General features: G+C 41.1%; 65 protein-coding genes, 1 pseudogene and 1 riboswitch (2 of these 67 cut by a window edge). Of the genes and pseudogenes, 43 read left to right on the top strand and 23 right to left on the bottom strand.

The genetic code is table 11. The features are described from left to right. The 8 genes from ACIQ0H_RS19600 to ACIQ0H_RS19635 form a co-directional block, all read left to right on the top strand. Window positions 1-174 carry the end of an EAL domain-containing protein gene (locus tag ACIQ0H_RS19600; RefSeq protein WP_403418613.1) on the top strand. The gene continues 2,649 nt to the left of window position 1, outside the view, so 174 of the gene's 2,823 nt are visible here — the last part of the coding sequence; its start codon lies off the left edge, out of view; it ends in the stop codon at window positions 172-174. A 285-nt stretch (window positions 175-459) separates the two neighbouring features. Beyond that, window positions 460-1,428 carry an ABC transporter substrate-binding protein gene (locus ACIQ0H_RS19605; RefSeq protein WP_403418616.1) on the top strand — a complete coding sequence of 323 codons (969 nt, stop codon included), beginning with the start codon at window positions 460-462 and terminating at the stop codon, window positions 1,426-1,428. A 1-nt stretch (window position 1,429) separates the two neighbouring features. Next, window positions 1,430-2,464: a FecCD family ABC transporter permease gene (locus ACIQ0H_RS19610; protein ID WP_403418619.1), complete on the top strand. Its 1,035-nt coding sequence runs from the start codon at window positions 1,430-1,432 to the stop codon at window positions 2,462-2,464. Next, a complete protein-coding gene (locus ACIQ0H_RS19615; RefSeq protein WP_403418622.1) occupies window positions 2,451-3,236 on the top strand; it encodes an ABC transporter ATP-binding protein in 786 nt (261 codons plus the stop codon). The genes ACIQ0H_RS19610 and ACIQ0H_RS19615 overlap by 14 nt, the downstream gene beginning before the upstream one ends. Beyond that, on the top strand, window positions 3,233-3,643 hold the full coding sequence (locus ACIQ0H_RS19620; RefSeq protein WP_403418625.1) for an ankyrin repeat domain-containing protein: 411 nt from the start codon (window positions 3,233-3,235) through the stop codon (window positions 3,641-3,643). The genes ACIQ0H_RS19615 and ACIQ0H_RS19620 overlap by 4 nt, the downstream gene beginning before the upstream one ends. Further along, complete coding sequence (locus tag ACIQ0H_RS19625) at window positions 3,640-3,975, top strand: antibiotic biosynthesis monooxygenase (RefSeq protein ID WP_403418628.1); 336 nt, start codon at window positions 3,640-3,642, stop codon at window positions 3,973-3,975. Before ACIQ0H_RS19620 ends, ACIQ0H_RS19625 begins: the two co-directional genes overlap by 4 nt. Window positions 3,976-4,203: 228 nt before the next feature. Beyond that, the gene (locus ACIQ0H_RS19630; protein ID WP_403418631.1) at window positions 4,204-4,914 is read left to right on the top strand and encodes a hypothetical protein; all 711 of its coding nucleotides are present in this window, start codon (window positions 4,204-4,206) and stop codon (window positions 4,912-4,914) included. Then, window positions 4,914-5,663, top strand: coding sequence for a hypothetical protein (locus tag ACIQ0H_RS19635; protein ID WP_403418633.1), 750 nt, complete (start codon window positions 4,914-4,916; stop codon window positions 5,661-5,663). Before ACIQ0H_RS19630 ends, ACIQ0H_RS19635 begins: the two co-directional genes overlap by 1 nt. A gap of 97 nt (window positions 5,664-5,760) precedes the next feature. Here ACIQ0H_RS19635 and ACIQ0H_RS19640 read toward each other — a convergent pair whose 3' ends face one another. Then, window positions 5,761-7,311 (bottom strand): glycosyltransferase, encoded by a 1,551-nt coding sequence (locus ACIQ0H_RS19640; protein ID WP_403418636.1) that lies wholly within the window; start codon window positions 7,309-7,311, stop codon window positions 5,761-5,763. A 199-nt stretch (window positions 7,312-7,510) separates the two neighbouring features. Here ACIQ0H_RS19640 and ACIQ0H_RS19645 point away from each other — a divergent pair, with 199 nt between their 5' ends. From ACIQ0H_RS19645 to ACIQ0H_RS19685, 9 genes are all read left to right on the top strand, one after another. Next, on the top strand, window positions 7,511-8,494 hold the full coding sequence (locus tag ACIQ0H_RS19645) for an MBL fold metallo-hydrolase (RefSeq protein WP_403418638.1): 984 nt from the start codon (window positions 7,511-7,513) through the stop codon (window positions 8,492-8,494). Between the two features lie 38 nt (window positions 8,495-8,532). Beyond that, complete coding sequence (locus ACIQ0H_RS19650) at window positions 8,533-8,910, top strand: FAS1-like dehydratase domain-containing protein (RefSeq protein WP_403418640.1); 378 nt, start codon at window positions 8,533-8,535, stop codon at window positions 8,908-8,910. A gap of 328 nt (window positions 8,911-9,238) precedes the next feature. Then, a complete protein-coding gene (locus tag ACIQ0H_RS19655) occupies window positions 9,239-9,427 on the top strand; it encodes a hypothetical protein (protein WP_403418643.1) in 189 nt (62 codons plus the stop codon). An 81-nt stretch (window positions 9,428-9,508) separates the two neighbouring features. Further along, window positions 9,509-10,093 carry a hypothetical protein gene (locus ACIQ0H_RS19660; RefSeq protein ID WP_403418646.1) on the top strand — a complete coding sequence of 195 codons (585 nt, stop codon included), beginning with the start codon at window positions 9,509-9,511 and terminating at the stop codon, window positions 10,091-10,093. 44 nt (window positions 10,094-10,137) lie between these two features. Further along, on the top strand, window positions 10,138-10,533 hold the full coding sequence (locus ACIQ0H_RS19665) for a DUF3139 domain-containing protein (RefSeq protein WP_403418649.1): 396 nt from the start codon (window positions 10,138-10,140) through the stop codon (window positions 10,531-10,533). Window positions 10,534-10,603: 70 nt separating this feature from the next. Further along, entirely contained in the window at window positions 10,604-10,777 is a 174-nt protein-coding gene (locus tag ACIQ0H_RS19670; RefSeq protein WP_403418652.1) for a hypothetical protein, read from the top strand. Between the two features lie 400 nt (window positions 10,778-11,177). After that, the gene (locus ACIQ0H_RS19675) at window positions 11,178-11,429 is read left to right on the top strand and encodes a hypothetical protein (RefSeq protein WP_403418655.1); all 252 of its coding nucleotides are present in this window, start codon (window positions 11,178-11,180) and stop codon (window positions 11,427-11,429) included. Between the two features lie 153 nt (window positions 11,430-11,582). Beyond that, window positions 11,583-12,089 (top strand): nucleoside deaminase, encoded by a 507-nt coding sequence (locus ACIQ0H_RS19680; RefSeq protein ID WP_403418657.1) that lies wholly within the window; start codon window positions 11,583-11,585, stop codon window positions 12,087-12,089. Window positions 12,090-12,169: 80 nt separating this feature from the next. Next, entirely contained in the window at window positions 12,170-13,279 is a 1,110-nt protein-coding gene (locus ACIQ0H_RS19685; RefSeq protein WP_403418660.1) for a DUF1835 domain-containing protein, read from the top strand. 132 nt (window positions 13,280-13,411) lie between these two features. Here the strand turns inward: ACIQ0H_RS19685 and ACIQ0H_RS19690 are convergent, their stop codons facing one another. After that, on the bottom strand, window positions 13,412-13,636 hold the full coding sequence (locus ACIQ0H_RS19690; RefSeq protein ID WP_403418661.1) for a hypothetical protein: 225 nt from the start codon (window positions 13,634-13,636) through the stop codon (window positions 13,412-13,414). A gap of 198 nt (window positions 13,637-13,834) precedes the next feature. Then, window positions 13,835-14,137 carry a phospholipase gene (locus tag ACIQ0H_RS19695; protein WP_403418664.1) on the bottom strand — a complete coding sequence of 101 codons (303 nt, stop codon included), beginning with the start codon at window positions 14,135-14,137 and terminating at the stop codon, window positions 13,835-13,837. Window positions 14,138-14,375: 238 nt separating this feature from the next. Here ACIQ0H_RS19695 and ACIQ0H_RS19700 point away from each other — a divergent pair, with 238 nt between their 5' ends. The 3 genes from ACIQ0H_RS19700 (at window position 14,376) to ACIQ0H_RS19710 (ending at window position 16,606) form a co-directional block, all read left to right on the top strand. Next, window positions 14,376-15,167: a helix-turn-helix domain-containing protein gene (locus ACIQ0H_RS19700; protein ID WP_403418666.1), complete on the top strand. Its 792-nt coding sequence runs from the start codon at window positions 14,376-14,378 to the stop codon at window positions 15,165-15,167. 428 nt (window positions 15,168-15,595) lie between these two features. Beyond that, entirely contained in the window at window positions 15,596-16,111 is a 516-nt protein-coding gene (locus tag ACIQ0H_RS19705) for a DinB family protein (protein ID WP_403418669.1), read from the top strand. A gap of 276 nt (window positions 16,112-16,387) precedes the next feature. Then, window positions 16,388-16,606, top strand: a complete 219-nt coding sequence (locus ACIQ0H_RS19710; protein ID WP_403418672.1) for a hypothetical protein — start codon at window positions 16,388-16,390, stop codon at window positions 16,604-16,606. A 161-nt stretch (window positions 16,607-16,767) separates the two neighbouring features. On the opposite strand, the gene ACIQ0H_RS19715 is transcribed toward ACIQ0H_RS19710, so the two are convergent. Beyond that, window positions 16,768-17,442 (bottom strand): DUF3885 domain-containing protein, encoded by a 675-nt coding sequence (locus ACIQ0H_RS19715; protein WP_403418675.1) that lies wholly within the window; start codon window positions 17,440-17,442, stop codon window positions 16,768-16,770. A gap of 329 nt (window positions 17,443-17,771) precedes the next feature. On the opposite strand from ACIQ0H_RS19715, the pseudogene ACIQ0H_RS19720 reads away from it, so the two are divergent. The 14 genes and pseudogenes from ACIQ0H_RS19720 to qoxD all read left to right on the top strand — a co-directional run. Then, window positions 17,772-18,022 (top strand): annotated as a pseudogene (locus ACIQ0H_RS19720) (transposase); the annotation flags it as partial. Between the two features lie 109 nt (window positions 18,023-18,131). Beyond that, entirely contained in the window at window positions 18,132-20,516 is a 2,385-nt protein-coding gene (locus tag ACIQ0H_RS19725) for a polyprenyl synthetase family protein (RefSeq protein ID WP_403418678.1), read from the top strand. Between the two features lie 167 nt (window positions 20,517-20,683). Continuing rightward, the gene (locus ACIQ0H_RS19730) at window positions 20,684-21,004 is read left to right on the top strand and encodes a PadR family transcriptional regulator (RefSeq protein ID WP_403418681.1); all 321 of its coding nucleotides are present in this window, start codon (window positions 20,684-20,686) and stop codon (window positions 21,002-21,004) included. After that, window positions 20,997-22,178 carry a DUF2812 domain-containing protein gene (locus tag ACIQ0H_RS19735; RefSeq protein ID WP_403418683.1) on the top strand — a complete coding sequence of 394 codons (1,182 nt, stop codon included), beginning with the start codon at window positions 20,997-20,999 and terminating at the stop codon, window positions 22,176-22,178. The genes ACIQ0H_RS19730 and ACIQ0H_RS19735 overlap by 8 nt, the downstream gene beginning before the upstream one ends. 315 nt (window positions 22,179-22,493) lie before the next feature. Then, window positions 22,494-23,300: a hypothetical protein gene (locus tag ACIQ0H_RS19740; protein ID WP_403418686.1), complete on the top strand. Its 807-nt coding sequence runs from the start codon at window positions 22,494-22,496 to the stop codon at window positions 23,298-23,300. Window positions 23,301-23,629: 329 nt separating this feature from the next. Beyond that, entirely contained in the window at window positions 23,630-24,613 is a 984-nt protein-coding gene (locus ACIQ0H_RS19745; protein WP_403418689.1) for an ABC transporter substrate-binding protein, read from the top strand. Between the two features lie 18 nt (window positions 24,614-24,631). Beyond that, a complete protein-coding gene (locus ACIQ0H_RS19750; protein ID WP_403418691.1) occupies window positions 24,632-25,618 on the top strand; it encodes a FecCD family ABC transporter permease in 987 nt (328 codons plus the stop codon). Between the two features lies 1 nt (window position 25,619). Further along, entirely contained in the window at window positions 25,620-26,399 is a 780-nt protein-coding gene (locus tag ACIQ0H_RS19755) for an ABC transporter ATP-binding protein (RefSeq protein ID WP_403418694.1), read from the top strand. A 363-nt stretch (window positions 26,400-26,762) separates the two neighbouring features. Next, on the top strand, window positions 26,763-27,272 hold the full coding sequence (locus tag ACIQ0H_RS19760; protein WP_403418697.1) for a heme iron utilization protein: 510 nt from the start codon (window positions 26,763-26,765) through the stop codon (window positions 27,270-27,272). A gap of 208 nt (window positions 27,273-27,480) precedes the next feature. Next, window positions 27,481-27,912 (top strand): DinB family protein, encoded by a 432-nt coding sequence (locus ACIQ0H_RS19765; RefSeq protein WP_403418700.1) that lies wholly within the window; start codon window positions 27,481-27,483, stop codon window positions 27,910-27,912. A 442-nt stretch (window positions 27,913-28,354) separates the two neighbouring features. Continuing rightward, window positions 28,355-29,248, top strand: coding sequence for a cytochrome aa3 quinol oxidase subunit II (qoxA, locus tag ACIQ0H_RS19770; RefSeq protein WP_403418703.1), 894 nt, complete (start codon window positions 28,355-28,357; stop codon window positions 29,246-29,248). 131 nt (window positions 29,249-29,379) lie between these two features. Then, window positions 29,380-31,338 carry a cytochrome aa3 quinol oxidase subunit I gene (qoxB, locus tag ACIQ0H_RS19775; protein WP_403418705.1) on the top strand — a complete coding sequence of 653 codons (1,959 nt, stop codon included), beginning with the start codon at window positions 29,380-29,382 and terminating at the stop codon, window positions 31,336-31,338. Beyond that, window positions 31,325-31,921 (top strand): cytochrome aa3 quinol oxidase subunit III, encoded by a 597-nt coding sequence (gene qoxC, locus ACIQ0H_RS19780; protein ID WP_403418708.1) that lies wholly within the window; start codon window positions 31,325-31,327, stop codon window positions 31,919-31,921. Before qoxB ends, qoxC begins: the two co-directional genes overlap by 14 nt. 1 nt (window position 31,922) lies before the next feature. Continuing rightward, window positions 31,923-32,204, top strand: a complete 282-nt coding sequence (qoxD, locus tag ACIQ0H_RS19785) for a cytochrome aa3 quinol oxidase subunit IV (RefSeq protein ID WP_403418710.1) — start codon at window positions 31,923-31,925, stop codon at window positions 32,202-32,204. 47 nt (window positions 32,205-32,251) lie between these two features. Here the strand turns inward: qoxD and ACIQ0H_RS19790 are convergent, their stop codons facing one another. The 9 genes from ACIQ0H_RS19790 to ACIQ0H_RS19830 form a co-directional block, all read right to left on the bottom strand. Then, on the bottom strand, window positions 32,252-32,485 hold the full coding sequence (locus tag ACIQ0H_RS19790) for a hypothetical protein (protein ID WP_403418712.1): 234 nt from the start codon (window positions 32,483-32,485) through the stop codon (window positions 32,252-32,254). A gap of 280 nt (window positions 32,486-32,765) precedes the next feature. Next, window positions 32,766-33,521, bottom strand: coding sequence for an amino acid ABC transporter ATP-binding protein (locus ACIQ0H_RS19795; RefSeq protein WP_403418714.1), 756 nt, complete (start codon window positions 33,519-33,521; stop codon window positions 32,766-32,768). A 21-nt stretch (window positions 33,522-33,542) separates the two neighbouring features. Beyond that, a complete protein-coding gene (locus ACIQ0H_RS19800; RefSeq protein ID WP_403418716.1) occupies window positions 33,543-34,256 on the bottom strand; it encodes an amino acid ABC transporter permease in 714 nt (237 codons plus the stop codon). 12 nt (window positions 34,257-34,268) lie between these two features. Beyond that, on the bottom strand, window positions 34,269-34,976 hold the full coding sequence (locus ACIQ0H_RS19805) for an amino acid ABC transporter permease (RefSeq protein ID WP_403418718.1): 708 nt from the start codon (window positions 34,974-34,976) through the stop codon (window positions 34,269-34,271). Between the two features lie 65 nt (window positions 34,977-35,041). After that, a complete protein-coding gene (locus tag ACIQ0H_RS19810; protein ID WP_403418720.1) occupies window positions 35,042-35,890 on the bottom strand; it encodes a transporter substrate-binding domain-containing protein in 849 nt (282 codons plus the stop codon). Window positions 35,891-35,922: 32 nt separating this feature from the next. Next, window positions 35,923-37,095: an acyl-CoA dehydrogenase family protein gene (locus ACIQ0H_RS19815; RefSeq protein WP_403418722.1), complete on the bottom strand. Its 1,173-nt coding sequence runs from the start codon at window positions 37,093-37,095 to the stop codon at window positions 35,923-35,925. Between the two features lie 163 nt (window positions 37,096-37,258). Continuing rightward, a riboswitch (SAM riboswitch) is annotated at window positions 37,259-37,363 on the bottom strand. 178 nt (window positions 37,364-37,541) lie between these two features. Beyond that, window positions 37,542-37,706 (bottom strand): hypothetical protein, encoded by a 165-nt coding sequence (locus tag ACIQ0H_RS19820; RefSeq protein WP_403418724.1) that lies wholly within the window; start codon window positions 37,704-37,706, stop codon window positions 37,542-37,544. Window positions 37,707-37,741: 35 nt separating this feature from the next. Next, window positions 37,742-37,864: a hypothetical protein gene (locus ACIQ0H_RS19825; protein ID WP_403418726.1), complete on the bottom strand. Its 123-nt coding sequence runs from the start codon at window positions 37,862-37,864 to the stop codon at window positions 37,742-37,744. A gap of 605 nt (window positions 37,865-38,469) precedes the next feature. Next, complete coding sequence (locus tag ACIQ0H_RS19830; RefSeq protein ID WP_403418727.1) at window positions 38,470-39,540, bottom strand: SDR family oxidoreductase; 1,071 nt, start codon at window positions 39,538-39,540, stop codon at window positions 38,470-38,472. Between the two features lie 218 nt (window positions 39,541-39,758). On the opposite strand from ACIQ0H_RS19830, the gene ACIQ0H_RS19835 reads away from it, so the two are divergent. From ACIQ0H_RS19835 to ACIQ0H_RS19845, 3 genes are all read left to right on the top strand, one after another. Next, entirely contained in the window at window positions 39,759-40,985 is a 1,227-nt protein-coding gene (locus ACIQ0H_RS19835) for a carboxylate--amine ligase (RefSeq protein WP_403418729.1), read from the top strand. A 3-nt stretch (window positions 40,986-40,988) separates the two neighbouring features. After that, window positions 40,989-41,690 carry a cysteate racemase gene (gene cuyB / locus ACIQ0H_RS19840; RefSeq protein ID WP_403418731.1) on the top strand — a complete coding sequence of 234 codons (702 nt, stop codon included), beginning with the start codon at window positions 40,989-40,991 and terminating at the stop codon, window positions 41,688-41,690. Window positions 41,691-41,830: 140 nt separating this feature from the next. Next, a complete protein-coding gene (locus ACIQ0H_RS19845; RefSeq protein WP_403418733.1) occupies window positions 41,831-42,973 on the top strand; it encodes a DEAD/DEAH box helicase in 1,143 nt (380 codons plus the stop codon). 162 nt (window positions 42,974-43,135) lie between these two features. Here ACIQ0H_RS19845 and map read toward each other — a convergent pair whose 3' ends face one another. The 4 genes from map to ACIQ0H_RS19865 form a co-directional block, all read right to left on the bottom strand. Then, window positions 43,136-43,882, bottom strand: coding sequence for a type I methionyl aminopeptidase (map, locus tag ACIQ0H_RS19850; protein ID WP_403418735.1), 747 nt, complete (start codon window positions 43,880-43,882; stop codon window positions 43,136-43,138). 105 nt (window positions 43,883-43,987) lie between these two features. Then, window positions 43,988-44,104 (bottom strand): hypothetical protein, encoded by a 117-nt coding sequence (locus ACIQ0H_RS19855; RefSeq protein ID WP_403418737.1) that lies wholly within the window; start codon window positions 44,102-44,104, stop codon window positions 43,988-43,990. A gap of 62 nt (window positions 44,105-44,166) precedes the next feature. Further along, a complete protein-coding gene (locus ACIQ0H_RS19860) occupies window positions 44,167-44,514 on the bottom strand; it encodes a magnetosome magnetite crystal formation protein family (RefSeq protein ID WP_403418738.1) in 348 nt (115 codons plus the stop codon). Window positions 44,515-44,743: 229 nt separating this feature from the next. Further along, window positions 44,744-45,478, bottom strand: coding sequence for a tryptophan-rich sensory protein (locus ACIQ0H_RS19865; protein ID WP_403418740.1), 735 nt, complete (start codon window positions 45,476-45,478; stop codon window positions 44,744-44,746). 252 nt (window positions 45,479-45,730) lie between these two features. Between ACIQ0H_RS19865 and ACIQ0H_RS19870 the strand changes: the two genes are divergently transcribed. Both ACIQ0H_RS19870 and ACIQ0H_RS19875 read left to right on the top strand, forming a co-directional pair. Continuing rightward, window positions 45,731-47,539, top strand: coding sequence for a M3 family oligoendopeptidase (locus tag ACIQ0H_RS19870; protein WP_403418814.1), 1,809 nt, complete (start codon window positions 45,731-45,733; stop codon window positions 47,537-47,539). 7 nt (window positions 47,540-47,546) lie between these two features. Next, window positions 47,547-48,092, top strand: coding sequence for a GNAT family N-acetyltransferase (locus tag ACIQ0H_RS19875; RefSeq protein ID WP_403418742.1), 546 nt, complete (start codon window positions 47,547-47,549; stop codon window positions 48,090-48,092). Window positions 48,093-48,190: 98 nt separating this feature from the next. On the opposite strand, the gene ACIQ0H_RS19880 is transcribed toward ACIQ0H_RS19875, so the two are convergent. The 3 genes from ACIQ0H_RS19880 to ACIQ0H_RS19890 form a co-directional block, all read right to left on the bottom strand. After that, on the bottom strand, window positions 48,191-48,766 hold the full coding sequence (locus tag ACIQ0H_RS19880) for a beta-class carbonic anhydrase (RefSeq protein ID WP_403418744.1): 576 nt from the start codon (window positions 48,764-48,766) through the stop codon (window positions 48,191-48,193). A gap of 78 nt (window positions 48,767-48,844) precedes the next feature. Next, window positions 48,845-48,985 carry a hypothetical protein gene (locus tag ACIQ0H_RS19885; protein ID WP_403418746.1) on the bottom strand — a complete coding sequence of 47 codons (141 nt, stop codon included), beginning with the start codon at window positions 48,983-48,985 and terminating at the stop codon, window positions 48,845-48,847. A 109-nt stretch (window positions 48,986-49,094) separates the two neighbouring features. Then, window positions 49,095-50,327, bottom strand: a complete 1,233-nt coding sequence (locus tag ACIQ0H_RS19890; protein WP_403418748.1) for an aminopeptidase — start codon at window positions 50,325-50,327, stop codon at window positions 49,095-49,097. A 188-nt stretch (window positions 50,328-50,515) separates the two neighbouring features. On the opposite strand from ACIQ0H_RS19890, the gene motA reads away from it, so the two are divergent. Both motA and motB read left to right on the top strand, forming a co-directional pair. Further along, window positions 50,516-51,334, top strand: a complete 819-nt coding sequence (gene motA, locus ACIQ0H_RS19895; protein ID WP_403418750.1) for a flagellar motor stator protein MotA — start codon at window positions 50,516-50,518, stop codon at window positions 51,332-51,334. Next, entirely contained in the window at window positions 51,318-52,079 is a 762-nt protein-coding gene (motB, locus tag ACIQ0H_RS19900; RefSeq protein ID WP_403418752.1) for a flagellar motor protein MotB, read from the top strand. The genes motA and motB overlap by 17 nt, the downstream gene beginning before the upstream one ends. 270 nt (window positions 52,080-52,349) lie before the next feature. Here the strand turns inward: motB and ACIQ0H_RS19905 are convergent, their stop codons facing one another. Both ACIQ0H_RS19905 and ACIQ0H_RS19910 read right to left on the bottom strand, forming a co-directional pair. Next, window positions 52,350-52,571, bottom strand: coding sequence for a DUF1128 domain-containing protein (locus ACIQ0H_RS19905; protein ID WP_403418754.1), 222 nt, complete (start codon window positions 52,569-52,571; stop codon window positions 52,350-52,352). Between the two features lie 69 nt (window positions 52,572-52,640). Further along, window positions 52,641-54,023, bottom strand: coding sequence for an alanine/glycine:cation symporter family protein (locus tag ACIQ0H_RS19910; RefSeq protein ID WP_403418756.1), 1,383 nt, complete (start codon window positions 54,021-54,023; stop codon window positions 52,641-52,643). Between the two features lie 218 nt (window positions 54,024-54,241). On the opposite strand from ACIQ0H_RS19910, the gene ACIQ0H_RS19915 reads away from it, so the two are divergent. Beyond that, window positions 54,242-54,598, top strand: coding sequence for a YtxH domain-containing protein (locus ACIQ0H_RS19915; RefSeq protein WP_403418758.1), 357 nt, complete (start codon window positions 54,242-54,244; stop codon window positions 54,596-54,598). Between the two features lie 37 nt (window positions 54,599-54,635). Next, complete coding sequence (locus ACIQ0H_RS19920) at window positions 54,636-55,634, top strand: YihY/virulence factor BrkB family protein (RefSeq protein ID WP_403418760.1); 999 nt, start codon at window positions 54,636-54,638, stop codon at window positions 55,632-55,634. 47 nt (window positions 55,635-55,681) lie between these two features. On the opposite strand, the gene ACIQ0H_RS19925 is transcribed toward ACIQ0H_RS19920, so the two are convergent. Further along, on the bottom strand, window positions 55,682-57,503 hold the 3' portion of the coding sequence (locus ACIQ0H_RS19925; protein ID WP_403418762.1) for a heavy metal translocating P-type ATPase. 83 nt of this gene lie beyond the right edge of the window; only the last 1,822 of its 1,905 coding nucleotides appear in the window; its start codon lies off the right edge, out of view — the gene reads right to left on this strand; its stop codon occupies window positions 55,682-55,684.

A 57,503-nucleotide genomic window follows, 5' to 3' on the forward strand; every position in this document is an offset into this window, starting at 1 on the left:
CAAGAACGTTGGCAAAGTAATGGGCTTAAAGTTAAGATGACTGCTAGTTTAGGCCTTGCTTTTTATCCTAGAGACGGAGAGACGGAGCATAAGCTGATGGAATTTGCAGATAAGGCATTGTATCGGGCAAAGGAGGGGGGGAGAAATAACTATAAAACGTATTCCATCATGTGAGAAGACAAGGTCTTGAATTGGATCTAAAACGACCATTACAAATAGTGCCAGGTATCCGCTACGAGTTGAATCGTTTTGGGTACCTGGTACTTTTCATTTTTATATCTGCGCAAATTTCAAAAACCGCCCCATCCACGAGGAAACTCCTTGGATGGGGCGGTTTTTGAAGTACAAAATGAACCATCTTATTTTTTATTTTCAAACTATTTGTTGACAATGATAATCATTATCAGTAGAATGGGAAACGTTGAGAATGGTTATCAATTATAGATAGGGGATTGGGAAATGAAGAGAATCGTATTACTTTGCATGTCAGTATTACTGTTGGTCGTTTTAGCGGCATGTGGTGCAAAGGCTGATACCAACACAGCCGAGAAAGAAGTGGCACCGAAAGAAGAGGAGAAAAAAGAGCTAGCGTCGACTATTGAAGTGACAGATGCCTCAGGGGAAAAAATGACGTTTGAGACAGCACCGGAATCCATCGCAGTTCTCAATTCAGGTGATTTAGATATTTTACTAGCATTAGATGCGAATGTGACAGGACGTCCAACTGCTAGCGGTCCTGTTGCGGAAGCGGCAAAAGGAATTACGGAAATTGGTAATCCACATCAGCCAAACTTTGAAAAAATAGCGGAGGTTCATCCATCCGTTTTGGCTGCATCTATGAGCTTCAAACAGCACGCTGAAAATGTGGAACGACAAGGTACGAAAGTTGTTTATACAAAAGCGAATTCCATTGCAGATATTCAAGAAACCATTCAACTGTTTGGTCAGTTATTCCAAAAAGAAACAGAAGCAGAGGCGATCAATACATCTATTACGGAAAAAGTGAACGAGATTGGAAAATCAGCTATAGAGCCAGTGAAAACATTATTAGTCTATGGGGCACCTGGTACGTATTTAGCAGCGCTTCCAAATTCACTTACAGGAGACCTATTGGAAAAAGCGGGTGGAGAAAATATTGCGTCCGATTTTCCACAGGAAGAAAACTACCCACAATATGCGAGTCTAAGTGTCGAAAAGATCATTGAAAGAAACCCGGAACTAGTCATGCTCATTACCCATGGTGATCCGGAGGCAGTGAAAGCTGCATTTGAAGGTGAAATGGAGAAAAATGCGGCGTGGAAAAACCTTGATGCTGTGAAAAGTGGAAATGTAGTCGTGCTCCCTTCAGACTTATTCGGTTCAAATCCGGGAACGAAAGTAATAGATGCACTAAAAGTGATGAAAGAAAGTCTAGCGGCGGTTAAATAAAGTGGAAGCTGTAGAGGTACAAGTAGCTAAGACTACGCATCCACTTGCGAAAAAACGCACAATGGTCATTGTCTCTTTTAGTATTCTGCTACTCATTGCAAGCACAGTCAGTCTGATGATTGGACCTGTGTCATTCACGGTAAGTGAAGTGTGGAGTGGGATTTTCCATTCCGATGATTCCTTGGCAAGACGGATTGTATGGGAATTACGCTTCCCGCGGGTATTAATCGGCTTGATTATAGGCATGTGCCTTGCCGTATCAGGGGCCATTTTACAAGGGGTAATGAAAAATCCATTAGCCGATCCTGGCATTATCGGCGTAACTTCGGGTGCGGGACTAGCGGCAACGGTCATTATGATTATCTTCCCGGCCTATATTATGTTTTTACCGTTAGCAGCTTTTCTCGGGGCTCTTGTTACAGCGCTTGTTGTGTACTCGTTGTCTTGGAGAGGGGGTACTTCGCCAGTCCGAATTATATTAGTGGGCGTCGCGATTAATGCCGTAATTGGTGCGTTTATGAGTGCGCTCATGTTGCTCTATAGCGATCGCGTGCAGTCTGTTCTTCCTTGGTTAGCGGGTGGGATTGCTGGAGTTGGTTGGATTCAGTTTGAAATGATTATCTATTATGCGGTTGCAGCGCTCGTATTTTCGCTATATGCGATTCGACATATTCGCATTTTACGGCTTGGAGATGAAGTAGCGAAATTGCTGGGTCACAATGTCGAAAGAAGCCGTTTTTTTCTTATCGTTCTGAGTACACTTCTTGCAGGAATTGCAGTGAGTGTTGCGGGATTAATCGGCTTTATAGGCCTTGTTGTACCGCATATCTTACGTATTATGATTGGCGGAGATTATCGCTATTTATTGCCTGCATCAGCGCTTGGGGGCGGTTTGCTTGTGGTCATGGCGGATACGGTAGCCCGGAGTGCATTTGACCCAATCGAGTTGCCAGTTGGAATTTTATTGGCTTTTCTAGGCGGACCATTTTTCTTGTATATGATTCAACGAAGGAGGGATTCTGTTGCTTCTCACTAAAAATGTGTCGTACGAGCATTCATCTTCCTTTCGTTTAGAGGACATTGATTTACACATAGCGGAAGGGGAAATCGTTAGCTTAATAGGCCCAAATGGCTCTGGAAAATCAACCTTTCTGCGCCTGATTTCACGTCTTATTACCCCTAGAAGTGGCGAAGTAATCCTGGATGGCAAAATGATTGGCTCGATGAAAAGCCAAGAGGTGGCTAAAAAACTTGCGATGTTGCCACAAATGCAAGATCATCAACTCGATTTAACGGTAGGAGAGCTCATTGAATTTGGCAGATACCCTCATCGAGCAGCATATGGGAAGCTAACACAAGAAGATGAGGACATTGTTCAGTGGGCAATGGATGTTACAAGACTCACACGTTTTAAAAATCGACCGCTCCAATCACTTTCTGGTGGAGAAAGACAACGGGCTTGGATTGCGATGGCCATTGCCCAGCGACCGAAGATTTTATTGCTAGATGAACCGACTACGTTTCTAGATATATCACACCAATTAGAAGTGATGGAACTAGTCCAGGCATTAAATGAACAATTTGGCATGACGGTGGTCATGGTACTACATGATATTAACCAAGCAGCACGCTATAGTGACCGACTTATTGTGCTAAAGGGTGGCAAAGTTCAATACGATGGCATTCCACAATGCGTGTTATGTAGGGAAATGTTTCAATCCATATTTGAAATCGACGCGGATATCTATAAAGACAATGGAAAACTATTTTTCACACCAATTCGAATACGAAAGGAAGAGTATGCATGAAAAAAGAGCCATTAAACAATGGGTTAGTACGGGATTTTGTGATTGCAGCGCATGGAGATTTGAGAGAAGTGAAGAGACTAGTTACCCAAGAGCCGGCGCTTATTCATGCAGTTGTCAATTGGGGAGGGAATGACTGGGAAAGTGGACTTGGGGCAGCGGCACATACGGGGAATCGCGAAATCGCGGAATGGTTATTGCAACGTGGTGCACGCATGGATATTTTCACGGCTGCAATGCTTGGTGATTTACAGATTGTAAAGGCAATGATTGAACTTCAACCAAATGCCATTCGTGCAACAGGTCCGCACGGTATTACGCTAAGTCGCCACGCACAAGTGGGCGGGGAAGCCGCATTGCCTGTCTATACGTATTTGGAGTCTTTAACATCAAAGGAGGAAGTCGTATGATGATAACAGCGGTCAACACAATTCGTATAAAAAAAGGAAGAGTAGATGAAATTCTGTCTCGTTTTCAAACACCGAAATCCGTTCATACATTTGAAGGATTCATATTAATGCAGGTGTTGAAAAAAGATAACAGTCCCGATTATGATGAGTTGAAAATTTGTACAACATGGGAAGACCAAACATTTTTCGGTAAATGGCTCGAGAGTAGAGCAGCGAACAAAGCGCATGCACAGAAAAGTGAACAAAAGACGGAAGATAGCCCAATCCTAGGCTCAGAACTCACAACATTTGAAGTAGCTATCCAGCATAAGCCAGCTGTTGTACAGCCGTGATAAGCACGTAAACAAATCCCCCTACGTCAGGTTACTGATATAGGGGGATTTATGTGTTATTAAACGTCCGTCCATGTTTCCCTACAAAACGAAAATAACTAGGGATTTGGTAGAGTTGTAGGAAAAACAGTTACAGGGTAAAATTGGATGTGTTGATTGGTTACCACTAAAAGTCCCTTTGTTTTTCCACAAAAGACAGACTAACTGAAAGCGGAGGTGTAAATAACGATGGCAAACGTGTCTATCGACATCATAGCGATCATAGCTGGCATCTTAGCATGGGGTGTTATTGGAATGTTAGCCTATCGTACATATAAAAAACTTCCCATGAAGCCAAAGGTATGGAAAGTGATCGTCGTACTCGTTGTAGGTCTTGTTTCTTTATCATTTAATTGGAATTTAGAAAATGGACTTGCCAGGATTCCCATTTTACCACTCGGTGTATGGCTATTGTATTGGGTTTTGAAAAGAAAAGAAGGCCGGTGGGAGCGTTATCGAGCCTTTGCTTGGTTAGGATTTTTGGCGAACTTTATTATGTTGGCTACAACTTTGCTTGCAGTACCCGTCCATCATGCTATCTACCCAGCAGATAAGCCATCCACCTATCTCGCAGGTATGGACAATGCGGCGATTATTCAAACGCATCCATCCGCCAAGGATCGTACCCTGAATAAGGAAAGTATACAAAGGCAACTTCCTATATTGAAACAGGAAACAATCTACAGTGACCAATGGTACAGTGAAACGTACATGGACACTGAATCTACTAAAAAAAAGGAACGGTTTCCTTATCAATTAATTGGAACTACAGCAAAATGGGGAAGCGGCATCGAAACGATTGTTTTTATTGAAGAGGATGGCAGGGGTATTTTACTGACGACACCGAAACAGCAACTTTATTTTCTCGCTGCAGATTCAGTGCTGGGAGGTGGGGAATAATGGCCACGAAAAAAAGAAAGCTGTTTGCTGCAGGATTACTAGCTGTTCTATTAGCGTCTGCAGTTCTTACTTGGTTTTATTTCTCGAAGCCGACTTCTTTTCCAGCAAATGATCAATTGGTAGAGACGATTAATAATACGATGCCACAGGCAGAAGCAGATATGATTCAAGACAGCATTTATGTAGATGCACAACATGTATTTGTACCCTTTATCTCGAAAAAGGGTGATTATGGTGTTAGTTATTGGGTGTGGCAAAAGGCTAAGCAAAAGTGGAAGGTTGGTTCGATTAGTACAAGTGGGGAACCACTTCTGTGGAGGATTGATAAAAAAGATCCATCCACGTATTACTTCGTATGGAATATTCATCCCGACGATCAATTAGATGCTGTACAGTTCTATTTAGTAAGGGATAGGGGATATCATATCTCGGATGGTAAAGAGAATTATTTTTCAAAAGTGCAGATGGAGAAAAAAGAGTCCCTTCAAGAAAAATCTTATGGCGTATTGAACTTTCCAGATGAGTGGGTTTCCTTTATCAATCCGCTTATGCGGGTAGAATCAGCTAAACAACCTAATATCTTCTTTACTAGTTTCTATCCGGAACATGCTCTGCTGTTTAGCTGGATTTCATATGATCGCATGGGGCAAGAGAAGTATCCAGAAAGAACCGGAAATGGGAGTAGTCATACGGATGGTGGCGTGGATATTGATTATGTCAATTTTTTTAGTGAGAGCGCGATCGAGTAATAATTGCTTCAGCAAAAAAGTACCTGGTACGAACACAACAAGGAGTTGCATCCGTACCAGGTATTCTAAAAGACGAGGAGATTTATAAACAAGTTTCTTACTCTTCCCACTGAACTAGATTAGGGTTTTCATCCAATATGGAATCATATTGTTCCTTCACCCCGTACTGCCCTTGCGGATCGAGGGTCATATATCGTTTATACTTTTCCGTCCGAGTTTCCTGCGTTGCCCATCCATAATGCTTAACCCTCAAGTTAGAAAGACTATTGGGCAATTGAAATATATTATTAGGAAACCTCCCGCAATGTTGGGGTGTTTCTTTCCAAGTATACGTGAAATCTTTCCGATACCTTAACAGAAAAGGGCGATAGAACGAGTGGGCGTTCCAATAGCCGTCCTCGCGATAATGGGTAGCATCCCAAAAATCATACAGTCTAAATGAATAAAGATCGTAGTCTTCTTGTAGCAGTAGCTGTTGTATATCTTGGACAAATCTGTCCTCAAAGATTTCGTCGGCATCCAGATTTAAAATCCAATCCGGTTCAGTCTTTATCGTTTCCTCCCACTGCTGCTTGCGCAGGTCGACTTCGTTGGAAAATTTCGAAACGTCATTTCTTATGATTGTGAATGGGATCCCCTTTAATAGTTCTTCGCAAATTTCTATCGTATTGTCTGTACTGCCGTCATCGATAATTACAGCTTCATCAATAGCGGGGAGATGCTTGCTGAGTACTTCTTTGAGGTATCGCTGTCCTTCATTTTTTACAATCATCGATAAAGTGAGTTTCGGTTTAACGACATATACATTTTCAGGAGCTATTTTTTCTGTATCACGTGTTTTACTAAAAAACGCAGGGATTCCCACCTTATCCTCGTCACGATAAATATGGTAAGCGGGATAGTGGGTATCCACGTGTAGCGCCAAACCAAGGGCGGCTGCACGTATACAAAAATGCCGGTCTTCCCCCCAAAATGTCAGATTAGGAATCAGTTCAAAATTAACCCCTTTCTGAAGCGCATTCCGTGATAGAAGCGTACATGCGCCAAGCCCCCCAACTTCATAAACACCAGGTACCCTCAATTTAGTGAGGAATTCATGGAAGCGAACGGTTATTTGCTCATCAGATAAGAGTTCTCCCCGATGCTTTTGATACTGGGTATACTCGTCATAGAGCCATACTTGCGGTTGCTCAAGTGCAGTTGGTTGCCATCTAGTCCAAAAAACTTCGGAAATAATATCTTTCTCCTGCTGAACGAGATGGGGAATGGTCTGCGGATAGAGTAAAAGATCCGAGTCAACCAAAAATAGATAGTCCACATCTTGTTCGATTGCCGCCTGAATGATCGAGTTTTTAAAACCCGCCACCTTCCAAACGAGATGTTCATTCCAATAATGGGTGGTACGATCTCGCACATAATCATCCTGATACGTTGACTTTTCAATGTTTACGGATTGGTTTCTCTCTTGAAATTTTTGAAGAAGTCCGCTGGATTTCGTGTTTGTATTATCATCTATAAAATGAAAAGCGAATGCGATATTCTCTTGCTGAAGTTGTTCCAAGGAATACAAAAATTCGCCTAATACTTCTGGCTTTTGATATACCGGACTCGCAATCAATACTTTCTTTTTCTCTACGATTTTATTCACCATCTTTCGATTCATGAAAATCCTCGATTCACGCTTATTATATGTATCATGCAAAATAAAAACACTCTACCTGAAGCCAGAAGCGCAGCAAGCCCTTGGTGTGTAAGGATTCCATTATAAATAGTCTGAAATGTTGTATAATAATGAGGTGAACACTCAGTCATAATGGTTTAGTCAAGGAATATAAGGGGGAATCGCCGTGCAGAAATCTAGTATTATTTTCTTAGAAAGAAAATTTCCAAGTGCAAACATGATTCTTATAAAAGATCAGTTCCCGATGCTCATTGATACTGGTTTTGGGAGCGAAGTAAAAGAGACAGAACGGTTCATAAAAGAAGCAGGCGTCTCACCAGAAGAATTACAGCTGATTGTGAACACGCACTATCATAGTGATCATGTAGGAGGCAATTTTTATCTTCAAAAACAGTATGGTACTCAGATTGCTGCTCATAAATGGGATGCCGATTTAATAAACGCATGCGACCCCGAAGCCTGTAGTGCAGAATGGTTAGATCAACCTGTAGAACCTTATCGAGTCGATCGAAAACTCTCGGATAACGATGAGATTCATACGGGAAGTAGAACCTTGAAAGTCCTACACACACCAGGACATACGCTAGGGCATATTTCTTTATATGAACCTGAAGAAGAAGTATTAATTTGCGGAGATCTCTTTCATAGAAACGATATCGGGTGGATAAATAACTTCCGTGAGGGGGTTGCCTCCATCCAGCGATCTTTGGAAAGCTTGGATCGGCTGTCAAAGCTTCCAATTGGGCGTGCCTATTCGGGACATGGACCCCAAATCGAAAATCCTTTAGCTGCCATTAATGCGGCAAGGAATCGGTTTGAAAAGTGGCTTACGTCGCCAGAAAAAGTTTCATGGCATGCGTGTAAGCGGATCTTTTCATTCACATTAATCATTAAAAATGGATTGGCAAAAGAAGAAATGGACCACTACCTGTTGCAGTGCGGCTGGTTCCAGGATTTTGCACGCTACTCTTTCCTGGTCCAACCGGAAGAATTTATTCAAATCCTGCTGGATGAAATGATTCGTTCTGGTGCAGCAAGCTGGCATAATAATCGTCTAATCGCAGCTACCTCATACCAAGCATCAAATGAGGAATGGCTGAATAAGAACATGAAGCCGAGAGATTGGAAACCTCACTATTTTCTCGCATAACTAAAACAAGTAAGAAGTGGATGCAGGGGGAGATTTATATGACATTAAAAGTAGGGGACATCATACCGTTTGAACGGACTTTTACAGTAAGGGACCTTGAATTATTTACGGAAATTTCGGGTGATGAAGGGATTCATCATTTGACACCAGATGAACAGGGAAGACTTGTTGTTCAAGGATTATTAACGGCAACTTTACCAACAAAGGTAGGTGGCGATCATAATGTACTGGCTCGTACGATGAATTTCGAGTTTGTTAGACCGGTGTTTACGGGAGACACCATAATGTGTGAAGTGAAAATTGAAAAATACGAAAGACAAGAAAACAGTAGAACAGCTATTACGGCATCCTTTTTATGTGGAAATCAGAATGGAAAAGAAGTATTAAAAGGGAATTTTTCAGGTGTAATCCTTTAAATTCATTATTATTGCTTCGACTGAAGGAGTGGGGATATGAGTGACCGTTTTGAACTAAGTTTAAAAAACAAGGAAGTTAGAATGTGGTTGATGATTATGATACCTACTATGATAGCGGAATTTATGATGATTTCTGCTGAAAATCGCTATCAATATTTTCGAATTGTCTTACCTTTACTGTCTTGGATCGTTTTTTTTATATGGCGATATTTTTATAGACGGAACCTGAGGAAAGAGTCTTCTTTTACTTAATATTTACTTCAAACGTAAAGTAAATGTAACTTTTTAGCAGAAAGATACGTTTATAAAGAAAAGGGGAGGGAATCTAATGGATTTGGGGATGTGGATTTTCTGGGGGGCAATTGTCACTTTGCTTGCAGGTTGCTATATTGTAGATTTTTTAACTGGGGGTAAATATAGTTTAAAAGCACAAGAAAAATCATTGAATCGGAATTCAAGGGTAGCTGATTCCCTACGGCAAGTGGGGCGGAATGATCATCAAAAGGGCCCTTTTTAAATTAACTCAGCAGAAGTCCGCCATTTCTAGAAGTGGCGGACTTCTGCTGATTCGGTGAACTCTGAGTAAGGGGATGGGTTAATGAGAAAAGCATATGTACGTAAAGTGCTACTAATAGGTGTGGGAATAGTGGTATGTATACTCTGGATGAGTGGGTGGCTGAATCTGCAGATCAAAGGGCTTAGTGTTATTGCCGAGGATGTGGAAGGTTATCGATTGCAAGCATATCCCGTTGACGGGGAATATTCCGCCAAGATTGATTTGAGTGATTTGGATAGCAATGAGGGAAAGGTGCTTTATGATGATGGGGAGAACCAAATTTACGTAGAAAAAGTATATGTCAGCGGTAATTCAGATTACGAAGTTAACTTTAGGTCGAGTGGAACTTATCGTGTAAGAGGTGCAACAGTAGTATCTGGCAATGAACACGCACGAACCGAAAATGGTTTTACACTTATTAATCATGTAAACGCAACAGCAACATATCAAGGGGATTCGTATAAAATATACCCTTCTGGTTCATCTGGATTAAATTATAGGGATGGAGATTCATTTGGCTATTATTTGAATCCGCACGATAAAGAGGTAGATATTGATATTGAAAAAGACCCCATTATAGAAGTGAAACTTTCAAATTTATATATGCATAAGTGGGAGAAGAAATAAATGCTTGATTATAACGCTTTTCAACTATCGAGAACAGCTGTATTTTGGATAACTTTAAAAAGAAAGAGTGTCTCGATAATCGATTTGTTAACCAAAGGGCGGATTCTATGAAAAAAATTCTTATCATTGGGTTGGTCATTTTGATACTTGCTCCATTTTGCGGGGTACAAATAAAAAAACGCGTGTACGAAAATAGAGTTGAACACTTCCTGACAGAAGAAATGTCTTACGGTAAGGAAGACATACAGTCAATTGAAGCCAAATGGCATTTTGCAGGGCTTCCGAAGTGCTGGGTTAATGTCATTTTTTCAGATGAACCACAAGTTGTGTATACTTATTTTGCTCACGATAAAGAACATATAGGACAGTTCGAATATCATTCAATTGATGCCACGATTCTTTCAAAAGATAAATTAAAGCATTTTGCGCCATATGAATGAAATAAAAAGGAGGCGATTATGAACGACTCACCTTTTGAAATTAAACGATAAATTGATTAGGGGGAGCTACTTGCTTATTAGGAAACTTTTTTCGGGATTAATTGCTGGTGTTTTAGTCGTGTTAATTTATTTTCTATTAGTACAGTCTGGCGTTGTCATCGCAATAGGTGTGTATCTAATACCGGTTCTTTTGATTTATGGAGTACCATCATCTATTCTCTCTGATTTCGTCAAAAAAAACTAAGTGGATTGCTTATAGGAAGTACGGCATTATTCATTCATTTATTCCTTGCCGCTTCGTTTGTTTTAATCTTAAACACGGATAGGATTTTAAATAGCTTAGTTTTTATTACCGCTCTTTTATCTTCAATTCTGTTTTGGTGTATAGATGAGTTCCTTAGGTCTAAAAGAGCTAAAGATATATGTGACAAGATTGATGGTTTGAAAATTTATTGAATTTATATTCTATAGTTCAACTAACTGGTGCTTACTTGATGCTCATTGTGCTGATAAAACGGCTCTTTTTCTTATTAAACTAAAGGTGCAGGTTAGTTGAAGAGTGGTGTTTAACTTGTTTTCAACAATCGGGTCAGATTGATAAGTGAGTAGAAATTATTTGAATTTAAAAGGAGGTAAGTTCAGTTGTGGAAGAAGAATATTCGAATAATAATAAAAAGGTTGATACAACGAAGTTAGCAATGAAAGAGATTGGCTTTTTAGTATTAGTAATACTATTTTTTGTTCAGTATTATAAAATACTTGCGTATGTATGGAACCGATATGTGTATGGCACAGGTATTAGCGATTCTATCAGTATCTTTATCTTGATTTTCGGTGTTATTCCACTGTCTTATTTATCCGCGAAATATTTAGTTAAATTTATTAAGAAAGCATAGTGAATAGTAAGCGTCCTTGTTATTAATACGAGCGGGTGCTTTACTTGAAGATCATTGAGCCGATAAAATTGTTCTTTTTCTTATTAAATTAAAGGGCAGTATGGTCAAATAAGAATAATAATCACATCGAATATTTGAGGGAGGGGAAAAATAATGAGTATCGATAAAGATAGAACTTTTTTAGAAATGGCGTTGGAAGAAGCAGAGCAAGCATTAAAGGAAAATACATACCCTGTAGGGGCAGTCATTGTTGATGAAAACGATAACATCATTTCAAGAGGACGAAATAGGGTGCATCCAGCACAAGATGCAACTGCACACGCGGAAATTGATGCAATAAGAAATGCGGGGCAAGCCATTTTTGACGCGAAAATAAAAAGAGAAAAGTTCACGATATACACAACGTTGGAGCCTTGTCCAATGTGCACAGGTGGAATTTTATTTGCAAATATCAAAAGGGTAGTTTGGCTTCTAAATGACGACTTAGGATTTGGTGGGTATAGAAAAATAAAGGATTCTAAGGTCTTTGATGCAAGATTTAATGTAGTAGAAATGATTGAACAGCCATATGAAGACCTAAAGAATAGGCAAAAAGAACTTATGGATAAATGGGCGGTTAATCCAAATAATGTAGTGAATCTGCGGAATGCTGTAAAATAGAAATATTTTATTCGACATAGGAGGTGTTTCTACAAGTAGTGGAGACGCCTTTTTAATTAATAAAAAAGGAGCTGAGCCTAATGAAAACGAAAGTCAATTATCCATATATCTATTTTTTGATGGAACCCAATGTCGTTTTTGTGTATCGCATTGAAACAGAAAAGTATGTAACGATATCTGATTGGAGTGAAGGTGGCAACTGGGAGACATTTGAAATCGATCATAGCGCTGATTTTGAAGCGTTTAATCATAAGGAAAGACAGCCGATTGAAGGAAGAAGCTACTTTGTAAATCAGGATGGTATGAGTGAGTTAGTGGAAGAAATCAATAAACATATTCAACTAATCCGACATGCAAAGGGACTGGGGCATCAAGACGGTGCAGTTCATATTGTTACTTCAGAATCTGCAGCAGGTTCTTTACGGGTAGGACTTGAACAACCAAAGACGGTCATTGGATTTCCAGACTCCTTTTCGATTGGACCATTGTGGAAGTTAGATGAACAATTAGGTCAAAGCTATCGCAAAGAATGGCTATTTGAAAATATAAATGATGAGCACGATGACTTTGAATATGACCATAAAATCACCAATACACTGCGTGAGATGGAGGATATAGCGGCGCATGTTCCGATTTTTATTTGGTATGGGCATAATGCTGATGAACAAACCGGTCTCCGATTTTTTCTCTATTTATTGCGTGACAAGCCAAATGAGATTTTTTTGGTGAACTCCACTGAACTTTATGAAAGATCTAATGCTCCTGTAGAAGATCAAGCTATTTTTCATACGAGTCAAATGGATTCAACTAGTTTGAGAATGTTTTCTGAGCACAATCAAGAATACCAACCATTATCCGATACGGACCTTGTGCAATTTTATAGGGAATGGGAAAAACTGTCCCGAACGAAAGAGGTCTTACGTTTGTGGATTGATGATGAAATTAAAGGGATGCCAGAACATCATTATGATCCATTCATCCTCAAAACAATCGAACAGCTACATCATGAGCAAGGAACGAAAGATTTTATCAACACGGGAAGCGTGATTGGAGAAATATTTTCACGAATGGATACGCATATAAACTTTTTCTTTTTAGAATATCGGATTCGACATTTAGTATACAGCGGAGCACTTGAGTTAAAAGGAATACCAAAATCAATGAGGCATTACAGTATCAAACTTCGGTGATTCATCTGAACAGTAAGCATCGATTGCTGACTACTAAAATAAGAAAACACTGAGATAATAATCAGTGTTTTTGTGATATGGACTATGCGGTTAGAATTGACGTACACCTGTCGACTGTCAGAAACTATCACATCATCTTTTTTTCTTTTTACCGAAATCTTTCGCAGCCGTTTTGCTTTTATCTACAACTGGTTCAAACTCTACGAAAGCATGATACACGTTTTCTCTTATCATCAGTACACTAATCACTTTTCCGGTACGTCCTTTGATTTTCACAATATCATTGATAGAAGGGACTGTTCTACACGCCCGATTTAATACATAAGTTTTGTTTTCATAATAATGAATAGCATACATATTCTAATCTCCTTTAATTTTTGAATGAAAATCGGAATCCATTCATTTTATGATGTTATTGGAGATTTAGAACGTCAGCATTTCCGGATACCTTTCACCAATGATAAGAAAGGAAGATAACTATTGGGGACCCCTATCGTTTTTAGGCGCTGGCACCTTTGATTACTGAAATGCTTGCACTAGTGGAAGTTGATTTCATTAATGACGATCTCTAAAAAATCCACAAGTCATACGTGTCTGTAATCTTATATAGTTATACAGGAAACGAGCGTGCCTTCCCTCTTTCGTACATGGATCTATTAGGGGACGTAAACGGTCAAGAAATTCACGGTCACAATCACAGGCCCTTCTTCCCTTGAAATAGCAAATATCGTGTGCTTTGCAGGCGGCATCGACATCATTGATAGGGGGGCCGGGTCCATTACAACCAGGTCCACACCAGTTATAGCCTGGTAAGACACAAAAACGAAACCTCCCATTTTTTCTCCGCGACAAAACCAAAACCTCCTTTGTGTTTTACGAAAATGCGAACTTACTCTATGTTATTCAACGATGCAGGGTCAGGTATAAACTGATACCTATGCATTTCATAAGCAAAAATCTACCTGGTTCTAAACAACTATGAATGTATATCGAACCGTTTTTACAAAAGAAGCATCATATAATAAAAAAATAATTTTCCTAAAGTGTATCCCTTTGCCTCGTTTTCTTCTATCTAAAGAGAAAAGGGGTATTTTTTATGACAACCTACCTTGCTGACTACGCACATTTCACAAACAAGCACAATATGGATGAAGCCGTGATGCAACACGTTTCGGCTAATTTGAATGAACTGAACAAAACTGACCGGGTTGTACTTGATATAATCCGTCGCTATTCCGTTAAACATGGTGCTGCACACTTAAAGCACGAAACCATTGAAAAAGCAGTGGGGAAGTCGAATGGGACAGTTCGCCGTATCCTTCGTAAGTTAGAACAGCTCGACATCATTGAACGTGTTCGATTTATTCGCCCTGTGATGAGCGGACTGGGCGCCAATATTTATGCCGTTAAACCTTTTCAAGAAAAACCGAAAGTGATTGCGCCGGACCCAGTTGAAACACCGACTATCGTCAATGTGCGACCAGAGGTGCCTAGTCCAGAACCAATCTCTACGGAATCAGTTGTAGACAATCATGAGCAAGTACCTACAACACTTTTTGGCCGTATGAAATCCATCCTTTCCTCAACCATAGGTGAAGATTCGTTAGCACGTAAGATATACGGCGTGTATCGTCAACAATCAGGCCGAATGCTGAAACTACCTATTTACGCTGAGGAAGGAGCGCTTTTTGAAGACTTGGCGATTCAAGCACTTCATATTTCTGTACAAGCTACGAAGCGAAAAGCAATCCGCAATATGCCTGGCTATTATATGGGCGTTTTGCGGGAACTCATCGACAAAGCACTTTTTAGTGATACGTATATGCACTTTGATGAGCAACCAACATTTTTCTTTATCAATCAACAAGGTGAACGTTGCTATTCATAAAGTGGAAGAAAAAACTGATAATAGCCAGTCGGTTTTAGCCAGTGGGGGAGAAGCAGGAAACCCTTGATACAACAGCTGCCAATGACAATTTGCGGAATCCGAACCGTTATTTTTAATAATCTTTAAAAGACTAAGATCAACATACTTATATCTTTACAAGATACGTATCCGAGGGGGGCGTCTTGGTGGGGAAGAAAAATGTGGATAACGTATTCACGTTCAAGATACATTTTGAAAACTCCTGTGCAAGAAACAAACACAACGGTTGTTCATTCGTGTTTTCCAAATGGAAGTGGAAGTGTACCCTGTAGACAAGTGGAGATTAAACAGTAGAAAATTCAAAGGTACCGGAGGAATACTTTTCATCGTAGAGAATATATACAGAATAGGAATCTACGTATGTACTTTCTGGTGAAGGGAGAAATCTCATGAATGAGTTTGTAAATGACAAGCTGGACGAAACGAGAACGAACCTTGTAAAGGAGATTACTTTATTAAGTAACGCTCAATTTAATTGTAAGCCTGCTATGGATGTGTGGAGTATAGCACAGGTCTGTCACCATTTAGTATTAGTGGAAGAGTCATCGGTAAAGGCGATTGCATGGGGCTTAAGAGAGATTGATAATACTCAAAAAGAACGTAAAAATGTTCAACTTATCTTATTGGATAGAACGAAAAAGATTAAAGCCCCAAAAATCGTTGAACCCGATGTAGAACCATTTGAGGTTAAGCAAATAATGGATTTGTTAAATGACTCGAGGACGAAATTGATGACCCTTCTTAGTTCTATAGAAGACAAATCTATATTGACGGAAAGATCGGTGAGGCATCCTGCTTTAGGTGAATTACCTCTTGATCAATGGGTTGAACAGATCTATTTGCATGAACAGCGGCACACCGAACAAATTCAAGAAATAAAATTGCTATTAGTTGCTGGGCACTAAAATGATGCTCATCAACGGACTGTTGTTTAAGTAAAGTGCCTGGCATATATGCTTAGGGTTCTAGAACTGTTAAAATGTTGCGAAGCAAATCAAAATAGATAAGCAAGAAAAGGTACCTGATACTAAAACAACGTTGAATTGTTTTGGGATCAGGTACCTTTTTCGAATTCTCATCAAACTCTCATTTTCCTCTCATGTTGCTTTAATATACAAACGTTATTCTATAAATACAGAACGACAAGCAAACATTTCGTCAAAAAAATGGAGGTTATTATTATGGTAAATACAATTCAAATTAAGAAAGCGTTATTTCAAAATCAAATCAATGAACGGTTTTCATTCTCGGTAAACGTTCAAGGGAACGACTTTCAAGGACTTTATCATGAAGGGACCATCAATTGGTTCAATCCACAACCTTTCAATAAACTTGGCGCAAAGCAATTACAACAAATCGAATCCAAGGTAACAGATAAAATGCAACAACTTCTTGCTTAATGTTGGTGTGCAATTCAGAAGTAAAAAAGTGGCCGAAGGAAAACTAATTGGTTTTCCTTCGGCCACTTTTGATTTGTCATCTATAAGCTGTCCGACGTCATTGCATGTAATGGTTATGAAGTATGCATACAGAAGCATAAACTCTATTGCTTATTTTGCTTTTATGAAATCGGCTGGAATAATTGGTCAATCTGATCACGGTCATAGTCTAAGATCCAGTCATTACAAGTTGTATAAAGGTGGCGTAAATCTTCTTTATCAGCTGCAATGACATCACACCCCCGGTCGTCATAAAAATGATAAATCATTTTCCTCGTCACATTGATAAAGTAGATATCATATCCAGCTTGATAATTTTGTTTCAAAATCCTTGTTGGATGTGGAAAATCCTCGTAACTGATTGCTGATAAAAGCTGATGGTATCTGATGTCGCTTTTTTTGCATGACAGAACAAAGCGATGAGTGAGCATCTTTTCGTAATCAGCATCGTCCTCTGAGAATACGTTCGGAAACTTTCGATGTTGGAGTTTATTTATTAACCTTTTGTTCCTCACATATTTCTGATAGACCTTTACAGGTTTCTTGCGCAAAAAAGTATCCTTCTTGTCACAATGGATGTCTGTAATCAGCAGTAATTCATCCGTATCTTGAAAAACGTGATTGAATATTCCCGAGCTTCTTTCATTAATTTGCTGAAGGTTGTGGGTATCTTCATGTTTTTCCGCAGGCATGGAAATTTCAAAACGGATACCATACTCCCAAGAATAAAATAGAGGTGGCCTTAAAGGCAGATTGTTAAAATGCTCGTTCATAAACTGATTTTCGATAGTTGTCATATTCATCCTCCGAATGCTTTAGAAAGGTACTGTCATTATCTCATGTAGGAATAGTTTTACAAATGAAGGTTTTTACGAAGTATATTGGTTTTACCTCAAACAAGAAAGTGCTAGGGTAGCATACTCTGGTGATGAAGATGTTATTATAAATTTAATTTAAAAAAGCTTGGGACAGTGTATAGATGATTAACATAGGCTTGAATGATATGTCATACATATATATGGGGACAATTAGAAGAGGCGCTTGAACAGTATATAAAAATAGCTGAGAGCCCACTGATAGTACGCATGTTTTTTCGTACAAAGTGTATAGCACTTCTGATAAAGTTGTTGGAATTGATTTAGGCATTACATCCTTTAGCGATCTGTTCAAACGGCAACAACCTCAAAATCATTAATAAAACAAAAGAAGTACGCAAAATGGAGAAACGCCTTCGTAGGTTGCAAAGAAGTGTTTCCCGTAAATATGAGATGAATAGGGAGGTAGACCGTTGCGCTAAAACAAGCAACATTATAAAAATCGAAAAGCAGATACAGCACCTATAGACGATTAGCCCACATCCACACGAATCATATTCACCATTTTCGGCCGTGGAGTGTCACAGCATTTGCAAGTAGCTTCGGCAAAAGTAGGGAGCAAACAAGGCTTATAGATTTTTATACGTTTTTTAGCAACGGTATAAATGAGTATGAATGAGGAATTAGTAAAAAATGCTGATGCATGCTATCGGTTGGCTGAGCAGAAGTCTGCTCATTATTTTGCATCACTTTCTGAACAGCTTGTGCAACAGACTTACGTCCCGCCCCTGATAAAAGATATACAATCCTGGAAACAGAACCACATTCATCCCAACTCATTTTTCTCCTTTTTTTCGCGTGGAAAGGGAAAAGCTGATTCCAAAGGGTATCACAATTATATCCAATGGCTGAATTATACAGGGAAACTAGATAATTACCTGGATCGAAGCATTTCCTATATTTACATGCGTGATCTAGGCAAAGCCTTGGACTCACCTGACACACAGACTAGGGTTCGGCGTGTGGTGGATAGTTTGAAAAATCACCTGACTCATTCCAATGCATCAGATGGTGGGGACAAAATCGAGACGTTTAGTATGGCTTGGTTGTACCGGCTGGCCCAAAAAGAAGGCGTGGAGTCTACAGTTATCTGGGTGATGGACAAATTAAAGACCGTATCTTCCAATATTCCGAAGGGGATGGATGCTGCGGAAGCCCGGCGAAAACTTATCAAAATTATGGCTGGGGTCATCATACATGTGAATGAAGAGATGGATGCCGATGTAACTCCTGAAGAACGTTCCAAGAAACTCGATGAAGCGATTAGGCTAGGGTATGGCTATGGGTTGACTTATCCATTCATAGATGATCTGCTAGATGCTAATGTTTTATCTGAAAAAGAGAAAAAGCGATTTGCCGATTTAATTCGTACCACACTTATCTCGGGATCTGTACCGGAATTGGGAGAGTGGACTGGGAAAAACACGAATCTGATTGTCTATATTCATTCGGAACTCCGAGAAGCTTTTGAGTATATCAAGGGCTGTCAGCGACCAGAGACAAGAAAAAAGTTTTTCGAGCAATCCTATGTGTTTTTTAATTCTCAGGAAGTAGATCGAGTAAAGGATCTGTCTAATGCGAATTACACCAACGAAGAGCTTTATATCCCTATCATTTTAAAATCTTCCTATTCCCGATTGATTACACGTTCAGTAATGAGTGCTCCAGAGGATGAAGGCTTCGATAACCGAACGTTTTTATATGGAATTTACAACCAACTAGCCGATGATTTTGCTGATATGTTTGATGACATGGAGGAAGGGAGAGTAACCCCCTATACCTATTATATGACCTATCATGATCAGCGTTTGGATCTCATCAATCCATTTGAATTGTACTGGACGGTCATCTTCAATTTGATCCATAACGTGTATCACTCTGATAGCAAGACTCGTGAGGTCATTCTCGATCGGGCAATCAACGGGCTGAAACGATTCAAAAAGCGAATGGGCACTAAAAAATACAACGAAGTGATGCGATTACTTGCTCCTGGAAATTCAAAGTTCGGCGATATTGTTCAAAAAATGGTTCATAAAGCGGATAATGTAGATTTTTTTGATAAACTGCTTCGGGATCATATGATTACGAATCTGAACAATGAACGAAAAGAGCAGGAAGAATTTTTAGATACGATTGAAACCGTACGCAAAGAGATTAACAGCTTGTTAACGATCCCTACTATAGGGGATGTTCCTTTGATGCGCGAGCCAATCATTGATGCTGCAAATTATAGTTTAGAAAGTGATGGCAAGCGTTTGAGACCCATCATGACTTGGGTTATGGGCGTTAACGAATATGGATTAAATAAGTCAACTATCGCGCCACTTCTGAAATCATTGGAGTATATGCATACAGCATCCCTAATCTTCGACGATCTACCATCCCAGGACAATGCGTCCACTCGTAGAGGGCGTCCAACATTGCATGAGGTGTATAACATTGCCGTAGCAGAATTAACTGGACTTTTCCTCACCCAAAAAGCGATTGAAGAACAAACATCCCTTGACCAGTACGACCCGAAAACGGTGCTTACCTTGATTCGCTATTCTTCCCAGGTAACTGGGGATATGTGTAGGGGACAGGCGATGGACTTAAATGCCAAAGGGAAGCCGTTAACCCTGGAGCAATTGAATATGATGTGCTTTTATAAAACTGGCATTGCATTCGAAGCGTCACTCCTCATGCCTGCAATTCTCGCCCATGCAAATGAAGTGGAAATGGAGGCGTTGAAAACATTCGCTCGTCATGCCGGTATCGCGTTTCAGATTAAGGATGATCTGCTAGATGTTGAAGGCGATTCGATAATACTCGGGAAAACTGTCGGAAAAGATGCTGAGAATAACAGTACGACATTTGTGTCAATCTTAGGTGTTGATGGAGCCAGAAAAGCGATGTGGGACCATTATTGTTGTGCAATGGAAGCCTTGCAAGAAGTGCCACGTAATACCACTTTTTTAAAGCACATCTTGAGTTATATTGTGAACCGGGATCGTTGAGGTCTAAATGCTTGGTGCCTAAAGAGTTAAAGAAAAGCAGTCCATTCCAAACACCCTTTTGGAATGGATTGCTTTTTGTTTTATTCAGACATTTACAAATCCTTCAAAGACCTCCACTATTATGTTATACGGTATATCGTGACGCGTAATAATGGAGGTGCCTAAAAATGAAGCAGGCTGGCGGGCCAATGACAGAGGCCATGTATTATGTTTTACTAACCCTGATGAATCCGAGCCATGGCTATCAGCTGATGCAGGCTATAACAGAAGTATCGAGTGGCAGAGTAAAAATGGGACCTGGCACGCTTTATGGGGTCCTTGCCCGCATGCAAAAGGAAGGGCTAATTGTGTTAGCAGACAATGATGGGCGAAGAAAAACGTACGCGATTACAGCGGATGGAGAGCAGGCGCTACGTCAGGAATATCATCGTTTGGTGGCGATGATAGAAGACGGAGTACTTTTGAAAGAAGGTGATAGGGATGCGTAAGATTAAGCGGAAAATAATGGTCGATAATTGGAGTCTTGGGGAGCATGAAAGCTGGTTTTCGGATATGGCGAAGGAAGGCTGGCATTTGAAGACATTTGGGGCGTTGTTTGTTCATTTTGAACGAGGAGAACCAGAGGATACTCAATATAGAATCGATACATCTTCGAATAAAAAGATGTCAGCAGCGGATAAGGAAATGTTTCAAGAAGCGGGCTGGTATCATGTTACGAAGCTAGGTGAGTTCAATGTTTTTTCGTCACTAATGGAATTACGAGCGCCAGAGTTACATTCGGATCCAGCGGAGCAGGCCTATACGTTGGAAAACTTGGCTAGAAGAATGAAAAGGAATACAATTTTCGCTAGTATTATTGGTACACTTAGCCTAGCTTTAATGATCTCCCTTTGGTTTATAGATAAGACACCTACGCTTAGATTTGTTACGGGTGATTTTATGTCAGCAGTATCTATTCTTTTTCTTATCACTGCTATGTTTGGAGCATTACTAGTCAATCTCTCCATTCATGCATTACGAAAAAAGTTGATGGAAGGTATCCCGATTAATCATCATGCTCCATGGAGAAAAAAGAGGAGACTTATTCTTGCTGTGCATGGTTTTTTCATCCTATTGTTTTGTGTAAGTATCCCGATGCAATGGGTACAAATCGCACTTGGGAAATCACACACGTTACCAATAGAAAGTAGCGACTTACCCATCGTTCGTCTCGCTGACATTGAGCAAAATCCTGACTTAGTGAGAGAAGAACATTTTGTGAGAAATGAACTAGATATGTTGAATCAATACAGCTTTAACTGGAGCCCCCTTGCGCCACTACAGTATGAATCGGATGAGAGTGGTATTGTTCCAGGACAATTATGGAGAGATTTAAGCGGAACATATTCACCGGGCCTTCGTACAGAAGTCTATCGATTGAATTTCCCTTCGCTGAGTGAAAAACTATTGGCTGATTTGGTACGGAGATATATCTATGAAGGAGAAGCTATGGAGTTGGAAAGCGATGTGTTCGATAGCCTGTTTATTCATGAGGAAGAAGGATCCAAAGATATATTCGCGGCTAAAGGAAAAGGCATAATCTATGTGGCTTATTATGGGTATGCAGATACGGCAATCATTTTACAGCAGATAGAAGAACAGCTAGCACTCATTGAGAAATAACTATAATTCTACTTAAGCCCACTGCTATCACGGTGGGCTTTTAACTTATTTTACTTTTGGTGAGGGGGCAACCCCCTGCGGAACGCTTTGGATGGAATGACTCCTATATGATTATCGATAATCGTGTGTTGGTCATTCATCTGTCGCACTCCAATAGCATAGATATACGAAGTGCCAAAGCTTTTTGGAACAAAAGAATAGCTGGTTTCTAACCTGAATAAAAGCCGCCAAAGACACAATTTTGGCGGCTGAAGCCTTCTTTATGGTTTTTTCATTATATATATTAAAGAAGCAAATGAAAGGAGGATAGGTGTATTGAAAAAAATCATAGTTGTTGTTTTACTGTCGCTGTTATTAGCTTCATGTCAGTCAACATCACCAAGTAATCAAAGTGATGAAGGAGGGAGCGATAAGGGCAGCCATGAAGTAGATACACAGGGGAACGAAAAAGAAAATGAAGTCGCAAAAGAAGAAGAGGAAGTCGAGGAGATCACTTTAGATACACCCCAATCTTGTGAAGGAATTGTGTTTGAAATAGGTAGGACGATTGAAGGGAAAAAACTAGCCGCATGTATGAGAGATGCGATGATAGCAGCTGGTAGTGGTTCCCATAAAGTACAAACATCTACTGCAACTTCGAAAGTCGATTTCAATTGGACACCAGATTTCTCAATGCATGTTGAAACAGAGGACACTGCAGTCATTCTTAAAGGAAATTATGGTTGGATGAAACTTCCGGGTAGTGGATGGATTGAAGAAAAGGATAATCCACTAGACGTAGATGAGGTCATTGCATCGAACACAATCAAGTTAACTAGAATATTTGGCAATCCGGAAATGATTAGTGGAAATTTCAGAGGTTCAAAAACATGGCGTGTTGTGGAACAAGGAGCAGTACCTGATGAAGAAGCTTTCGTTGATACTGCATGGCATTTAGTGCCGGAAGAGACGATACAGATGGATGGAGTCGTATTAACGGATATCCATTTATGGCTTACAAGTAATTATTTAGGGGCATATTATATTGCTACAGCTTCAGTAGCCGGGATATCAGAAACAACAAGTAATACATTTTTGCAATGGGGAGAGCCTGTTGAAATACCTAATCCGGGAACGGAGTAAGAAGGTAATTGTGATGTGAAATATGCAATCATTCTCATCTCTGGCGAATCTCTCTTCACTACATCATCGATTTGGAAAGGGAGGTTCGCCAATTTTGTTTACTACAATTAATTGTAAAAGACATATAGGTGATATGGGGGCTGTCCAGAAAGTCAGTGAAAACCGACTTTCTGTGACAGCTCCTTTTAATTATGTATTGTTCTAGAATAATTTGAAAATAGATTGACAAATGATAATGATAACCGTTATCATTATCAACGAGATTGAAAATCATTATCAATTACTAGTTTGATAATGATATCAAACAGACATATACGGAGGGGTACAATTTGAGAAAGTTTTACTTGATGTTATTAATGGCAGTTCTTGCTTTGCTAACGGCCTGCACGGCTGATTCAAAAGAGAAAGAATCAAAACCAGAAGGTGATACAACTGAGTCAGCTGAAAAAGCTTCTGATCAATATAGCTTAGAGAATGATGGTATAGATAAAACAGCACTTACTGAGGCAATCAGTCAGTTCCCTACAGAAGTACCTGAACGTGTCATCACAACATCTGTACCATTAACGGAGATGCTACATTTGCTTGGGGTTACGCCAGTTGGTGTACCTACTTCAACAAACCCGATTCCAGCAGAATTTGATGCGATTGATCGAATTGGTTCACCTATGCAGCCTGATCTTGAAGTGGTAACGAATCTTGCACCTGATTTGGTTCTTGGGGCAGAGTCACTTCGTAGCACATTGGACAAAAACTTAGAAGGCTTCGATCTACAAACAGCTTATTTACCAACAGATTCATTTGAGGATTTAAAACTGAGCTTTAAAGCATTAGGCACTTATTTCAATAAAACGGATGAAATGAATACAGTTCTAAGTTCATTATTGAACAAGGAAAATGAATTAATCGAACAAGCAAAAGGCAAGGAACTGCCAAGCGTCATGTTGATGATTGGTACAGCAGATTCCTTCATGGTTATGAGTGAAGGTTCTTATCTAGGTAGCTTAGTGAATAAGCTAGGTGCAGATAATATTGCGACTTCTGTGCTGAAAGTGTCTGATACTTACTCGCCGATCAATATGGAAGACGTAGTCGTTGCGGATCCAGATATTATTCTTGTATTGGCATCAGGGGATCACGGCGCATCAGAAGATATGTTCCAGAAAGAAGTAGAAAGTAATGATACGTGGACGAAGCTCTCTGCTTATCAAAACGATAACGTCCACATCTTGGACTATGACGTTTTTGGTGTGACGTCTATTAAAAACGCAGAGCAAGCATTGACACAAATCTCAAATTACTTTTATGAATAACAGAGGGGCAAGTATGACATGAAGAAAAATCGAAGCGGGGCCATTGTTCTTATCACGTTTGTGCTGGCGATTGCTGCCGCAGTGATTGCCATTGGATTAGGAAGTGTCACCATAGCAGTTCCGGATATCCTCCAAACGTTATTCAATTCAGCGTCCAGTACGGTGAATGACACGATTATATGGAATATTCGTTTGCCACGTGTGCTGTTGGCGATGATTATTGGGGCGAATATCGCCATTTCGGGAGCACTATTACAAGCAGTTATGGGTAACCCGCTTGCGGATCCAGGCTTAACGGGTGTAACGAGTGGAGCAGCATTTTTCGTGCTCATTATTATGCTAGCGATGCCAGAGTACACGCAATTCATCCCACTGGCGGCTTTTGTTGGTGGACTTCTTGCGGCAACGATTGTCTATGCATTGGCATGGAAACGTAATGGCATTTCCCCAATTACGATAATCTTATCCGGTGTTGCGGTAAACGCGTTGTGTGGCGGCGGTATTGGCTATTTGTCGATTATGTATAGCGATCGTCTACCGGCGGCCGTTCAATGGTTGAATGGTAGTTTGGCGGCCAAAGGCAATAATGCTTTGTGGATGGTTTTCCCGTATGCGATTGTTGGTTGGATTTTATCGATCTTCGCAATACGTAAAGCCAACGTCATCCGAATGGGCGATCAGGTGGCGTCGAATCTTGGGGAGAATGTTACCAAAATTCGTATCTTGCTATCGATATTAGCTGTTTTCTTGGCAGCTATTTCCGTGGCGGCTATTGGGATGATTGGCTTTGTAGGCCTCGTCGTGCCACATATGGCTAGATTGTTAGTCGGTTCCAACTATAAATATTTATTGCCAATGAGTATGGCACTTGGTGCGCTTGTATTATTGCTGGCGGATACAGGTGGGCGAACATTGTTTGCGCCACTGGAAATTCCGGCGGGTATCTTGATGGCTGTCATAGGGGGACCTTATTTTCTATACCTGATGAGAAGGAGTGCATTCTAGTATGTTTACTGTAGATTCCGTGTCAATTCGGTATGAGCAGAAAAGTGTGATTAATAATTTCTCATTTACCGTAAACCAAGGTGAGATCGTCTCTATCATTGGGCCGAATGGATCTGGGAAATCGACATTATTGAAAGCTGTGGCACGGCATATTCCTTATTATGAGGGTACGGTGGAATTGGAAGGTACCAATTTGAAAGCAATGAGCCCGAAGCAAGTTGCGCGCAAAATGTGCATGCTCAGTCAGAAAAACCAGGCCCCTAACGACATGACCGTTTTTGATTTGGTTGCTTATGGCAGATATCCACATAAAAAATGGTTTGAGAAATTAAATGATGAAGATCGAGAAATCATCGAATGGGCGATTGAAAAAACACATTTGACGGCATACCAGGATCGAACAGTATCTTCGTTATCAGGAGGAGAGTCGCAGCGTGCCTGGATTGCGATGGCGCTTGCACAACGACCGACCATTTTGTTACTAGATGAACCGACGACGTATCTGGATATTTCTCATCAGCATGAAGTGTTGGAGCTCGTTCGTGAACTCAATCGTGATATGGGCATGACGGTCATTATGGTGTTACATGATCTCAATCAGGCTGCTCGCTATAGCGACAATATTGTTGTCGTTCAAGCAGGTGAGAAGGCTATGTATGGCACGCCTAACCAAGTGATGACAACAGATATGATTCGACAGGTGTATCGAATGGATGCAGAAATCCAATACATACCGTCCGAACGGAAACCTCGTATTCATTTGTTGAGTACGGCTAGATAGACTTTGATTGATGAATTCAAAAGGATTGAGCGTAGGCAGTTTTAATGGACCTTTTAATGCAACACATATGAATCTATTTCATAATTGCCTATTTCAATTGAAAAGACGAACGATTGTATGACTACCCGTTCGATAATACTTAAAATTTACGTTCCATTTTCGTTGATTGGAGCGCAAGGCGGCGACTCCAGCGGGAATAGCTTGAGCTGAAGACCCCACAGGAGCGAAGCGACGAGGAGGCTGAAGCCAAGCCCGCGGAAAGCGTCCGCCTGGAGCGGAAATCAACCTAGTTTGATTTTAAGGGCACTGTTATTTTATGAAATTGATTTAAATAGACAACTAAAAAAGTGGAGGAATGCATCAATGACAAAAGTAATTGACCTAGAAAAAAACAAAGAGAAGTACTTACAATTTGTGGCGAGTCGTAAAAATTTGATTTTGAATGTAGTAGATGGAGAAGGCAAGCCATTTACGAGCTGTGCGCCGTTTATTAAAAAAGATGGCAAGCTATACATCTATATTAGCCAAATTGCTGAGCACTACGGATATATCGATAACAGTGACTATGTCGATGCGCTGCTAGTTGCGGATGAATCAGCAACGAACAACCCATTTGCAACAGAACGGGCACGTTGGAGCTGTACATCGGAGAATATCGGTAATGAAGGACACGAGGAAGTTTTTGAACTGTTCAATACCAATTATGGCGCTAAATTGATGGACGTTTTACGTGGATTGGACTTCTCACTCTTCGAATTGACCCCATTGCAAGGACGTTACGTAGTTGGCTTTGGTATGGCATTTGACCTTGATATCGACGCGAATGTCTTTACACACGTTGTGGTGGATAAAAAGAAAACTGTTGAAGCGTAAAATATATATGTTGAACTTATGATATTCATCCAATCTCCAGCAAAGGCGCCTAACAGGGGGAGCCGAAGCGATAAGACTGACGGTGATCTTCCAACTGGCTTATCACGAGAGGCATCCCCGAGGAAGGATGTAGTTCAATCCTTCCCTAGCGTCGAGCGCATTTCAAAGGAATCTTTAATACAACATATATAGAAGGAGCGGTTATGAAATGACATATTCAACAGTGTTACCAATTTGGAATGCCACTCGACAACGTTTTCTTAAAACGGCGAAAGCGTTGCCAGCACAAGATTTAGCATTACAGCTAGGTCAATCATCCATTGGTTCTCTACTGCATCATACTGCAGAGGCGGAGTATATGTTTGCGGAATGGTTTTTTGGCAAAAAGATGCCTGATGAGGGGATTGCGAAGCCATCTATTACGAACCACGAAGAACTCGTTGAACTGCTAGTGGCTTCAAACGACCACCTACTCGAAGCAATGCATGCGTTAACTGAAGAACAATGGCATACAAGTGTGGAGTCACCTATGGGTCCGTCAACACCAGTAGAGGCTATCGGGAGACTGATCTATCATACGGGGATGCATGCAGGGCAAATTTCACTTATTCAAAAGAATGGACAGAGCCCAACCGAATAAAGGATAACACCAAGTTATTTTAACGTCTAAATACTTTTTTCATAATGTAAAAACACCTTTTTCTTAATAAGAGAAGGTGTTTTTTTGTGTGCGCAATTAGAAACAAAGGGCGTGTTGAAAGAGTTCCTCCATTCAGATACGGCAATGTGTGTACGAGTATGAAAATGATATCATTCATCTTGTTGAAATTTAATAATACGTTATTTTTTAATTAAATGTAGAAGTGGATATGAAATGATATATGTCCAAAATAAGCCTGCTTTATGAACGATTTGTGACGTGGGTGCCCGTTATTGTGGTGAACAATTTGTGAAGTTCATCTCGGACAATTGTTTTTGGGATTTTATTATATTAAGATGAAACCTGTGTTAGGAGATTTAGCAAAACCTATACTTTTGCGTAATGATTCCAAAGTTATATAACAAAAGAAAGGGGTACTTCCATGAGAATAAAATGGACTTTTTTAAGTTTGGCGATTGGTCTTCTCGCCGTATTAGCAGGTTGTGAACCGGTCATGGTATTGGATCCAAAAGGGCCACAAGCTAAAACAATTGCCGATGTCATTTGGATATCGATGGGGACTATGGCGATCGTTGTCATTGTTGTATTCGGTATGTTGATATACATCGTATCTAAATATCGTGCTTCGAAACAAAGCGCGGACTATGAACCCCCACATATAGAAGGTAATCCGATTGTTGAATGGATTATTGTTGGGATTCCGGTTCTGATCATCGTCTTCCTTTCGATTATTACGGTTAAATCGACTTATGAAGTTGAGGCGACACCAAAAGGCTATGAGAATCAAAAGCCATTGGTTATCTATGCATCTTCTTCTGACTGGAAATGGCATTTTAGCTATCCAGAAGAAAATATCGAAACAGTGAACTATTTGAACATCCCGACAGATCGACCGTTGGAATTTAGGCTTTACTCTTACGGGCCAATTACAAGCTTTTGGATCCCACAGCTTGGCGGACAAAAGTACGCTATGTCGGATATGATTACCACGTTACATTTGGGAGCTGATGTTCCAGGTGAATACATGGGAAGAAACTCAAACTTTAGCGGTAAAGGCTTCGCAGAAAATATCTTTGACGTGGAAGCCATGTCGGCAGCAGATTTTGATAAGTGGGTAGAAGACGTGCAAACGACGGCTAAACCTCTTTCAGAAGAAAAGTTCGAAGAGTTATTATTACCAGGTCATCTTGGGCGCTTGACGTTCAGCGGAACACACTTGGAATTTTCTCCACCACCTGAAGGTCATCATGACGGAGGGCACCAGGAAGAAGATTCAAGTAATGAGCATGATGAACATGCAGAGCATGGTGAATAATTTCTTTCATCGTGACGATAGAAGTTGAAAAAGCGCTTGCAGGTAGAAGCGTATTCAACGCAAGATTGACACTGATATTTAAAGCATTACAAATCGAGTATTGGTTTCTATAGAAAGGAGTTCTAAAAAGTATGGATTACTTTGATCGATTTGCCATACCCCATGCAAGTCCAGCGATATACGCATCCATGGTTGCGATTGGTTTAACTGTGATTGCGATTCTCTTCGGCTTAACTTATTTCAAAAAATGGGGATATTTATGGCGTGAATGGTTGACAACAGTTGACCACAAAAAAATCGGTATAATGTATCTAATTGCCGCTTTGCTTATGCTATTCCGCGGTGGAGTAGATGCGATTATGCTACGGGCACAAACAGCTGTACCTGATAATAATTTATTGGATGCGCAGCATTATAACGAAGTATTTACGACACATGGGGTAGTTATGATTATCTTTATGGCGATGCCATTTATCTATGCCCTCATGAACTTCGTTGTTCCTTTGCAAATCGGAGCGCGTGATGTAGCATTCCCACGTTTAAATGCACTTAGTTTCTGGTTGTTCTTTATGGGTGCGATGTTATTTAATATCTCATTCGTTGTTGGTGGTTCACCTGACGCAGGTTGGACTTCGTACTTCCCACTTGCAGGGAATGACTTTAGCCAATCCGTAGGAACGAACTATTATCTAATCGCTATTCAGATTGCAGGTATTGGTACGTTAATCTCAGGGATTAACTTCATGACGACAATCTTTAAAATGAGAACACCTGGCATGAAGTTAATGAAAATGCCGATGTTTACATGGACTGCATTAATCACGAATGCCATTGTTGTTTTCGCATTCCCAGTCCTGACTGTTACGCTACTATTGGGAACGATGGACCGACTATTTGGTACGCATATCTTCTCAATGACCAATGGCGGGATGGATATGCTTTGGGCGAACTTGTTCTGGGTATGGGGACATCCGGAAGTTTATATCCTGGTGTTACCGGCATTCGGTATCTATAGTGAGATTGTTTCTACGTTCTCACAACGTAACCTCTATGGTTATAAATCGATGGTCGCTTCAATTGTGATCATTTCATTCCTTTCATTCTTGGTTTGGACACACCATTTCTTCACGATGGGGCAAGGTGCACTTACGAATAGTATTTTCTCCATCACGACAATGGCGATTGCGATTCCAACCGGGATAAAAATCTTCAACTGGCTGTTGACGATGCGAAAAGGGAAAATTCGATTTACGGTTCCAATGCTCTATACCATCGGGTTCATCCCGATTTTCACAATCGGTGGGGTAACCGGAGTTATGCTTGGGATGGCCAGTGCCGACTATCAATACCATAATACGATGTTCTTGGTCGCGCATTTCCACTATACCATTATTCCAGGCGTTGTCTTCGCGATGATTGCCGGTCTAACATACTGGTGGCCAAAAATGTTTGGCTACATGTTGAGTGAAAAAATTGGTAAATGGGCATTCTGGTTTATCGCGATTGGCTTTAACGTTACATTCTTCCCGATGTTCTTCACAGGGCTAGATGGGCAAGCACGTCGTATGTACACTTATTCAGAGGCAAGTGGCTATGGAGCGTTGAATTTACTGTCCTTCGCTGGCGCTATTGTTCTGATGATGGGTGTTGCGATTCTTGTATACAACATCTATTACAGTACGCGTTATGCTCCAAGAAATATCAGTTCCGATCCATGGAATGCTCGTACGCTTGAGTGGGCAACACAGAGTCCGGTTCAATCGTATAACTTTGCGAGAACACCACAAGTGGACTCCATTGAAGCGTTCTGGGATCACAAGAAAAAAGGTAAACCGTTATTCACTGGCAAGCTTGAGAAAATTCATATGCCGAATAACAGTGGTATGCCGTTTATCATCAGTTCTATCTTCTTTGTATGGGGCTTCTCGTTTGTATTCAGTATGTGGATACCTCTAATCATCACAACGATCGCGATTTTTGCTTGCCTAGCGCATCGTTCGTTTGAAAAGGATGACGGGCACTATATTTCGGTTAAAGAACTTGAAGAAACAGAAAAAGATAGCGAGGTGTTAACAGATGAAAATAGATAATTCACTTCCGCTTGAATATAAAACAGAACAAAATAAGTTGAATATTTTAGGCTTCTGGATTTTCCTTGGCGCCGAAGTGATGCTGTTTGCAACTCTGTTCGCAACTTATTTCACACTGGAGCATCGTACCGCTAGCGGACCTGCTGGTGCAGAGATTTTTGAACTCACGCCGGTGCTCATTGAAACAATCCTACTGTTAACGAGTAGTTTTACAATTGGTCTTGGTATTCATGCCATGCGACTTGGACGAAAGAATGCAATGATGACATTCTTTGGAATTACATTGTTGCTTGGTCTAGGATTCCTCGGTATGGAAATTTATGAATTTGTGCATTACGTCCATGTTGGTGCAGGGCTTCAAGTAAGTGCCTTCACAGGTATTCTACTGACGACATTAGGGACGCACGGAGCGCACGTTACGCTTGGTCTGTTCTGGGGATTATTTATTATCATGCAAGTGAAAAAACATGGTTTGACGCCAAAAACGGCTAATAAAGCCTTTATCTTTTCCTTGTACTGGCATTTCTTGGATGTTGTCTGGATCTTCATTTTCAGCTTCATCTATTTGAAAGGAATGATGTAACATGAGCGAATTATTCCCGCGTAAACAAGTCATGGGCTTTGTCTTTTCGATGGTTTTGACTGCAGCTGCATTAACAGTTTATTTTCTAGATATGTCATTTGCAGTGGGGATGACGGTTCTGTTAATTACAGCATTCGTGCAAGCGGCAGTTCAGCTCGTCGTCTTCATGCATGCTGGTGAAACAGAGGATAAGCTTGCAATCTATATGAACATCTATTATGGAGTTGCCATAGCGCTCGTCACTATTTTCGGTACATTACTGATTATGGTTTGGGATATGTAATAGCAACATCAAAAAGGAGCGCCTCAATGGCGCTCCTTTTGTTATATCTATTGAATGACCCGTATGCCTTTATCGACTTTTTCTTGCATTTCTTCAGTTGCTACAAAGAATACCCCCATCATGAAGATGAAGACAGCCCCCATAACCGTACCAATCCCAATGCCTGTAATTGTACTGTAATCGCTTACGAAGAAGCCGTACAAAAAGATAGAAATTCCAATCGCAAGTATCGTGCCCCCAACATACTTAACAGCGTTTAGCATTTTCAGTCTCGATTCCATTTCGTTCACTCCCTTGTCATATATTATTCACTTTGTTCACAACTTTGTCAAACTTTATTTTAAATATGATATTATGTAGTGTTTTGTAGTTGACAGTACGCGGCGTGAATAGTTGTTTTGGATCGCTTTGGATGGAATGACTTCTATACGGTCATCGTGAAGTTTGGATGTGTAGGGGTACGATTCCATCGCAGCCCCCGAACGAATATCCTTAGAATTTATGGCGGTAATGAAAAGCACCACGTCCTAAGCTGTAATCAGTTTAGGACGTGGTGTAACTTCAGATATAATACGAAAAATCCTCTGGCAAGACTCTTTTTAAAAACTTTTGTGTACGTTCTTCTTTTGGATTCACAAAAATATCCTGAGGCGAGCCTTCTTCCACAACAACGCCGCCGTCCATAAAGATGACTTTGTTGGCTACATCTTTGGCAAAGGACATTTCATGCGTGACGACTAACATGGTCGTTCCTTCTTTAGCGATATTTTTCATGACGGTTAACACTTCACCGACCAACTCTGGGTCCAATGCAGAGGTGGGTTCATCAAATAAGATAATGTCTGGATTTAAAGCAACCGCTCTAGCGATGCCGACCCGTTGCTGCTGTCCGCCAGATAATTCGCTAGGGTAGGCACTGCATTTTTCAGAGAGACCTACTTTAGCTAAGGCTCTTTTTCCAATCTCATCCGCGTTCGCTTTGGAAATTTTCCTACCAATAATAAGCCCTTCCGTTACATTCTCTAATGCTGTTTTATTATGGAATAGATTATAGTTTTGAAAGACAAATGCGATTTTCTGTCTGATGCCATGAATTTGTTTTTTAGACGCTGTTTTTAACTGAACTTCATCATCTCCGAAAATGGCAAGGCCCTCATCTGCTCTTTCTAGGAAATTGATACACCTCAGTAAGGTTGTCTTGCCGGAACCGCTTGGCCCAAGAATGACGACGACATCCCCTTTATCAATAGAAATATCGACACCTTTCAAAATCTCATTTTGGCCAAATGATTTATGGATATTTTTAATCTGCAACATTTTTTTATCCCCCTATCACACTTAAACACTCGCAGGTTTATATTTGCTGAGACGTTTTTCATACAATTTAAATGCATATTCCACTACGCTACATAAAATGAGGTAGACGAGAAAGATATCGATATAGGCCTCAATGTAGTTGTAGCCAACATTGGCCGCCACTTTCGCTTTTAACGTGATTTCCGGTAATGACAACGCATAACCCAAAGAGGTTGCTTTGATCAGATTGACGGTTGCTGTACAGACATTTGGCAAGGCAACGACGAGTGCTTGTGGAATGACAATTCTCCTAAACGCTTGCACATTGGTTAGCCCCACCGATTGGGCAGCTTCCAATTGCCCTTTATCGACTGTACCTAAAGCAGAGCGAAATACTTCCACTAGAACTGCTGTCGTATGAAATGAAAAGACGATGAAAGCGTACCAAATGGGGTGTACATCATAAATGTTGATGTCTATTTCAAACTTTGTGAAGAAGGAAGACAGCAATAAAGGAACACTGCTATAAATGATGAAAATTTTTATGATGATGGGTGTCCCTCTAACAAATGATACGTATACTTGCGCCAAACGGTGTAACACGGGGATGCGATTGATGCGCGTTAAAGCTAGTGAAAACCCAAAAGGTAAGGCGATGAGTAAAGCGACGATTGTAACGGCCAATGCGATAGGGACTCCTGACAATGCGACAAAGAACGTATCCAATAAAAATGGATAATTGAGACCTTCCGACACTTTCTCACCACCTTAGTTCGTTTTTAACGCTTGTTTGCCTTTGCTGAAAAACTTCTCTATTTTCAAAAACAATTGTTCAATCGCGATGGATAGTACCCAGTAAATAATCGCTAGGGCAATAAAGATTTCCAATGTATGTGCATTATAGTTGCCAGCAATTATGAGGTTTGCTTTTCCGACAACGTCTATTAAGCCGATTGTATAGGCTAAGGAACCTTCTTGAAGTACCGCAATCAAGCTGTTGCCAAAGTTCGGCAATGCGACGACGAAAGCTTGTGGAAAGACAATTCTTCTGTACGCTTGTGGGTGACTTAATCCCACACTGACTGCGGCCTCAAATTGTCCTTTGTCAATCGATGCAAACGCTGATCGCATTACCTCGGACATGGCGGCGGCGAATTGTAGTGTAAAGGTGATGACGACAAATACGGCTGTATTCACATTGTTTAAGTTCAGACCGATATTCTCTCCAAGAGCTGGAATCCCATAATAGACTAAAAACAGGAGGACAATAGAGGGGGTGCATCTCATTATGGTTGTATAGATATTAGCCACTTTTCTTGCAAACTTATTTTTACCGATTTTCGCGGCAGCTAAGAGGAAGCCGAGCAGCGTTCCAAACAAGACGGACAGTCCGGCAACTAGAAATGTCACTTTTAAAAAGGGGATGAGTACCGGAAGTGATTCCCATATATATGTCGCGTCAAAATACTTTTCCATGTTGTCACCCCATTATAGAAATAAAGGCCGTTGAGCTTGTTGCGCACCCAGCGGTCTTTGCATCCTCATCTTTCTACGGTTTCTAATACGTCAAACAGATTTCTTCCATAAAAATTTGTGCTCAACTCATCTGTTTTCTTTTGTTCTTTTAATTGTTTGACTGCCTGATCGTAAGCATCTGCAAATACTTGCTCTTTTTTGTTGAACAACGGCCATGTTTTAATGACTGCAAATTCATTGTAGACAACATCATTTACAAGATTATGGTAGGGACCATCTGCAGCGGTCACTTGTTTTTCAAAAGCGCCTTCAATGATGACACCGCCGTCAACACGCCCTTCATTTACCCATTGGACGACTTCAACGGAGAAAGCATCGCCAGCTTGGAGGTTTACCGGATTGTCGGGATTCGCCTTGTTGTATTCATCGATAATGGTGTATTGGGCATTGTTTGCTGCAATAGGTGCTAATGAAAAATTGGCTGATGCAAAATCTGCTAGCGTTTTGATGTGTTCATTTTCTTTCTTTAGCACAAGACCTGCACTGCTTAAGCCGATAAATTCTTTCGGGAAGATAAACTTCTCAGTTCTTTCTTGCGTCCAGAAAGCATTTTTAATCCCTACCTGATATTTCCCTTGTTCAACCCCTACCAATAAGTCATCACTTGTCGTTCCGATAAAATCAAATTCGTATTGGGGTAGTAGTTCGTCTACTAATTTCATGACTTCAACGTCATAACCAGTTGCATTTCCTTTGTCATCTGACCAAGACATCGGTTTTGAGGCCTGATCGTAGGCGACTTTTATTTTTTGTATGCCTGATTCATTGTCAGCTGAATCGGAGCTGCAACCTGCTAAAATAGTGGCCAACGCCAAACCAATGGCTGCAAGTTTTAACACTTTTTTATTCTTCATGAATAACATCTCCTTTGATTTTTATATGCGAATTAGCCTTGAAGTGGATTGTTAGCCTGATCTTGTTCAATGGCGGACAATGCTAGTTTTTTAATGGTCATGTCATCCATGGGTGGATTATGCAAACCAGCTCGAACATCACGATAGTGCCGTTGCAAAGGGTTGCTACGTTGCAGACTTTTTGCTCCTACAATCCGCATGGCTTTATCGACAATAGTCACGGCTGAATTTGTGACTGTATGTTTGACGACGCCTATCTCATTGGACAGAAGACATCTTCGTGAGTTATCGTCGTAAGCTTCCGCGACGCTATAGAGTAGATGTCTTGCTTGGGTTAACGCCAATTCCATTTCGCCGATTAACTGTTGGATACTTGGTAATTGACTAATGGGTCCGTTTAAACTGTTTGGTGTATGATGATTGGCGAAATGGACGGCATAATCACGCGCTGCTTGTGCAATTCCGAGGTAGCACGCGGGAATATGCAGATGCCAACCGTTCGTTTGCCCGCCACTCGGTGCTTCCGAAAGTTCAACAAGTTTGGACGCATCGACTTTGACGTTGTTCAGAACTAGATCATGGCTGGCGGTTCCACGCATGGATATGACGTCCCATGTCTCTTCAATAGTGAGTCCTGCCAAATCCTTATGCAGGAGGAAGAATCCTACTCTTTGCTGTTCTTCAATCCATGCAGATGTTAGGAAATACGTGAGAACGGGGGAGGCGGTTGTGAAAATCTTCCGTCCTGACAGTAGCCAACAATCGTCTGCCTTGACGGCGGTTGTTCCGGGGCGGCCCCCACGTGTCGGACTTCCTGTTTGCGCTTCACTCACCGATCGATTTACTAGAGCACCGTTCAGAACTTCTCGTGCAAAGAACTTCAAGTTGTCATCCGTCCATAGCTTTTTCTCGAATAGATCGCCAACCACTCCGAGATTCCAGCCAATGGAAAGGGCCGTATTTGCATCAAAACTAGCAAGTGTTTCTTGAAAAAGAATCATGTCATAGACAGTGAATCCTTCGCCGCCATAAGCTGTTGGAAGCGTACCGCTGGTATAACCGATATCTATGAGTGCTTGAATATTTTCTTTTGGAAAGATGGAGAGCTCATCAATTTCTGCAGCCGATTTTTTAAATGTAGCCTCTTTCTCGTACAAACGTTGTAACCATTCTGTTTGGCGTTCTGTTTTTACGAATAAGTTCATTTTGTTGTACCTCCTTAATGTAGTAGAAAAAAGATGTTAAGTGTATACTATGCAAACAATTCTTATTTGTTTAGTAGGTTTTCGGGTAAATTAAAATAAAATGCTGGATTATGAAAAAGCCCTCTTCAAAAAAGAGAAGAGGGTTGGATGTTGCACATCAAGGCTCTTATCTTTCAAGCATGTATACTTGTTGGAGGTAGCACCTTTCTGTTAGACAGAGGTTGCTGAAGCGTCATCGGGCCAGTCCCTTAGCTTCTCTTGATAAGTCGTTGTGAAGTTGTTGAAATTTACTTTAAGGGATATGGATTGCTTTGTCAATCATTAAAACATAGTATTCAGATAAGGATTTAAAAATGATGGAGTCAATGAATAAAAAAATCCCTAGTGAGTGTATTTACTCGCTAGGGACTTCATTATACAGCTAATATCTTAATCAATATTTACGATTATTTTGTTTGTTGACTCGTAAAGAAGCTCATGAAATTTATCGGGAAAGCTTTCTTTGTCTTATTTTTCTTAGAGAGAGAGCGATGCCCTAAATCATTTTGTCTTGCTTCCTTTTGTAATTCAGCCATCCGTATCTTGTTACATTCTATATCAATAATAAACATTATTTTTCTCCTTAAGGAGAAGTCCAATTGTATTGTTAAGGTGTAGCTAGCACCATTCCTGTTAGCCTTTTCCCACCTAAATAGCGTGTTGGCAACTCCAATTTATTTTTACCTACTAATGCATTCATCTGCTTATCAAACTTTTGTACATTGATCATTCGTTTCTCCTCCTTCGTTAATTTTTTTGCAACGCAATACTTTTAGACGATGGGGGGCTTACCCCCATCTACACTACCCGCTTTCGAGAGATTCCTTTTTTAAAAACTTTTTCTGCTGTTTCATGTTGATCATCACCAGCACTCCTTTTCCTGTTATTTTGTTTTTATATGCAACACGCAATGCGTGAAAACACCAGATTTACAATCAATTACGCCTTGGCGTAATTGCGTCCAGATTTTTTTTCGAGAGAGCTCGAAAAGCTCCCCTAAAAAATCTGTGACATCCGCCGGAGGCTATACCTAAATTCGGCAGAATTTAGGTAAATACACACAAAAAAGCACACGCTTCTTTACATAAGCGTGTGCTCATAGAAAAAGAACGGCAGAACATGCCATTCCGTATGAATTATTTATAGAAATTACATAGCGGATGGGCACGGAATGATTATGAAGTTTTGTTGAGCAGTTCTAAGTGTAGTCATGTTCCGTACCTCCCTTTCATTTTTGAATAACTAACTACTTTAGGATATCATTACCTAATTGTGGGTGTCAACACTATTCTGAACAATTTAAATTAATATTAATGTAGTTCATTGATCAAGTCGTTAGGTGATGTCTTCCACACGGACATCGAAATAAGCATTAATGATCATTTGCATAGTTTGTTGGGACATAGCAAGATGTTTAATAGTTGTCCCTTCAATCAGTTGCTGTGTGTTGCTGTCGTCAAAATGAAACGAACGAGATAAGTAGGCATTGAAGATGCTAATCATGCCGTTTAATCGCTGTTCTTCAGTCGTCAACGTTTGTACGTCAACATCTTCAATGATTTCCAGTTGGTTGAAATCAAGTGCATTCTTAATCATGGTTAACAGATCATAGTTTGTAGCGGGTGATGGATTTGTTATGTTGTAAATCATGCCAGCTTCCGCCTTTTTCGCCGCGAGCGCTAAAATATCGGCAACGTAATTGACGGGTACTAGATTTGACGTGGAGTCTTTACTGCCGATGACGTGGTAGATCGTCTCCACATTGTCTGTTTTTCTTAAGACTCTTCGTTTGAAGACATCGAGCGCGCGCATGAAACCGTAAAGGGTAAATTCGGAATCCGCTTCGCCTGTTTCAGAATCTCCAACGATGATGGAAGGCCGGAAAATGGATACAGCCATCTGATCAGCATAAGAAAGGACGAGATGTTCGGACTTTACCTTGCTTTCCTCATAGGGGTTATGGATGTCTGCGTCGATAGGGTACAATGCTTCCACACCATGGGTCCGCTTTCCGACTGTGTAGGCTGTACTGACATAAATGAACTGTTTGACCTGTAAGGTTGAGGCAAGTTCGAGTGCATGTTCAGTCCCGCCGTAATTGACTGCGAATAACTCTTCTCGCAATTCCTCATCGAATTTGACAAGGGCCGCTATATGATAAAAAAGGTCAACTTTTTCTGTTAATTCTTGAATGGTTTCTTTCGTCAATCCGCAAAATGGTTGTGTAATATCTCCATGCAAAATCGTAATCCTTTCATCTGCTCCCTCCGAAAGACTAGCGACCAACCGTTTTGCTTTTTCGATATCCCGGACAAGTACAAATAATGTATGATCAGTTGTTGCAAGTAAGTTATTGAGCAATTTACCGCCTAAAAAACCAGTAGAACCTGTTAAAAGAATTGTCACTCTAAATCCCTCCATGAATGGAAGTGGGAATGGCCCCTTCCGTTACTACTTTGATTATCGCATAGACTGCTCCAAATGTGGAAAGTTAACGACGGAATACCCATAAGAATAGCGTGTCAGGGGATGTAGAATCGGACATGTGATACATAGCGTGTTCAGGCGTCGTATGATAAAATAGGTAAGTATTCTATTTAAATAAGAGAAACGAGTGACAACATATGACAGTTAAAGACCAACCATTCTTGCCGATTTTATTGGGCTCGGACATGAATGCATACGGGATGGCACGTTCATTCCACGAAGCGTATGGCATTAAACCACTTATCTTAGGACGTGCCAAATTAACTGCAACTGAAAATAGTAAAATTCTTCACTTTCGTGCTATTCCACGATTAAATGAGCAAGATGTATTTTTGCCAGCAATCCTAAAAATCGCAAGTGAATTTAAAGGTCAGAAACTTCTTCTCCTTGCTTGTGGGGATGATTATGCAAAATTGATCATTACAAATAAATCTAAACTTACACCGCATTTTGCTGTGCCATATATTGATCAGAAATTGATGGAACGCATTGTACTGAAAGAGAACTTTTATAATGTATGTGAAGAATTTAATTTTGCCTATCCTAAAACGGCTCTTTGTACGTATGAAACGAAAGATACATTCACTATCGATTTTAACTATCCAATTATTATTAAAGCATCTAATTCCGTGGCTTATTGGAACTGTTCATTCCCCGGTAAAAAGAAAGTATTTGTTGCCCACGATGAAGCAGAAAAGACTGCAATCCTGACTGCGATTTATCAGTCCACTTATAAGGATAACTTGACGATTCAGGAGTTCATACCAGGGGATGATTCCTACATGCGCGTGTTGAATGCCTATGTTGGGAAGGATGGAAAAGTTAAGCTTATGTCACTTGGGAATCCTATTTTGGAAGAACATTCTCCAGAAGGCATTGGCAGTTATGCAGCCATCATTAATACATTCGATGAAGCGTTATTGGATAAAGTCCGCTATTTCCTAGAGGAGATTGGTTATATTGGATTTGCCAACTTCGACATGAAATTAGATATGCGTGACGGGCAATATAAATTATTTGAGATTAACTTGAGAAATGGTCGTAGTAGCTATTATGTATCTGCTAGCGGACATAACCTTATGAAATATGTAGCAGACGATCATATATTTAATAAGCCGCTTGAACTTACCTATGCGAAAGACAAGCATCTATGGCTCATTATTCCCAAAGGCGTCTTGTTTAAATATACACAGAATGACAAGTTGAAAAAAGAAGCGAAGCAGCTGATTGCACAAGGGAAATCGACGAACTCACTCTTTTATAAACCCGATTTCAATTTGACTCGCTGGGTAAAACTCATGATGAATAACTTAAATTACTACCGGAAATATAAAAAATACTTTAATAATAAAGGATTGTCTTAATGTATGACTAAGAAAACGCTAGGCATTATTGGTGGGGTAGGTCCGCTTGCAACTATGTTGATTGGAGAAATGATTGTCAGATTGACAGAGGCGGAAAAAGACCAAGATCATGTCGACATGATTATTACCAATAACCCACACATTCCCGATCGCACCGCATTTATTTTAGGTAAAAGTGATAAGGATCCGGTGCCGGTAATCCTATCAGATGCGGAGCGACTTCGTGTAGCAGGCGCTGAGATTCTCGCAATCCCATGCAATACGGCGCACTCCTTTTTTGGGCAAATCAAAGAAGGAACGGATCTGACAGTCATCGATATGATTGGAGAGACTGCGGCTAGGGCTGCCAGGGATGGGGCAAAGCGGATTGGTATCCTTGGGACAACAGGGACGATTATAACTGGGGTTTATCAGACTGCGTGTGAGCGCTATGGTATGACGGCTGTCGTGCCTGATGAGCATATTCAATCTGTCGTCATGTCACTCATTTATGATGATGTGAAAGCTGGAAAGCCCGCTGATCGTGAAAAGTGGTCCATCATTAAAGCTGCGATGGATGAAGCAGGTTGCGATAAAGTGATTCTTGGCTGTACGGAATTATCAGTTGTGAATCAGGAACTAGCACTCGGTGCTGAATGTATCGATTCGCTTCTTGTCCTCGCGGAAACGGCGATTGAAAGATGCGGTCATACACTTAAAGGGTGAAAGAACGTCTGGAAGCAGGATGATTAGCTTCTGGGCGTTTTATCATTTCCAGCGATGTCACAAAATCTAACGATAGATAGTACGTGCGTTAGGACCTATTGTGATACACTGAAAAGACTAGAGTGAAGGTGGAGATAAGAATGTCCTTCTTGGAAAATATGGATGATCAGTTCAAAAATAAGTGGAAGTTCGAGCACGAAATGCCAATCCAAACAAAATTGATCCCTGAGATGTTGGCAGGGAAAGACATCGTTGCGGAGTCGCCGACTGGATCGGGTAAGACACTGGCTTTCGTTTTGCCGATTTTACAGTTGGTCGATGGCGATAAAAAACAGACCCAGGCACTGATTATAACGCCGTCACAGGAATTGTCGATGCAAATCGTCAACGTGATTCGGGAATGGGTTGAAGGAACAGGTATCACTGTTACCCAACTAATCGGTGGGGCTAATATGCAGCGCCAGATTGAGCATTTGAAGAAAAAGCCAACGATCGTTGTTGGAACGCCGGGCCGCCTGGCGGAGCTTGTGAAGGTGAAAAAATTAAAAATGTACGATATTCGCCATATCGTTTTGGATGAAGGAGATCAGCTCCTGTCGCGCGATCACCGTGTGGTTGTAAAAAATATGATTGAGGCAGCAAATCCGGATAGACAAGTGGTTGCCGTATCAGCGACAATTACTGAAGAAATTGAAGTCGTGGCTAGTAAATTTATGAATGATCCGATTTACATTCAAGTCGGTGCGGAAGACATGCCGAAATCAGGTAAAGTTGTCCATTCATTTGCGAAGACAGATGTGCGGGATAAGACCGATGTATTACGCGGAATCTCTCATTTAAAGGGAATTCGTGCCCTTGCATTCATTAATAACGTCGATCAGTTGCGCATGAAAGAAATGAAATTGAAGTACAACGAGGCACCGATTGCGGTTCTCCATTCTGAAATGAAGAAGTTTGAACGCCAACAAACATTGGAGAACTTCCGTAAAGGGGAGTTACGTGTGCTAATCGCAACGGATCTTGCAGCACGTGGGCTGGATATCGATGGCTTAACACATGTTATCCATGTAGACGTTCCCCATACGATTGAACAATACTTGCATCGCTCAGGTCGGACAGGCCGTGCAGGCGAAGACGGAGAAGTATTGACACTGTTGTCTTATGCGGAAGAGCGCGATTACCGTAAGCTAACAAAAGGCATTAAAACGGTCCAGAAAGTTTGGTACAAAGGCCAACTGTCGGAAGGTAATTCGAAAACAGTGGGGAATAGTAAGAAGAAATAATGAAATGCGGAGGGTGCCTGCTAGATACGACAAGGAGGAAGGATGAAATTCAATCCTTCCCTACTGAAGCGACTCAAGCATCTGGCACCCGTAGCTAGACAATAACCAAAAGGGCTACCTTCTGAACCGATACGGATTCAGAAGGTAGCCCTTTTGTATATATTATAGTTGAGTTAAAATGATCGGCTCGCCTTTTGTGACGATAACCGTATGCTCGATTTGTGCGACGAAGGAATTATCAGGCGTGACAAATGTCCAACCGTCTCCTAATTCGATAATACTTTCTGCTTTTTCGGAGATGAACGGTTCTACTGCAAGGACCATTCCTTCCTTCAGAAGTGTTTTATCCCAAGCATCATAATAGTTCAAAATATGTTGTGGTTCTTCATGTAGAGATTTTCCGATACCGTGCCCCGTCAAGTTTTTTATGACAGCCAATCCGTGGCTTTTTGCCTCACGTTCAACAGCTTTACCGATTTGGTTTAGGCTGGCACCCGCTTTTACTTTTGTCATCGCCCGCTCGAAAGCGCTCTTGGCAACATCGCAAAGCTGTTGTTTTTTGTCGTTAGGAGTTCCAACGACAAAAGAAATGCCTGTATCAGCAAAATAACCGCCATATGAGCCAGAAACGTCGATGTTAACTAGATCGCCGTCTTGAATGACACGGGAGCCTGGAATGCCGTGTGCGACTTCATTATTGACACTGATACATGTGTAACCAGGGAAATCATATTGATCGATTGGTGCGGAGATAGCCCCTTTTTCTTCAAAGAGACGTCCACCAAGCTCGTCAATTTCTTTTGTTGTTTTACCTGGGACGGTAGCTTCTTTTAACGCTTCACGGATTTCAGCAACAATTTTGCCGATTTTTTTTAACGCTGCGATATCCTGTTCTGTTTTTGCAATCATTTTGCACAAATCCTTTCTGCGTTCGTTTTTTTCTATACCATACTATATCATATTGCGGCGCAGAAAAAAGCCTGCAAACTTTTTAATGCTTTGCAGGTCGTCAGATTATTTTTTCGGAATTGTCGCATTGGAGCCTTTCTTATTCGCGATTACTTTTCGCACGATGGGATAGACGATTGGGGCTACTTTAATCGCCGTTTTAACTAATTTACCAAGATTCAATTTCATTCTCTCCTAAGTACAATATTTGTTATGCTATTCCCGCTATAGGGGTGTGATAAACCTCATCTAAACACTTTGACACCTTGTATGATGTTCCAAATTACTATAATGATGAATAGAAGACCATAGATCAGTGAGAATAGTACCGGGGCGAATTGCCAAAAGCCAAAGCCAAAGTTTTCGCTGGGTATCCCGCTCATTCGATTTGTAAAAGAAAACATCGAAAAGGTAAGAATAATAAAACCGGCGATAAGTAGCACAACCGGAACAAGATGTGATACGAGAGAGCGTTTAGCATGGAATTTAATTTCCCGGTCACTTGTAATGAAATAAATGATGAGGGGGAGAAGTAAGGGGGCAAAAAAAACACTGAAATAGCATAAGGCAGCCAATATTTTGTTGTTTTGCAAGAGTATCCCTCCATTAATGATTAACTGTATAGGTTTTTATCATACCTGTTAATCATCTTGCTTAAAGAATCTCTATCTTATACAATGCGCTAGCTAATTGTATAGCTTGGACCGCAAAATGGGCTATTATGGCTGAGATTGGACAATTATGTCTCCGTTGCTATTCAGCTTGTCTCCTTTACCAGCATAAAAAATCGCCCTTCTTCTTATTGAAAGTAGGGCGATTTTATCATGTTTTAGACGTTAGTTGTTTTCGTTTCAAAAAAATAACGACTCCGATTGTAGCAGTTAGAAACAGTGCAACGGCTGAAACAAATAACTCATCCATCCCGTTTTTCACCGCAATGCCGATAAATGCCCACATGAATACGGTACCTAAGGCGATATCAGCATGATGATAGAGGAAATGGTGTGCAATTGCAGTAGCAAAAGTTAAGTAAATTACCGCCCATAATGGATCACTTAACCCCCAACCAGACCAATCGTGTAGGGTAAGGACATAACTGATATTGGCAATGGTCATGATGAAAATCCAACCTAGGTTGACGGCGATGGGTACTCTACTGGAAAATTGATTGTCTTTTTTTTGATAAGTAAAATAAATGGCAAGTAGCGTAACCAGTAGCAAAGCCATGAGGACAATTGTCCAAGTAAAGAAACCAGAATGCCAAAGCAATGTCCACGCAATATGGAGTAGGCAACTGATAACAAATAGGGTAGCTCTCCAATTTTGTAGCGTATGGCTAACATGTACATTGTTTCTGTTGAAGTTATATAGCCAGTAGGCAAGTAACACGTAAATGATAGCCCAAAGAGCAAAAACATATTTTGCAGGCATCACAAGCACGGGTAATCTGCTTGCAATTTCTACAGTTGTACTTCCGTTAAAAGGTATTATATTGGTTGCTACATTGACAAGTACAGCGGCAATGAGCGAAAGGGTCATTATTATCATTCTGTTCATATGAAAAATCCTCCTATTGACTAGTATACATAGGAAAGGCGGAACCTGCGAAGGAAAGTGTGAAGTTTCCGTCACAAATGTACTGAATGTAAGAAAAGGTCTTCACTTGCCCAGCTGAAGGGCTAAAAAACAAAAAAAGTTCTGCATGTGAACAGGCCGAAGCGAAGGTGTAATTGACTAATTTCGCAAGCCGAAGTTTCATGTTATAATTAAATTGCATTTTTAGAAAATTTGGAACGGTATAAGGGGGACATGGAGTTGGCGCAACAAGCATATTCTGAAGTATGGGATCTTGATGTATTTTTTAAAGGTGGAAGTGAATCGCAACAACTGCGTACGCATCTGGATGGTTTGAAAGACCAGCTCGCTTCATTGGAGGAAACAGCTCGTGCATTACAAATACCGGTGTCGGTGGATGCAGCAAACGAAGTAGCAAATCTGATTAATTCTATAAGAGACGTGGCACTGGATCTATCACAGGCGGGCGCAGTCATCGGTTGTTTCCTAGCAGCTGATACAACAGATAAAAAAGCGTTGATCCATCAAGGAGAAATAAGCACATTAGGCGCGAGATTCTCGACAGTGATGTTGACCATTCAACAAACACTCGCTAAAACAGATGCGGATACATGGAAAGGTCTCATGGAGTCGGCTGAGTTGAAGGAATTTGCATTCGTGTTGGAGGAGTGGCGCGAAGAAGTTGCGCTGAAGTTGTCCGAGGAAGAAGAAAGTTTAATCACATCGTTAAGCGTCGATGGCCTTCAAGGATGGGGTCAATTATATGACTTGCTTGTCAGGGATATTAAAATTAAGATCGATGTCGATGGCGTGGAAAAAGAACTATCTGTTGGGCAAGCCAATAATTTAAGTTCACATGCGAGTGCTGATGTACGAAAGCGTTCATTTGAAGCGTTAGAAGAAGCATGGGGAGAAAAAGAAGATTTCTTCGCTTCTGCATTAAATCGAATTGCTGGATTTAGATTAGCCGTATACAAAAAACGGGGATGGGATTCTGCTTTAAAGGAGCCTCTACTGCGTAACCGTATGAGTGAAGAAACACTCGATGCGATGTGGAGCGCCATTGGTTCCCATAAGGCACCGTTCGTTGACTACTTGAACGTCAAGGCGAAAATGTTGGGTACAGAGAAGATGAACTGGTATGACATGGATGCGCCAGTGTCGGCATCGACGAAAAAGCTATCGTACCAAGAAGGTGCAGAGTTTATTTTGCAACACTTCGGAGAATTTGGTCCTGAGCTAGAAGCATTCTCAAGGAAGGCGTTTGAAGACAGCTGGATTGAGGCGGAAGATCGTCCTAACAAACGACCGGGCGGCTTCTGTACAGGTATGCCGAAGTCGGAGCAGTCTCGTATCTTCATGACCTATAGCGGAACGATGTCGAATGTTGCAACACTTGCGCATGAGCTTGGTCACGCATTCCATTCGTATGCATTACGTCCAGTTCATTGGATGAATCGCCAATATGCAATGGGTGTTGCAGAAACTGCATCGACATTTGCAGAAATGATTGTTGCGGATGCTGCGGTGAAAGCAGCGGAAACAAATGACGAGAAAATCGCATTGTTGGAAGATAAAATTCAGCGTAGTGTGGCATTTTTCATGAATATTCATGCTCGGTTTTTATTTGAAACAAGATTTTATGAAGAACGTAAAAACGGTATCGTTTCTACAGAACGATTGAACGACTTGATGACAGAGGCGCAGCAAGAGGCTTATGGGGATGCACTTGATACAACACATCCACACTTCTGGGCATCCAAGTTGCATTTCTATATTACGGGTACGTCTTTCTATAACTTCCCCTATACATTTGGCTACTTGTTCTCGTTAAGCATTTACGCCAAAGCGCTAGAGGAAGGCGAAGGGTTTGAACAGAAATATATGGCGCTACTGCGTGACACTGCAGTGATGAGTGTAGAGGATCTTGCGATGAAACATCTGGGTGAGGATATTACGCAACAAGCATTTTGGGCAAAAGGCGTAGCATTATGTGTGAAAGACGTCGAGGAGTTCATGGAACTTACTTCAGTCAAAGGGTGAGTAGATATTGATTTTACTTGATGGGGAAACGTGTTACTTACGGATATTGACGGAGCAAGACGCATCGCTTTTCACTGAATTGCTAACGGCAAATAAAGATTATTGGACTGTTTTTGAACCACGAAATGATTCCAGTTATTATAGTGTTGCCGTTCAAAGAGAGAAAATAAGAGAATCTATTTATCAGATGCGAGATCGAAGAGAATATAATTTTGGAATCTTTGATAAACAGACAGATCGACTGATTGGACATATCTCGCTGTACAGCATTAAAAGATTGCCTTTTTCCAGTGGGTTCGTGGGATATTCCATCGATGAAAGAGAGATAGGGCGTGGGCTAGGAACGGAGGCTGTTCGTCTTGTGACTCATTTCGCTTTTGGGAAAATGGCCTTACATCGCGTGGAGGCATTCGTTTCACCCCGTAATATCGGTTCTATGAAAGTGTTGGAGAAGGCGGGCTACTCCCAGGAAGGTCTAATGCGCAAACTTTTATATATTAATGGTGTCTGGGAAGATCATTATATGTACGCAACCATCGAGGATGATTTTTGAAAGGGTAAGAATGTACTGCGAAAATGGGCAATAAAGATAAAGAGCCGATACCTGTGAAAAGGATCGGCTCTTGTCTATTTCCCGGGGAATAAGTCGTGTTATTCCTTAGTCATGAAAGCATACCCATCGACAATAATATCGAGTTTTCCCGTATCCGGGTGAGCCACGAGTCCATGAATGGGTACCTTTTTATCCATCAGGGGATGGTTTCGAACGGCGTCTACACTCATTCTGACACTTTTTGTCACATCTTCAAAGCCATGAAGCCAATCTTTCATGTCGATGCCGGAATATTTTAGCGTAGTGAAAAGGCTTTTATCTATACCACGATCAACCATCTCTCCGATGATTTTTCCCGTATCAATTGAGCTCATTCCACAATCGTGATGTCCAACGATGTATACTTCATCGGCTTGCAGTTCATAGACAGCGATTAGTATGCTTCGCATAATCCCACCAAAAGGGTGTGTGACGACCGCACCGGCACTTTTAATAATTTTGGCATCGCCATTTTTTAAGTTCATCGCTTTAGGTAATAATTCTGTTAGTCTCGTATCCATACACGTCAAAATGACAATACGTTTGTCGGGAAACTTTGTCGTTGCATACTGTTCATAGTGCTTTTCCGTTACAAATGAGTCGTTGAAATTAAGAATTTCCCCAAGAATAGTCATGGCAACCTCCAATAGTTGTGATTAGTTTTATATTACAGAAAAAGATGTAAAAAGAAAAGAGCTGCCTATTGGCAACTCTTAAAATTTTGTTTCAGGTTTTGGATCAACTATTTCTGAATCGACTGCTATGAAAGCTGTCTGGAGACTTCTCATGATAAATAACCCTGAAATACCCATAACGACCATGAAACCGATGACTGTTGTGAACATTAAGCCCATATATAAGACCCCTCTCTGACAGTAATAATTCATTACAACTATCATTATACAGTAAAAAGGCAATTAAATTAAGAGGGATATGAAATGTTTATCTAATTTGTGAAGATTATTAGAATGCCCAGTTGCCTTTGTTGAAAACAGGCTCCGTAGAACCATCGTCGAATATTCCGTTAATATCCATTTCATCAGACCCAACCATGAAGTCTACGTGGGTAATACTTTGGTTTAACCCGTTTGTTTCAAGTTCTTCGCGTGCCATTTCTTTTCCACCCTCGATACAGAATGCATAGGCACTTCCAAGTGCAAAGTGATTTGAAGCATTTTCATCAAATAGTGTGTTGTAGAAAAGCAAACCGGATTGCGAAATTGGTGAGGCGTGTGGGACAAGGGCTACTTCGCCAAGATGTTTGGCACCTTCATCCGTATCAATCAGACGTTGTAACACTTCCTGACCTTGTTCTGCCGAAACTTCTGTTACACGACCATCTTTGAATGTGATTTTGAAGTTATCGATGATATTGCCGCCGTAACTAAGCGGCTTAGTGCTGGATACATAGCCATTAACGCCCGTTTTCAAAGGAACAGTGAATACTTCTTCTGTAGGCATATTTGCCATGAATGTATGACCTTTTTCGTTGACGCTACCTGCACCACACCAAAGATGTCCTTCAGGTAACTCGACTGTTAAGTCCGTGCCAGGCGCCGTGTAATGAAGTTTACGGAACCGTTTGTTATTAAGATAATCCACTTTTTCATGTAAGTTATTGTCGTGTTCAACCCATGATTGAATCGGGTCTTGTTGGTCTGCACGTACTGCTTTGAAAATAGCAGTCCAAAGTGCAGAAACTTGTTCGTTTTCTGGCAGATTTGGGAACACTTTTGCTGCCCATGCTACGGATGGTGTTGCAATGACTGTCCAGCTTATTTTATCGGATTGAACATATTGACGGTATTTATCGAGTGCTTGCCCAGCTGCTTTTTGGGAATCCGCAATACGTGAAGGATCAATCCCTTTCAACAGATCGGGGCTTTGGGAAACGATGCTCATGAATGCCGCACCTTTTTCCGCAAGTTGTTCACGTTCCATTACCTTCCATTCAGGGAATTCAGTAAAGGAATCAGCTGGTGCTTTTTCAAAACGTAAGCGGGAAACGACATCATCGATCCAATCTACGATTACGTGACGTGCACCTGCATCATACGCTTTTTCTGTCACAAGACGGACAAATTCTGTTGCCTCAGTGGATGCGCTAACATAAAGAATTTGATTCGGTTGAATATTGACCCCTACATTTACTGCAAGTTCGGCGTAGCGTGATAATTGCTCTTCAAAAGTTGACATGAATAATTTCTCCCTTCCCTATCATCTTTTATAATAGCAAGATAACTATCTAGCCTGCAACGTCTAAATAATTAGACAGGTTGTGAACATTTACTAAAAGTTACTATATTTAATCTAACAGTCTACCTAAAGAAGTTGAGAAAGATGCCGAAATAAGAAGAAGAATGGAATATTTGGAGGTTCAAAGTATGGATTTTTCAACAGTTTTTGGGCTTATACTAGGAGTTGTCGCTCTCTTTGTTGGGATGGCCATGAAAGGTGTTACACCAGACAACTTGCTGAACTTAGCAGCTATCCTCATTATTATCCTTGGGACAATTGCATCTGTCATTATTGCTTTCCCAATGAGTGAATTGAAACGTGTACCAAAACTTTTTGGCGTGCTCTTTAAAGAACAGAAACTTGTGTCGGACGCTGAAGTTGTTCGCATGTTTTCTGGCTGGGCAGATGTTGCACGACGTGAAGGACTGTTATCGCTAGAGGCAAAGACGGACGATATTCAGAATCCGTTTCTGAAAAATGGTCTTGGGCTGGCGATTGACGGTCAGAATGCCGATTATATCCGTGATGTTCTTAGTGAAGAAATTGATGCAATGGAAGATCGCCATGCGGCTGGGGCTCTCATATTCTCGCAGGCGGGTACTTATGCGCCGACGCTAGGCGTACTAGGAGCAGTTGTAGGACTGATCGCAGCACTTAAGAATCTGAATGATATTGATGCGCTAGGGCAGGCGATTTCTGCTGCGTTTATCGCTACTTTGCTTGGTATTTTTACAGGTTACGTTCTTTGGCATCCTTTTGCGAATAAGTTGAAACGTAAATCTGGCGAAGAAGTCCGACAAAAAACGATGATGATTGAGGGGATTCTCTCTGTACTTGAGGGGGAGGCACCACGCGTTATTGAACAGAAACTTTCATCTTATTTATCTGCTGAAGAACGCCGAAAACTGGCTGTTAAAAATGAAGAAAGTAAGAAGGAGGAGAGTTCGTTTGCAGAAGAGACGTAAGAAGAAAAAAGAGGCTCATCATGTTGATGAATCATGGCTATTGCCATACGCCGATCTTCTGACTCTTCTTTTCGCACTATTCGTTGTACTTTTCGCCTCCAGTACAATAGACGAATCAAAATTTAGTCAGATTTCATCGGTTTTTAATGAGATTTTTGATGGTGGCAATGGTGTGATGGACAATGCAGCATCTGTACCTATCGCCGTACCGAAAGATACTAATGGTACGAGTGAGGAAAATACATCTTATTTAGAGGACCAGAAATCACTAGGTGAAACTCAAGATCGAGTGGATGAATATATTGCAGTGAATGAATTAGAAAATCAATTTGAAACAGAAATGACCGATGAAGGGCTACTGATCACGATTAGAGATAGTATCCTTTTTAGTCCGGGTAAGGCGACGATTCGTGAGGAGTATAAACCGATTGCTGGGGATCTCGCAGATTTACTTATTTTTGATCCACCCCGTCAGATCGTTGTTACAGGTCATACGGATAATGTCCCGATGAACAATGCTGAATTCCAGTCAAACTGGGAACTTAGTGTAATTCGGGCTGTGAATTTTTTGAAAATTATTGTCGATAGCGGTAATATTAATCCGCTGCTCTTTAGTACAAAAGGGTACGGGGAGTACCACCCAATTGCATCAAATGACACAGCGGAAGGCCGAAGTAAAAATAGGCGGGTAGAAGTGCTTATCCAGCCATTGGTTCTCAAAGATGGGTCAGCATTTGAAAAATAAAACCCCATAAAAAAATTCACAGGCAGTATGACCCGCCGGTGAATTTTTTTGTAGTCTAGACTCCAGCGCCTAGCCCCTCGAGTCGCTTGGGCCTACAGGATGTAGGTCATGCAGTCGTTGCCACAGGACGTGGCGTTTTTAGACTGCCTACCCCTTGAAGATAAAGGCAAAGAGCGCCTTTTTCTTCAAGCCTTCCAGCAGGGAAGGATTGAACTGCATCCTTCCTACTTGTCGGGGCTGAACAGGTGCTTGCGCTTTTGTTCTTTATAATTATTTTCGTAATGAGCCAAGTTCTGCAACGATAGCTTGCATTTCATTTGGAGTAATCGTAGTGCGTTTCATAACCATTTCATACATATAATGCAAATCCTCATATTGTGCGGTACTGAAATTTTCAGCTTTCATAGCGTCTACGTTGACCATACGAAGTTTATCTTTGATTTTCTCAATCATATATACGACGTTTTCTGGCGTTGGGTTAGATAAATCCATGTATTTTGTCCACCTTTCATTAGCTTGGAACTAATCATTTCATTAATCTAACAGGGTGTCAACTGAAAGTTAAGCAGCTTTCTTTGCTGCCTCCTTCGCCTCTACCTTCGCGGCTTCCTCTTCTTTTATTTTTACATGGAAGCGTTTCGTTTCATAAACAATCACACCAGATAGCCCAAGGAGTCCGATTAAGTTTGGAATGGCCATTAGTCCATTCATGACGTCGGCGAATGTCCAAATAATATCCAGGGATACTGTCGCACCTACAAAGATGAATGCAACAAAGGCAAGACGATAGAAGAGAACGTATTTTTGGTTAGGTACTAAGTATTGGAAGCATTTCTCTCCGTAGTAGCTCCATCCCAAAATGGTAGAAGTGGCAAAGAAAATGAGTCCAATTGCAACGACATAGGGACCTGTGCTGCCCAGGAATGTACCGAATGCTGCTGCAGTAAGATCTCCTGGTTCGATGGCTGGATTTTTCCATTGACCTGACATAACAATTGTTACACCTGTAATTGAACAGATAATAATCGTATCAAATAGTACTTGTGTCATTGAAATAAGTGCTTGGCGACCAGGCATATCCGTTCTTGCAGCAGCGGCTGCGATTGGAGCAGATCCAAGACCGGCCTCATTTGAGAATAGACCGCGGGCAACCCCGAAGCGAATAACGGTACCGATGGCCCCACCTGCGAGTGCCTGTCCACTGAATGCATCTGAGAAGATAAGCCCAAACGCTGCCGGAACAAGGTCGAAGTTCATGACGACAACAATGGCACCCGCGATAAAATAGAACAGTGCCATAATAGGAACGAAAAATGCTGTAACTTTTCCGATTGATTTAATACCACCAAGGATAACGAGTGCTCCGAAAATAACGAGCCCAATTCCCGTAGCGTAGTGTGGAACATTAAAAGTAAGTTTCATGACGTCTGCCACAGCTTTTGCTTGTGTTCCGTTCCCGATACCGAATGCAGCAAGCGCACCGAAAAGGGCAAAAAGCACACCAAGCCATTTTTGTTTCAATCCATGTTCAAGATAATACATCGGTCCGCCTGCCATTTGACCATTGGCATCTTTGACCCGATATTTTACAGCAAGAATGGCTTCTCCGTATTTTGTGGCCATGCCAAAAAATCCGGCTAGCCACATCCAGAAAATTGCTCCCGGTCCCCCCATGACAACCGCGGTCGCAACTCCGACGATATTCCCGACCCCAACTGTAGCAGCCATGGCTGTCATCAGTGCCTGAAACTGCGATATATCCCCATCTACTTTTTTATCATGGTTTCTCGAAAATACTTGTTTTAAAGAATAAGGAAGTAAGCGAACTTGAATAAACGAAAGTCGAACCGTTAGAAAAATCCCTGTCCCGACTAGTAAGATGAGTAGTGGTGGCCCCCAAATAATATCCCCAGCACTTTTTAAAAAATCGTGAATTGCTTCCATCTCCATACCCCCTTTGATTAGTTTGACTGCTACTGGACATTCAATTCCCCGGTGAACACGTCCTTCCTTTCAATCTAGTATAGTTACTACTATTGTTAATATTCCGAAAGTTTAAAGCTTTCGTCAAGCCTTTTTTTCTTAAGTTGTCAATATTGTTTGTTTCCCTTTGCCACAGGGTATAATATATATGCGAATTAGTTGAAAATGGAGGGTTTAATATGAGTAGTAGTAAATTCGGTAAATGCATTTTTGTAGGTGCGCTTGTAGGGGCTGTTGTGAGTATGTTTGACAAAACTACGCGCAAGCAGGTAACAGAAAAGTCGAAGGAACTCGTGTTAGGTATCAATTTTTATACCCAAAATCCAGATGTCCTTAAATCAAAGGTAATGGAGAAGAAAGAAAAGTTTCAGACGCTTTATGAACAACTGGCTGGGGATGCAACATACATTAAAGCGCAAGTAGAGGAATTGAAAATATTGACGCCGCAAGTGAAAGACATTGTGATGGATACGAAAGATACATTTGTGGAGTCAAAAGATGAATATAAATCAATTGTCAACGATAGTTTAGGGTAAGCAAACTTTGAAATGACGCAGTGAAGGGGGAGAGGGTGTGAAAGACAAAAAGCGTTTAACTCCCAAAGATAGCGATGAAGAGAATGTGGGGAAGGTAAGACAAGTGATCAACGGTTTGGTGGGAGATACTGAGATTATGAAGTTTTACGATGACGTCATAGAAGGGGATCTTGAAAAATTTGACGTTACAACGACGCAGGGCTTTTGGAAAGAGCTATTGATTCGGATAAGGAAAGTAGATATAACAGGACTTGCTTCTCAGCTCGCCTTTTTTTTTCTGCTGTCATTGTTTCCACTTCTTATCTTCCTCATTACATTGTTGCCGTTTTTAAGTATTGATGAAGCACAGGTTTTTTTATTTATTCGGAGTTATGCTCCAGAAAGTGTCGCCTTGCTTATTGAGAATACGTTGGCCGAGGTGCTCACCAATCGAAACGGTGGTTTGCTGTCCATTGGCGCACTTGCGACAATTTGGTCGGCATCTAAAGGTGTGAACGCACTTACGAAGGCGTTAAATTTGGCTTATTATACAGCCGAGACACGCTCATTCATCGTCACGCGCGCTTTGTCATTAGTTTTTACCGTTTTACTTATTGGAGTCTTTCTGATTGCACTGACTTTATCGGTATTTGGGCAACAAATTGGCGTATTTGCATTTTCAGTTTTGGGGGTAGAAGAAAGTTTTCTTGCCTTTTGGGATAGTTTACGATGGGGTATACCACCCGTTCTTATTTCCCTTGTATTTGTAGTCGTTTACTGGGTAGTTCCGAATTTAAAACTGCGTTGGAAAAGTGTGATTCCAGGTGCATTATTTGCAACAGTGGGATGGATACTTACTTCTTTTATCTTTTCATTTTACGTCGGGAATTTTGGGAATTTCTCAAATACATATGGAAGTATTGGAGCGATTATTGTCTTGATGTTGTGGTTATACTTTTCGGGAATTATTTTGATACTCGGTGGGCTACTTAATGCCGTCATGACCGAGCGGGAAGCGGTAAAATTGGCAAGAGCAAAAGGTCGTGCGATCAAGTGAATGCACGACCTTTTTTCTTATGCACTCCATGATGAAGTGGGAGCCGCCTAATCTATCCGATTGAGCATTCGTAAACCATTCAATATGACAAGAATCGTACTGCCTTCGTGGCCGATGACCCCAAGCGGTAAATCGACGAATTGCATAAAGTTTGAAACGATGAGTACCGAGATGACTGCAATAGAAAAGAAGACATTCTGTTTGACAATTCGCTGCATCTTACGAGAAAGCTTGATGGCATAAGAAATCCGTGTCAAATCGTTTTGCATTAGAACGATATCGGCTGTTTCAAGTGCGACGTCAGTTCCTTCGCCCATCGCAATGCCAGATGTTGCCGTTGCAAGGGCAGGTGCGTCATTAATGCCGTCTCCGACCATTCCGACAGTCTTATATTTGGCAAGTAAGTGTTTTATATGATCAACTTTCATGGCTGGTAAACAGTCTGCGACGTACGAATCGAGTCCTGTTTCTTTGGCAATGGCGGCAGCTGTTTTTTCATTATCCCCAGTGAGCATCACTGTGAAGATACCTACGCTTTTCAACTCTTTGATTGCCTGTACGGCTTCTGGACGTACAGTATCTTTTAGGGCGGCAGCAGCGACAATTCCTTTTTCGTCCTTCATGTAGATGACGGTTTTCCCTTGATCTGCAAGTGCGAAAGCAATTCCTTGTTGAAAGCTTTCTGCTAACTCTTGGCCAACGAAGCGTGGGTTACCAATGAGTAATTGTCCTGCTTCTGTGACTGCTCGGATGCCGTGACCGGGTACGTCTTCGATTTGAAGATTACGGGTTAATGTCATTCCTTTATCTGTTGCATAATTTGTAATCGCGATAGCAAGCGGGTGATTCGATTGAGATTCGATACTTGCGAGTACCGTTAAGATTGCGTCTACATCTTCACCATCGCGTACGAGGAAGTCCGTAACAACAGGTTTTCCATTCGTCAATGTCCCGGTTTTGTCAAAGGCAATGGTGTTGAGGGAGCCAAGATGCTCAAGATGAACGCCGCCTTTAAAGAGCACCCCGCGTTTTGCCCCGTTTGAAACTGCTGCAAGCGTAGCGGGCATGATGGATGCAACAAGTGCACATGGTGAGGCAACGACAAGCAGGACAATGGCGCGGTAAATCGTTGTTGTCCAATCCCATCCGAATAAGAAGTGGGGAAGGAACATCATCACCAAAACAGCAATGATGACAATTTTAACGTAAACCCCTTCAAATTTTTCAATAAATTGCTGTGACGGCGATTTCTCACTCTGTGCACTTTGGACAAGTGTAATGATTTTCTGAAAAAGTGTTTCGGAACTTGGTTTTGTCATCTTCACTTGAATCGCGCCACTTAAATTGACCGTGCCAGCAAACAGTTCGTCACCCGTTTCCTTTAGAGTTGGAATCGATTCACCGTTAATGGCAGACATATCGATGGACGTGGTGCCGTAAATGATGACCCCATCGACAGGAATCCGTTCACCTGGTTTGACAAGGATAATGGATCCGACTTTCAGGGAGTCAGTCGGCACTTTGTATTCGCTACCGCCATCTTGAATGAGCCATGCTTCTTCCGGCTGTAATTGCATAAGGGCGGAAATTTCTTTGTGGCTTTTATTGAGTGTATACGTTTCTAGGGCACCGCTAATTGCAAAGATGAAAATAAGGATGGCACCTTCCGCCCAGTAGCCGATTAGGGCGGAACCAAATGCGGCAAAAATCATTAGCATTTCGACATTCAGTTCCTTATTCTCAATCGTTTCTTTAATGCCTTCTCTCGCTTTAGCGAATCCTCCGATTAAAAAGGCAATGATGTAAAGGGTGACGGGAAATGCTTCGACCCCACTTTTACTGCTCAGCCATGCTACGCCGATGAGGATT

Origin of the sequence: Sporosarcina sp. NPDC096371 (genome assembly GCF_044762865.1) — a bacterium.
Lineage (GTDB): Bacteria > Bacillota > Bacilli > Bacillales_A > Planococcaceae > Sporosarcina.

Bases quoted from the DNA above. Each gene is read 5' to 3' on its own strand.
- ACIQ0H_RS19605 (WP_403418616.1), top strand. From the start codon at position 460: ATGAAGAGAATCGTATTACTTTGCATGTCAGTATTACTGTTGGTCGTT.
- ACIQ0H_RS19620 (WP_403418625.1), top strand. From the start codon at position 3,233: ATGAAAAAAGAGCCATTAAACAATGGGTTAGTACGGGATTTTGTGATT.
- ACIQ0H_RS19625 (WP_403418628.1), top strand. From the start codon at position 3,640: ATGATGATAACAGCGGTCAACACAATTCGTATAAAAAAAGGAAGAGTA.
- ACIQ0H_RS19630 (WP_403418631.1), top strand. From the start codon at position 4,204: ATGGCAAACGTGTCTATCGACATCATAGCGATCATAGCTGGCATCTTA.
- ACIQ0H_RS19635 (WP_403418633.1), top strand. From the start codon at position 4,914: ATGGCCACGAAAAAAAGAAAGCTGTTTGCTGCAGGATTACTAGCTGTT.
- ACIQ0H_RS19650 (WP_403418640.1), top strand. From the start codon at position 8,533: ATGACATTAAAAGTAGGGGACATCATACCGTTTGAACGGACTTTTACA.
- ACIQ0H_RS19655 (WP_403418643.1), top strand. From the start codon at position 9,239: ATGGATTTGGGGATGTGGATTTTCTGGGGGGCAATTGTCACTTTGCTT.
- ACIQ0H_RS19660 (WP_403418646.1), top strand. From the start codon at position 9,509: ATGAGAAAAGCATATGTACGTAAAGTGCTACTAATAGGTGTGGGAATA.
- ACIQ0H_RS19680 (WP_403418657.1), top strand. From the start codon at position 11,583: ATGAGTATCGATAAAGATAGAACTTTTTTAGAAATGGCGTTGGAAGAA.
- ACIQ0H_RS19685 (WP_403418660.1), top strand. From the start codon at position 12,170: ATGAAAACGAAAGTCAATTATCCATATATCTATTTTTTGATGGAACCC.
- ACIQ0H_RS19690 (WP_403418661.1), bottom strand. From the start codon at position 13,636: ATGTATGCTATTCATTATTATGAAAACAAAACTTATGTATTAAATCGG.
- ACIQ0H_RS19700 (WP_403418666.1), top strand. From the start codon at position 14,376: ATGACAACCTACCTTGCTGACTACGCACATTTCACAAACAAGCACAAT.
- ACIQ0H_RS19705 (WP_403418669.1), top strand. From the start codon at position 15,596: ATGAATGAGTTTGTAAATGACAAGCTGGACGAAACGAGAACGAACCTT.
- ACIQ0H_RS19710 (WP_403418672.1), top strand. From the start codon at position 16,388: ATGGTAAATACAATTCAAATTAAGAAAGCGTTATTTCAAAATCAAATC.
- ACIQ0H_RS19715 (WP_403418675.1), bottom strand. From the start codon at position 17,442: ATGACAACTATCGAAAATCAGTTTATGAACGAGCATTTTAACAATCTG.
- ACIQ0H_RS19725 (WP_403418678.1), top strand. From the start codon at position 18,132: ATGAATGAGGAATTAGTAAAAAATGCTGATGCATGCTATCGGTTGGCT.
- ACIQ0H_RS19730 (WP_403418681.1), top strand. From the start codon at position 20,684: ATGAAGCAGGCTGGCGGGCCAATGACAGAGGCCATGTATTATGTTTTA.
- ACIQ0H_RS19735 (WP_403418683.1), top strand. From the start codon at position 20,997: ATGCGTAAGATTAAGCGGAAAATAATGGTCGATAATTGGAGTCTTGGG.
- ACIQ0H_RS19750 (WP_403418691.1), top strand. From the start codon at position 24,632: ATGAAGAAAAATCGAAGCGGGGCCATTGTTCTTATCACGTTTGTGCTG.
- ACIQ0H_RS19755 (WP_403418694.1), top strand. From the start codon at position 25,620: ATGTTTACTGTAGATTCCGTGTCAATTCGGTATGAGCAGAAAAGTGTG.
- ACIQ0H_RS19760 (WP_403418697.1), top strand. From the start codon at position 26,763: ATGACAAAAGTAATTGACCTAGAAAAAAACAAAGAGAAGTACTTACAA.
- ACIQ0H_RS19765 (WP_403418700.1), top strand. From the start codon at position 27,481: ATGACATATTCAACAGTGTTACCAATTTGGAATGCCACTCGACAACGT.
- qoxA (WP_403418703.1), top strand. From the start codon at position 28,355: ATGAGAATAAAATGGACTTTTTTAAGTTTGGCGATTGGTCTTCTCGCC.
- qoxB (WP_403418705.1), top strand. From the start codon at position 29,380: ATGGATTACTTTGATCGATTTGCCATACCCCATGCAAGTCCAGCGATA.
- qoxC (WP_403418708.1), top strand. From the start codon at position 31,325: ATGAAAATAGATAATTCACTTCCGCTTGAATATAAAACAGAACAAAAT.
- qoxD (WP_403418710.1), top strand. From the start codon at position 31,923: ATGAGCGAATTATTCCCGCGTAAACAAGTCATGGGCTTTGTCTTTTCG.
- ACIQ0H_RS19790 (WP_403418712.1), bottom strand. From the start codon at position 32,485: ATGGAATCGAGACTGAAAATGCTAAACGCTGTTAAGTATGTTGGGGGC.
- ACIQ0H_RS19795 (WP_403418714.1), bottom strand. From the start codon at position 33,521: ATGTTGCAGATTAAAAATATCCATAAATCATTTGGCCAAAATGAGATT.
- ACIQ0H_RS19805 (WP_403418718.1), bottom strand. From the start codon at position 34,976: ATGGAAAAGTATTTTGACGCGACATATATATGGGAATCACTTCCGGTA.
- ACIQ0H_RS19810 (WP_403418720.1), bottom strand. From the start codon at position 35,890: ATGAAGAATAAAAAAGTGTTAAAACTTGCAGCCATTGGTTTGGCGTTG.
- ACIQ0H_RS19815 (WP_403418722.1), bottom strand. From the start codon at position 37,095: ATGAACTTATTCGTAAAAACAGAACGCCAAACAGAATGGTTACAACGT.
- ACIQ0H_RS19820 (WP_403418724.1), bottom strand. From the start codon at position 37,706: ATGTTTATTATTGATATAGAATGTAACAAGATACGGATGGCTGAATTA.
- ACIQ0H_RS19825 (WP_403418726.1), bottom strand. From the start codon at position 37,864: ATGATCAATGTACAAAAGTTTGATAAGCAGATGAATGCATTAGTAGGT.
- ACIQ0H_RS19835 (WP_403418729.1), top strand. From the start codon at position 39,759: ATGACAGTTAAAGACCAACCATTCTTGCCGATTTTATTGGGCTCGGAC.
- cuyB (WP_403418731.1), top strand. From the start codon at position 40,989: ATGACTAAGAAAACGCTAGGCATTATTGGTGGGGTAGGTCCGCTTGCA.
- ACIQ0H_RS19845 (WP_403418733.1), top strand. From the start codon at position 41,831: ATGTCCTTCTTGGAAAATATGGATGATCAGTTCAAAAATAAGTGGAAG.
- map (WP_403418735.1), bottom strand. From the start codon at position 43,882: ATGATTGCAAAAACAGAACAGGATATCGCAGCGTTAAAAAAAATCGGC.
- ACIQ0H_RS19865 (WP_403418740.1), bottom strand. From the start codon at position 45,478: ATGAACAGAATGATAATAATGACCCTTTCGCTCATTGCCGCTGTACTT.
- ACIQ0H_RS19870 (WP_403418814.1), top strand. From the start codon at position 45,731: ATGGAGTTGGCGCAACAAGCATATTCTGAAGTATGGGATCTTGATGTA.
- ACIQ0H_RS19880 (WP_403418744.1), bottom strand. From the start codon at position 48,766: ATGACTATTCTTGGGGAAATTCTTAATTTCAACGACTCATTTGTAACG.
- ACIQ0H_RS19885 (WP_403418746.1), bottom strand. From the start codon at position 48,985: ATGGGCTTAATGTTCACAACAGTCATCGGTTTCATGGTCGTTATGGGT.
- ACIQ0H_RS19890 (WP_403418748.1), bottom strand. From the start codon at position 50,327: ATGTCAACTTTTGAAGAGCAATTATCACGCTACGCCGAACTTGCAGTA.
- motA (WP_403418750.1), top strand. From the start codon at position 50,516: ATGGATTTTTCAACAGTTTTTGGGCTTATACTAGGAGTTGTCGCTCTC.
- ACIQ0H_RS19905 (WP_403418754.1), bottom strand. From the start codon at position 52,571: ATGGATTTATCTAACCCAACGCCAGAAAACGTCGTATATATGATTGAG.
- ACIQ0H_RS19910 (WP_403418756.1), bottom strand. From the start codon at position 54,023: ATGGAAGCAATTCACGATTTTTTAAAAAGTGCTGGGGATATTATTTGG.
- ACIQ0H_RS19915 (WP_403418758.1), top strand. From the start codon at position 54,242: ATGAGTAGTAGTAAATTCGGTAAATGCATTTTTGTAGGTGCGCTTGTA.